The organism is Pseudomonas sp. L13 (assembly GCF_009935965.1).
Taxonomy (GTDB): domain Bacteria; phylum Pseudomonadota; class Gammaproteobacteria; order Pseudomonadales; family Pseudomonadaceae; genus Aquipseudomonas; species Aquipseudomonas lactis.
In genome coordinates this window covers 1-56,717 of sequence record NZ_QODJ01000007.1, presented here as the reverse complement: position 1 = coordinate 56,717, position 56,717 = coordinate 1, and the positions used below count along the sequence as shown (strand labels likewise).

Sequence of the window (56,717 nt, the reverse complement as noted above, 5' to 3'; positions counted from 1 at the left end):
TGCTCACTAACCTTCTCAAAGTGAAGCAAAAGCAGGTCAGCCCGGTCATCATTTTCAGCCTCCAGGTCTTCCCTGGCTAGCGCTTCCAATAACTCAACGAACTCGGACTCCGTGTAATCGGAGAAGCTCTTTTTCAATAGTCTGTCAGTCATTTTTTCCCTTAGAGGATTTGGGACTGCCCATCAGCATAGAAGGCTGCTGGTCAATCTCAGTGAAACACCCGCTTCGGCCAATGCGCTGTGCTAAGACCTTGCCTTTGACCTGAAAGGTTCGAAACGAGAGGAATTGCTCGGTGTTGCGCAATGATCGAACTGGCGCAGTTACTGGCTGATCGCCTACACGTTGGCGCCGGAATAACGAGCGCCGCAAGCCGCGGATAACACGGTCCAAATGCTGCATTGCCCTCTGTAGGAGCGAGCTTGCTCGCGAAAAACGCCAACGATAACGCGGGCTTCCTGAATAAACGCGGCGCCTGCAAGTTTTTCGCGAGCAAGCTCGCTCCTACAAAATGCTTTAACTGACTGGCATTGGGGCAAGCCCCATCCCACACATGCAAATACTTCCAGGCGTCAGTTATCTTTGAAGCCCGGCAGCCCATTAGCAATACGCCATGCCTTCACTGTCTGCGCTACACCTTCCGGGGAGTTATCGGCACCCGGCTCCGGGTAGAAAATCAAGTCGGTACCGTCAGGATGATCAGCGATTTGCCTGAATAGCTCTAGCAATTCACCTAAAGCCGCATCCGTACCACCTTTGTTGGCTGCACGGATTTGATTAATCAGGCTCACAAATTCAGTTGGCGTGCAGTCAGAAGAGCGCAAGGCATAACCTCAAGCTTTTTTGAAACCAGGCAGATGGTTGGCTGCACGCCATGCTTTGACCGTCTGGGTTATACCTTCGGCAGAATCATCAGCACCAACTTCCGGGTAGTAAATTAGATCGGTTCCCGCCGGATGGCCCGTTACCTCGCAGAACTGGTCAAGAAGATCTGCCATCACCTTATCCGTAACACCACTGCCGTTAGCTAAAAATATCGTCTCTATGAAACTGACGAATTGAGTTTCCGTATACTCAGAAATATTTTTTTTCATGAATTATTTACTAAGCGAAAAACATTCGGCCTATGTGTCTTTGAAGCTTGGCAGCCCCATGGAAAGACAATAATTTTTGATGCTCTGAATTACACCATTCGGAGAGTCATCTGCTCCATCTTCTGGATAAAACAGTAAATCACTACCCGCCGGATGCGGCACCAGCTTGTTGAAGTGTTCCACCAACTCGCCGCGTTCTTCCTCTGTCTTTGCATCGTCAATAGCAGCAATCAGCGCTTCAAATTCATGCTCCGTGTAATCGACAAGTGCGCTCTTCAAATTCATTACTCACCGCCTTTATGTATTTCGATATGACGCTTTGGCGTAACTGCTCGCAGATTGCTCACATCATAAACAGCGCCACCATTCTTGATAAGCTCCACATGATGTAATTCAAACGCAATCCGCTTCCCGGCATGCCCACTTGTCGGTGCAGCAGGCGCCAATCCTTTTGACATTGCAGAAAGGTTGCGCGAACTGAATTGCTGGTTAAATACCGAATCACTAGCTACTGCAATCCAAAACGCACTTCTGAAGTCATCAAAGCTATTAAATTTTTCCCCGCGCAATTGATCTGCTATTCGATTTGGTATCGGCGCCCCTAACTCCACTCCAGCCCCAGCCAACCATATACCCGTCACATCCTCCCCCTGCCCCGTCACAACCCCAGGCTGAAGGCGCACATTCATCACAATATACAGCGGCTTCACCCCCGACCCCGCCGGAAACACGAGGATAAAATCCTTGTACTCCGGCGGGTAAATCGGGCTGACGAGGATGCTATCCGCACGCTCGGTCGGCGGGTAAATCCAGATTTGCGGCGCTTGCGGCGCGCCCTCCAGGGGCGGGATAGCTGAGGTGCGGGATGGCTCAACCGCCGGCGTCCAGATCAGGGTGACGCCGTCGCCAAAATCCGCCACTTGCTGAGTACCGCGTGCCTGGAACTGCACCACCGGAATCATTTCCCAGTCCGGGCGCTTTTGGGTGTTGTAGCCATACCCCTTCAACGTGCCATCGGCGTGCTGTTCCACATGTAAGCGAACTCGCGTACGACCTTGCTTCAACGTGTTGAGCTGCTCTTGTGTGTAAAGGCTGCTGTCGCCCAGGCTCGACGGCCAAAGCAATGCGACAAGACCGGCCAATGTGCTGCCAGCAACACCGGTCGTCACGGCACCCGCCGTGCAAAGACCGCCACACGATGCGCCAGCCGTCACCGCAGCCCCACCCAGCGCCAGCGTACCGAGCGCAGCGGGCAAGCGCTCACCTCGAATTTGCTTGAGAACGACGTTGCCCGCGCTATCTGTTTCATAGCCGCCCAACAGGGCGAAGGTGCCGTAATCGCCTACCGCCGAGGTGGGAATGGGTCCTCCGGAGTCGGTGTAATCAATCGTGCCGTCAGGCAACGTGCGAGGCTTGGTAAATGTACAGCGCAGCTGCTTTTCAGGGACTGGGTTGCGCGGTACCTGCACGCTTTCAACACGCGACAGCAGCGGTTCTTCCAAGACTTGTGGAGGATGGTAAACACTCTCCAGTGCGCGCTTGCCCGTGATGGCCCAATACCGGTTAGAAGTGTCGCGACTTAACGGGCTGAAGGGCTCATCCAGCACCAGCAACCAATCCCCACGCTCTACCGTTTCAAGCATCTTGCGCTTTTGACGCTCGCTGATGTTGTGCGTATCGAAGCCATAGCAGCCAAACTCGGCTCTAAGCTCATCCAGCCCAAACAGCCCGCCGCATCCCTCCAGGGATCGGCGCACATAAGATTTGGCAAAAAAGGGCGATTCGATTTTTTCAAAGCCAATGTTTAACCGCTCACGATCTCGAGGACGGATAAGTCGCTCCCCCATGGCATATTCCTTAACACGCTATAAACGTCTGGAAATGCTGTGCAATCGTGCGGGACCAAACAACTGACCGTTCGGCTAGGTAGCGTTAAAAAAAGAAATTTCTGACGAAGAGGTATCCAGCGTTGCGCAGTTGATCGAACTGGCGCAGTTACTGGCTGATCGCCTGCACGTTGGCGCCGCAATGGTGGGCAAAGCAAGCAGCGGATAATACGGGGCAAGGGTGGGAGCTGGCTTGCCTGCTCCCACAGGTGATTCAGTTTTTAAACTGACCGCACATTCTCAGCCTGGGGGCCTTTTGGTCCTTGAGTGATGTCAAATTCTACTTTTTGGTTTTCAGCCAGGGTTTTGTGCCCCTGCGACTGGATTGCCGAGTAATGGACGAAAACGTCACCCCCCCCATCCTCCTGAGCAATAAAGCCAAACCCCTTCTCCGCGTTAAACCATTTCACAGTACCCGTTGCCATTGCCGCTCTCCTTACCCTTATTCAGAACCCAACCCACCTCGATGATGCACCCTCACGGGCAACGCATAGATGCCCTTGGGCCGATGGACCATTTGGAACCTCATGCGCCTACCCCTCCAAAGCGCCGTCCAACGCCAATCCTTGCGATTGATAAACACCTCGTCTGCCCCGTCATCCAACTCGATCAGCCAATCACCTCTGATCCAGTCATAGGATTTGACAGTCCCTGTAGCCACTTTCAATCCCGCTCTCCTGCATCTTTTTAACTACATACGCGCAGTATTTGGTTCAGCCATAAAACAACGGGAAACGTGCCTTGGCTACTGTCAGAGTTGACAGGTAGACGCGAGTGGCCGATGGGTGGTAGCGGTGGCGTAGCAGACGCATCATGCATCCGGTGATTTCTTGCGCTTGCGGGATTTTCGCGGCTTGGGAGGGGTGGGCGGCAGGTCACTGCATTGCGTGCCTGCCGATTGGACGGCAACCGGGTTGCCATCACGATCCCGGGCAATAAAGCCGATGCCTTTGACCGCATCAAACCACCTGACCGTACCCCTATCCATCACCGCCTCCCGAGTCGTGCAGGGCTGCACGTCTCATCGCTGTATCAAACAGTGAAGGCGGCGTAATGGCTACTGTCAAAGTTGACAGGTAACCGGCCCTTTTTGTAGGAGCGAGCTGGCTCGCGAAGGTGGGTAACGATAACGCGGGGAGTCAGGATGAACGCGGCGACGGGGAGTTTTTCGCGAGCAAGCTCGCTCCTACAGTGAGCAGCAGCGGTCAGGAATCGCGGCGCAGGTCTGGGGGGATCGGCAGGTCTTTGAGCGGATCAGGCCGCTTGCCCTTGCCGGCGCGGTATTGGCGGATCTGGTAAACGTAGGCCAACACCTGCGCAACGGCCAGGTACAAGCCGGCCGGGATTTCCTGGTCCAGGTCGGTGGAGTAGAAAATCGAGCGCGCCAGCGCCGGCGACTCCAGCAGCAGGATGTCATTGGCCACCGCGATTTCGCGGATTTTCAACGCGGTAAAGTCGCTGCCCTTGGCCAGTAGCATCGGCGCGCCGCCTTTCTCGGGGTCGTACTTGAGGGCCACGGCGTAGTGGGTCGGGTTGGTGATGACCACGTCGGCGTCGGGCACCGAGGCCATCATCTTGCGCTGGGACATTTCCCGCTGCAGTTGGCGGATGCGTTGCTTGACCTCGGGGCGGCCTTCCTGGTCCTTGTGCTCGTCGCGCACTTCCTGCTTGGTCATCAGCAGTTTCTTGTGGCTTTCCCACAGTTGAATCGGCGCATCCACGGCGGCGATGAGAATCAGCCCCGCCGCCATCCACAGCGCGCTCCAGCCCACCACCTGCACGCTGTGGATGATCGCCGACTCCAGCGGCTCATGGGCGATGCGCAGCAAATCGTCGATGTCGGACGACAACACCGCCAAGGCCACGAACAGAATCAGGAAAAACTTGGCCAGGGCCTTGAGCAATTCCACCAGGGCCTTGACGGAAAACATGCGCTTGAGCCCCGCCCCGGGGTTCATGCGACTGAACTTGGGCGCCATGCTGCCCGCAGCAAACAGCCAGCCGCCCAGGGCCACCGGGCCGATCAGCGCGGCGAGCAACAAGGTGATCAGGATCGGCTGCACCGCCAGCAGCGCGATTTTGCCCGAGTGCAGCAGGTACTGGGCCATGGCGTCGGGGTTGAGCAACACTTCGCGCGGCAGACTGAAGTTGTGTTTCATCATCTCCAGCAGGTCCAGCGCCAGGCCACCGCCGTAGATCAGCAAGGCGCCTGCTCCGGCGATCATGGTGGCGAAGGTGTTGAGCTCTTTGGAGCGCGCGATCTCGCCCTTTTCCCTGGAGTCCTTTTTACGTTTCTCCGTGGGGTCTTCTGTTTTGTCCTGACCACTCTCGCTCTCGGCCATGGCTCAGCGCGCCCGTGCCAAATCACGTAAGAACTGCAAGGCTTCGCTCGCCAGCGGTTGATACTGATTGAGAATGTCAGCCAGGCCGACCCAGAAAATCCCCATGCCCAACACCAGGGTCAAGGGGAAGCCAATCGAGAAGATGTTCAGTTGCGGCGCCGCACGGGTCATCACGCCAAACGCGATATTGACCACCAGCAGCGCAGTGATCGCCGGCAGCACCAGCAACAGCGCTGCGCCCAACACCCAACCCAGGCGCCCCACCAGCTCCCAGAAATGGTTGACCACCAACCCCGAGCCCACCGGCAAGGTGGTGAAGCTTTCGGTCAAGACTTCGAACGCCACCAGGTGACCGTTCATGGCCAGAAACAGCAAGGTCACCAGCATGGTCAGAAACTGTCCGATCACGGCTGCCGACACCCCGTTGGTAGGGTCGACCATGGACGCGAAGCCCATGCCCATCTGGATCGAGATGATTTGCCCGGCGATCACAAACGCCTGGAAGAACAACGTGAGGGAAAACCCCAGCATGGCGCCGATCAGGATCTGTTCGGCAATCAGCAGCAAGGCGCTCAAGTCGAGGGCGTTCACCGGCGGCATCGGCGGCAGGCCAGGCACGATCACCACGGTGATCGCCACGGCAAAATACAGGCGCACGCGACGTGGTACCAGGGTGGTGCCGAATACCGGCATGGCCATCAGCATGGCCGTGACGCGAAACAGCGGCAGGATGAACGAGGCCACCCAGGTACTGATCTGGGTGTCGGTCAAGGCCAGCAAGGATTGCATCGGCTCAGCCGATCAACTGCGGAATACTGCCGTACAACTGCAGGATGTATTCCATGAAGGTTTGCACCAGCCACGGGCCGGCGACAATCAGGGTCACCAGCATCACCAGCAGGCGCGGCAGGAAGCTCAAGGTCTGTTCGTTGATCTGGGTGGCCGCCTGGAACATCGCCACCAGCAGGCCGACCAACAGGCTCGGTACCACCAGCACGGCAACCATCAGAGTGGTCAGCCACAGCGCTTCACGGAACAGGTCGACGGCGACTTCTGGGGTCATGGCGCTATACCCCTCCGAAACTGCCGGCCAGGGTGCCGATAATCAGCGCCCAGCCGTCCACCAGCACAAACAGCATGATCTTGAACGGCAGCGAGATGATCAACGGCGACAGCATCATCATACCCATGGCCATCAGCACGCTCGCCACCACCAGGTCGATGATCAGGAACGGGATGAAGATCATGAAGCCGATCTGGAACGCGGTCTTCAGTTCAGAGGTGACGAACGCCGGCACCAGGATGGTCAGCGGTGCCTGGTCCGGGGTAGCGATGTCGGTGCGCTTGGACAGGCGCATGAACAGTTCAAGGTCGCTGGAGCGGGTTTGCGACAGCATGAAGTCCTTGATCGGGCCCTGGGCCTTGTCGATCGCATCCTGGGCCGTGAGCTTTTCTGCCAGATAAGGTTGCAGGGCTTGCTGGTTCACCTTGTCGAACACCGGCGCCATGATGAACAGCGTCAAAAACAGCGCCATGCCGGTGAGGATCTGATTCGACGGCGTCTGCTGCAGGCCCAGGGCCTGGCGCAGGATCGAGAAGACGATGATGATCCGCGTAAAGCTGGTCATCAGCATGACGAACGCCGGGATAAAACTCAGCGCCGTCATGATCAGCAGGATCTGCAGGCTGACCGAATATTCCTGCGCGCCGGCCGCGTTGGTGCCCAGGGTAATCGCCGGGATCGACAACGGATCGGCGCCCAGGGCCATCGGCGCGGCCAACAACAGCATGAGCGTCAACAAAACGCGCATTACTTCTTATCCTTCTGATCCTTGCCCAGCAATTCCATCAGGCGCTGGGCGAATTCTGGCGTGGCGGCTTCGGTCTTGACCGCATCCACCGGGGTCTTGAGTACGTGCAGCGGGGTGATGCGGCCAGGGGTGATGCCGAGCAGGATCTGCTCCTCGCCCACCTGCACCAGCACCAGCCGATCACGTGGGCCAAGGGCGCGCGAGCCCACCAGCTCGATCACCTGGCTGTTGCCCGGGCCGATGCGCTGCACGCGGCGCATCAGCCAGGCCAGCACGAAGATCAGGCCGATCACCAGCAACAGGCCCAGCACCAGTTGCGTCAACTGCCCGCCGACGCTGCCGACCGCTGGCGCCGCTGCCACCTGCGCCACCGGCTCCGCCGCCAGGGCGCTCAATGGCAGCGCCAGCAACAGTCCCGCCATCGAGTACTTCATCTCAGCGCAACTTCTTGATGCGTTCGCTCGGGCTGATCACGTCGGTCAGGCGGATGCCGAACTTCTCGTTGACCACCACCACCTCGCCATGGGCAATCAGGGTGCCGTTGACCAACACGTCCAACGGCTCGCCAGCCAGGCGGTCCAGTTCGATCACCGAGCCCTGGTTAAGCTGCAACAGGTTGCGGATGTTGATCTCGGTGCTGCCCACTTCCATGGAAATCGACACCGGGATGTCGAGGATCACATCCAGGTTCGGGCCATCAAGGCTCACCGGGTCGTTGTTCTTCGGCACGCTGCCGAATTCTTCCATGGCCAGGCGGTTGCCGGCCGGCGCGGTGGCAGCGTCGGCGGCCAGCAGCGCGTCGATGTCGTCCTGGCCTACATCGCCGGTTTCTTCCAGGGCCGCAGCCCACTCGTCAGCCAGGGCCTGGTCTTCGGCGGAAGTGTTTTCGTGTTCGGTAGCCATTACATGTCCTCGGCGCAGCAAACAATCATGAATTAGGGTTGAATCAGCGGCGGTTGATCGGCTCAACCACTTGCAGCGCCAGGTTGCCCTTGTGGGAACCGAGCTTGACCTTGAATGACGGCACGCCGTTGGCGCGCATGATCAACTCTTGCGGCAAGTCGACGGGGATGATGTCCCCAGGCGCCATGTGCAAAATATCCCGCAGGCGTAACTGGCGGCGGGCCACGGTGGCGCTCAGCGGCACGTCGACGTCCAGCAGGTCTTCGCGCAGGGCCTTGACCCAGCGTTCGTCCTGGTCGTCGAGGTCGGACTGGAAACCGGCATCGAGCATCTCGCGCACCGGCTCGATCATCGAATACGGCATGGTCACGTGCAGGTCGCCGCCACCGCCATCGAGTTCGATGTGGAAGGTCGACACCACAATGGCTTCGCTGGGGCCGACGATGTTGGCCATGGCCGGGTTCACTTCCGAGTTGATGTACTCGAAATTGACTTCCATGATCGCCTGCCAGGCTTCCTTCAAGTCGATGAAGGCCTGCTCCAGCACCATGCGCACCACACGCAATTCAGTCGGGGTGAATTCACGCCCTTCGATCTTGGCGTGACGGCCGTCGCCACCGAAGAAGTTGTCCACCAGCTTGAACACCAGCTTGGCGTCGAGGATGAACAGCGCGGTGCCGCGCAACGGCTTGATCTTGACCAGGTTGAGGCTGGTGGGCACGTACAGCGAGTGCACGTATTCACCGAACTTCATCACCTGCACACCGCCCACGGCCACGTCCGCCGAGCGGCGCAACATGTTGAACATGCTGATGCGGGTGTAGCGGGCAAAGCGTTCGTTGATCATCTCCAGGGTCGGCATGCGTCCCCGCACGATGCGATCCTGGCTGGTAAGGTCGTAACTTTTGACGCTGCCGGGTTCGGCAGCCATTTCGGTCTGTACCAGACCATCGTCCACGCCATGCAACAGCGCGTCGATTTCATCCTGGGACAGCAGGTCTTGCACGGCCATGTCGTGATCCTACTGCAATACGAAGTTAGTGAAGAGCGCCTGCTCGACCACGACTTTGCCGAGTTCTTTCTGGGCCACTTCCTGCACGCTGGCAGTGACCTTCTGGCGCAGCATTTCCTGGCCGACGGGCGTGGCCAGGCTGTCGAAGCTCTGCCCGGAGAACAGCATTACCAGGTTGTTGCGGATCACCGGCATATGCACCTTGAGGGCATCGAGGTCCGCCTGGTTGCGCGCCAGCAAGGTGATACTCACCTGCAGGTAGCGTTGACGACCATTCTGGTTGTAGTTGGCGACAAAGGCCGGAAGCATCTGCTCGAAGATTGCCGGTTGCTTGACGTTAGTGGCAGCTTCGGCGGCGGGCGCCGGTTTGCTCGCACTGCTGTGCATGATGTACCAGGTGCCGCCCACCGAGGCGCCAATGGCCAGGAGCAGGCCCAGCACAATCAACAGGATCAGCTTGAGCTTGCCTTTGCCTGCGGGGGGAGTTGCTGCGTCGTCGCTCTTCGCCATGCCAATAATCCGTCACTATTCGGGGATTCGTAGATCTATGGCAAGGCAAGAGCAAGTGTTATGCCAGAGTTGTCTTAGGCCAAGACAACCGAAATCAAATGTGGGAGCTGGCTTGCCTGCTCCCACACTGACCGGGTTTGGACAGGACGTCAGGCGTAGTAGTCGACAGCGCTGGAGCCGATCACGCTCTGGCTCACGGGCGCCGCTACTTCGGCCACGTCCACAGGGCCACCGGCGTCGCCACTGTCAGCACGCCTGCCGCTGCCACCTACGCCCCGCGCCTGCCCCTGCTGCTGTTGCTGCTGGTCCTGCCCCCGCGATTGGTCGGAGACATTCACATCCACCTGCCCCATGCCCTGCTGGGCAAACATCTCCCGCAAGCGCCCAGACTGGCTCTCCAGCGCTTCACGCACCACCGCATGGCCGCTCATGAAGTTGACCTGGGCCTGCTGGTCCGCCGTCATATTGACCTTGATGTCCAGGCGCCCCAGCTCAGCGGGCTGCAACTGGATCTCGGCCGACTTGAGGTTGGCGCTGGACAGGTACATCACGCGGTTGACCACCTCTTCGGTCCAGCCGCTCTGGTGCATGGCCAGGGGCGCATTGGTGACGGGCGGCAAGGCATTTGCGGTTTTCGGCGTGGCCGCCTGGGTCAGCGCGGCCAGGCGGTTGGCGAAGTCATCTACGCGGGTGTCGCTGCTGGCGTTCTTGAGGTCCTTGAGGCCGTCATCGATCAGCGCGCCGAAGGCCTTGTCACCGCCTTGGTCGGTGCTGTCCTTGGTGGCCTGCTGGTCAACCATGTTGGCCAGGCCGGCGGCAAAGTTCTGCGCAGCGGTCGGTTGGTCCTGGGTGGTGGGCACGACTTTCTGCGGCGTCTGGCTGCTGGCCGAGACGTGACCGCCCTGCTCCATCGCCAGGCGCACGGCCGGCATCGAATCCAGCGGGTCGGCCTCGGGGTCGAAGGCCGGCTGCTTGGGCTGCTCGGTCACAACAATGAGCGGCTGGGCGTTGTCATCGGCGGCAGTGGCAGCAGGCGCTTGTACGGGAACAGGGACCGCCACCGGCGTCACGGCGGCGACCAGTGCCGGGTCGGCCACCGGTTGCTGCGTCAGGGACGGGTCGACCGCTTGCTCGCCTTCACTGTCAGCGCTGTCGTCGGCCTTGGCAGGCAAGGGATTGCCGCTATCGGCAACCGCTGGCGCGCTGGCGGCAGGTTTATCGTTGTCGGCGGCCGGTTTGGCGCTGGTGTCAGCTGCCTTGTCGCGCAGGGGGTTTGCTGGCGCATCATCGTTCTTGGCCTGCGGCTTGGCACCTTGATTGGCGAACACTTGAGCAAAGCCAGGGCCCTTGTCCCGCGGGGCCGCAGGCGCTACCGCAGGCGTGGCGGCCGGCGCTTGAGGCTTGGCCGCGGTGGCAGCCTGAAGGAGCGAATTGGGGGCGACTGGCATAAGTAAGGGTCTCCACTGCATGGGGTCGGGGATGCAGTCTGTGGAGGTAGAGCAAGAGTCGGGCCAGGTTTACAACATGCCTGGACATATCCGATTCAATGTAGGAGCGAGCTTGCTCGCGAAAAACTCACAGGCGCCGCATTCATCCAGGAAGCACGCGTTATCGTTGACGTTTTTCGCGAGCAAGCTCGCTCCTACATTCATACAGTGGCTTGACCAGCGCAAACTCATGATCAATCTGATCAACCAGCGCGCCTAGATCCGAGGCCGCCTCGACGGCCTCGGTCTCCAGCAGCTCACACAATTGGGCCAAACGCACCGCCCCTAGATTGCCGCTGCTGCCTTTGAAACTGTGGGCAATCCGTCCCAACGTTTTGGCGTCGCCCCCAGCCTTGCGCAGTGCTGCGACGCGCTCTTGCGAGTCCTCGATAAAGGTGTCGAGCAACGTCGGGTACTCGCTCTCCATCACTTCCTGCAAGTCCGACAACACGTCGGGGTCCAAATGAATCTCAGCCACTTGCTCGCTCCTTGATCAAGAATCGGCGGATTATGCCAGAGCCTCCCAACAAAACTCCACGCAGACACTGCGCCCGCCATCGGACCAGCCTACAGCGCTGCTCAGTTGACGCACCAGGCTAAGACCTCGACCAGACAGACGGTCGATGTCCACGGGACGTGCCAGTTCCTGCGCCACATCAAAACCCTGCCCGCTGTCTTCCAGGCGCAAGGTCAATTTGCCGCCCTTGTCGGTGGGTACCACCTGCACATGCACGCGCACATAACCGCTGTCCAACTGTGCCAGCCGCTCATGGCGCTGGCGATAATACTGCGCAAACCCCTGGGCATCGCGCTTGAGCCGTGAGTCCAGGCCCAGCACGCCATGCTCCAGCGCGTTGGAATACAACTCGGCCATCACACTGTAAAGCGCCCCGCTCTGCTCACGCAGGCCGTGGATCTCCAGCAGCAGTTGCAGCAGGTACGGCAGCGGGTTGTAGGTTCTGAGGGTCTGGGCGCGAAATTCGAAACTCACTGACCAGTCCAGTGGGCACGACTGGCCGCTGTCGGCATACATCGGTTCGGCCGCCCGCAAGGGCTGGCCCGCCTGCAAGGTGATCTCGACCATGCTGACGTCATCGCGCGCCTGGCCGCGAAAGGCCGCCAGGGCCTGCTCGATGTCCTCGAACAAGCGGTCAGGCTCGCGGTTGGCGGCGAACACCTGCTGCAAGCGCTCGGCACCGAACAGTTGATCGTTGGCGTCAGCGGTGTCCAGCACGCCGTCGGAGAGCAAAAACACCCGGTCGCCCAACGCCATGGGCCAGACCTCGGTGCTGTCATCGAACGCCTCTGCCGCCAACACCCCCAGGGGCAGGTGCCGCGACATCAACGGCGTGCGCCTGCCCGTGGCGACTTCATGCACATAGCCTTCGGGCATGCCACCGTTCCACACCTCTACCGCCCGCCGCTGGGCGCTCAGGCACAGCAAGGTGGCGCAGCAAAACATGTCCACCGGCAGGATGCGCTTGAGCTTGGCGTTCATTTCCCGCAGGGTCTGCGTGAGGCCGTAGCCCTTGGCGGTCATGCCGTAGAACACCTCGGCCAGGGGCATGGCACCGATGGCGGCCGGCAGGCCATGGCCAGTGAAATCCCCAAGCAGCACGTGCATATCGCCGGACGGCGTGTAGGCCGCCAGCAACAAGTCACCGTTGAACAACGCATAAGGCGATTGCAGGTAGCGAATATTCGGCGCGGCGTTGATACAACCGGAATGGGCGACCTTATCGAACACCGCCTTGGCCGCCCGTTGTTCATGCATCAGGTGTTCGTGGTGCTTGGCGATCAGGTCACGCTGCTGTAAAACCGTGGCCTGCAGGCGGCGCAAGCGATCCATGGCGTTGATCTTCGCCGCCAGGATCAGGGGGTTATAGGGCTTGGGCAAAAAGTCATCGCCGCCGGCGTCCAGGCACTGGGCCAGGGCTTCGCTTTCGCGCAGCGAGGTGAGGAAGATGATCGGCACCAGCGCCTCGCCCGCCAACTGCTTGATCTGCCGCGCGGCTTCAAAGCCATCCATCACCGGCATCAGCGCGTCCATCAACACCAGTTGCGGGCGCTCGCGGGCAAACACCTCAATCGCTTCGGCGCCATTGCTTACAGTCAGCACCTGATGGCCCTGGCGGCGAATGATGCTCGCCAGCAACAGGCGGTCGGCCGCGCTGTCTTCGGCGATCAGGATGGTCAGCGCCTCCAGGACCGGGGCCAGGGCGCTCAACTGATGTCGAACAGCTTGTCGAAATTGGAGATGGCGAGGATCTTACGCACGTCGCAGTTGCTGTTCGTCACGCGGACCTCGGCCTCATCACCGCCGGCATGATCCCGTAGCAACAGCAGCATGCCGAGGGCTGAACTGTCCATATAGGTGGTATCTTTGAGGTCGACGATATAGGTCTCGGGGACCTTGTAGAAACGCTCGTAGGCCTCCCGAAACGCCAAGTGGCTGCCGAAATCGAACCGGCCCTTGATTGCGATCGTCAACTTCTTCCCATCCAGGGATACTTCTGACTCGACTGACATGTGACTGCTTCCTTGTCATTGCACTAGACACAAGGTGTAGCAGCTGAACCCCATCTGAGCAACACAGCAAATGCCCTTTGTAGGAGCGAGCTCGCTCGCGAAAAGCTCACAGGCGCCGCGTTCATCCAGGAAGCACGCGCTACCGTTGACGTTTTTCGCGAGCAAGCTCGCTCCTACAAAGGCGATCACATGGTGGCGTTAGAACTGTTCTGGGCGGGGAAGGCGTTGGGAGAGTTCATCGAGCAGTTTTTGCTCGCGCTTGTCTTCGATGGCTCGCGCTTCGTCGATGTAGCGCTGCACCAGCTTGCGCAGCCCCTCGACCCGGGCAAACGCCTGTTGCCAGGCTTCGCGGGCCTTGTCTAGGTTGGCCTCGTGCCAGGCCAGGCTCTGGCGTTGTTGGCCGACGGCGGTTTCAAGCTGGTTGAGAAAGCCCTGGTACCCCATCAGCCACTGGCCGGAAACACCCTGGCTGCCGCGCTCGATCCACTGTTGCTGGTACTCACCACGAAAACGCTCCAGGTCGCCCAGCTTGCTTTGGGCCAAACGCACCTGGCCCTGGAAGTAGCCAAGGCGCTGTACGGCGGCTTTCTCGGCCTTTTCGGCCATGTCTACCACCGGGGCCAGGCGCGCGGCGCGGCTGTTGGCCATGGCTTAACCGCCCGGTGCCGGGGCGAAGATGGACTGCAAGTGCGACTGGCTCTCGCCCATGGTGATCTTGTCGTTGAGGCCCTGGCGCAGGTAGGTCACCAGTTGCGGCTGCAAGGCGATGGCCAGGTCGGTGTCGCGGTCGCCACCGGCCACATAGGCGCCGACGCTGATCAGGTCACGGCTTTGCTGGTAGCGCGACCACAACTGCTTGAACTGCTGGGCACGCGCCATATGCTCCGGCGTGACCACCGCCGGCATCACCCGGCTGATGGACGCTTCGATGTCGATGGCCGGGTAATGCCCCTCTTCCGCCAAACGCCGCGACAGCACGATGTGGCCGTCGAGTACGCCCCGCGCCGAGTCGGCAATCGGGTCCTGTTGGTCGTCGCCTTCGGACAACACGGTGTAGAACGCGGTGATCGAGCCGCCACCGGCTTCGGCATTACCGGCACGCTCCACCAGCTTGGGCAGCTTGGCAAATACCGACGGCGGGTAACCCTTGGTCGCAGGCGGTTCACCGATGGCCAGGGCGATCTCGCGCTGGGCCTGGGCGAAACGCGTGAGCGAGTCCATCAGCAACAGGACGTTCTTGCCCTTGTCGCGAAAATATTCGGCGATGCGTGTGCAGTACATCGCCGCACGCAAGCGCATCAGCGGTGCATCGTCTGCCGGAGAAGCGACGACAACGGAACGCTTGAGCCCTTCCTCACCGAGGCTGTGCTCGATGAACTCCTTCACTTCGCGGCCCCGCTCGCCGATCAGCCCCACCACGATGATGTCGGCCTCGGTAAAGCGCGTCATCATGCCCAGCAACACCGACTTACCCACGCCGGTACCGGCGAACAGGCCCAGGCGCTGGCCGCGACCGACCGTCAATAAACCGTTGATGCTGCGAATGCCCACGTCCAGCGGCACGCTGATGGGGTTGCGCTTGAGCGGGTTGATGGTGGGGCCGTCCATCGGCACCCAGTCTTCGGCTTTCATGCCGCCCTTGCCGTCCAGCGCACGGCCGGCACCGTCGAGTACGCGGCCCAGCATGCTCATGCCCATGGGCAGGCGGCCAGTGTCGGCCAGCGGCACCACGCGGGCGCCGGGGGCAATGCCGGCGAGGCTGCCGACCGGCATCAGGAAAATCTTGCTGCCCGAAAAGCCCATCACTTCGGCTTCGACCTGCACCGGGTGGTAGCTGTTGTCGTTGATCACCAGGCAACGGCTGCCCATGGCGGCGCGCAGGCCCTCGGCTTCGAGGGTCAGGCCGACCATGCGCAACAGGCGCCCTTCGAGGATCGGCTGGCCGGGCAACTCGGTGGCCTCGGCGTAGCTGCCCAGGCGCTTGGCGAAGCTGGTGCGATCAAGGCGCATCGGTGGCGTCCAGGTCAACGCTCAGGTCCGGCTCGGCGGGGTGCAGGGCTTGTTCATGCAGTTGATCGAACAACTTGGCCATGATCTGGCTGATGCGGGTTTCCACCGTCGCATCGATGCGGCTGTGCTCGGTCTCGACGCGGCAACCGCCGGGCTGCAACGAAGCGTCTTCGACGATGCGCCAGGTTTCTTCATGGCGCTCGCGCAGGGCTTTGACCTGTTCGAAATCCTGCGGGTTGATGTACAGCCGCACATTGCCGACGCCCAAGGGCAGCAGCTTGAGGGCTTCACGCATCACCGCTTCGATCTGGCTGGAATCGAGCACCAGTTCGCGCTGGATCACTTGGCGCGCGATGTGCTGCACCAGGCCGACCATGGATTTTTCCAGCTGCGAGTCCTGTTCGGCGATAGGGTCGAACAGGTTGCCCATCAAGCGCTCCAGGCTGCCCAGCTTGGTGACCAGTGCCGCCTCGGCTTCCTGACGAACCTTGAGGGTGGTGCTGCGAAAACCGTCTTTTTCCCCCGCTGCAAAGCCTTCGTTGTAGGCCTCCTGGCGGATGGTTTCCAACTCTTCGAGGGTCAGTGGCTGGACTTCATCCAGCGGCACCTCTTCCATTTCCGCCGGCGGTTCCTCGACCGGCTCAGGCTCGGGTTCCGGCACATGGGGGTCGAAACTGGGCAGCGACCAGATGTCGAAGCCGCCGACATCCCGTGCGCGGATCAGATCGCTGGGCGCCTCATCTTTATTCGACATGCAAGGCGCCTTAGATCATTTCTTCGCCGCCCTTCCCGCCGAGAACGATTTCTCCGGCTTCGGCCATACGGCGGGCAATGGTGAGGATTTCCTTCTGGGCGGTTTCCACGTCGCTGACGCGCACCGGCCCCTTGGCTTCCAGGTCGTCGCGCAACAGCTCCGAGGCGCGCTTGGACATGTTCTTGAAGATCTTTTCTTTGACGTTTTCGTCCGAGCCCTTGAGTGCCAGCACCAGCACGTCCGAGGACACTTCGCGCAGCAGTGCCTGGATGCCACGGTCGTCGACATCGGCCAGGTTGTTGAACACGAACATCAGGTCTTCGATCTGGCCGGACAGGGTGTCGTCGATCTCGCGGATCGAGTCCATCAACTGGCCTTCGACCGAACTGTCGAGGAAGTTCATGATGTCGGCCGCGCGCTTGATGCCACCCAGGGTGGTGCGCGAGGCATTGGAGTTGCCGGAGAACTGCTTCTCCAGAATGGTGTTGAGTTCTTTGAGCGCCGCCGGTTGCACGGTGTTGAGCGACGACACGCGCAGGATGATGTCCAGGCGCACTTTATGGTCGAAGTGGCCGAGCACTTCGCCGGCCTGGTCCGGGTCCAGGTAGGCCACCACGATCGCCTGGATCTGTGGGTGCTCGTAGCGGATCACGTCGGCCACTGCGCGCGGTTCCATCCACTTGAGGCTGTCCAGGCCGCTGGTGTTGCCACCCAGCAGGATGCGGTCGATCAGGCCGTTGGCCTTGTCTTCGCCCAGGGCTGAGGTGAGCATCTTGCGAATGTAGCTGTCGGAGCCGACGCCCAGGCTGGTCTGGTCGCCGACGATCTCGACGAACTCGCTCATCACCTGCTCGACTTGCTCACGGTGCACATTGCGCATCTGCGCCATGGCCACGCCCACTCGCTGGACCTCTTTAGGGCCCATGTGGCGCAGCACTTGGGCAGCGTCGGTTTCACCCAGGGACAGCAGCAGCACGGCGGCTTTGTCGACCCGGGACAGCTTGGCCACAGCGGCTCGATCATTCATCTGCGTTAATCCACTCTTTCACGACCTGAGCCACACGGCCCGGGTCTTCTGCCACCAGACTCTTGATTGCGTTCAACTGAGCGTCATAGCCTTCGCTCGGGCTTGGCAACAGGATGCTTTGCGGGCCGCCGAGGCTGACGCGGTCGTTGGCCAGTTCGCCGTCCAGGCCGCCCATGCCACCCAACTCGACGTCGCCACCGGCCAGTGCCAGTTGCTTCTTGCTGCCGCCGGTGATGTTGTTGAGCACCGGGCGCAAGACGCCGAACACCAGCACCAGGATGAACAACACCCCGAGCACTTGCTTGACGATGTCCCAGAACCACGGCTGGGTGTAGAACGCAGGGTCGGCGATCACTTCACCGCGCTCGGCGGAGAACGGCATGTTGATCACGCTGACGCTGTCGCCACGGCTGGCGTCGAAGCCAACGGCGTCCTGCACCAGGCGGGTGAAACGGGCCAGTTCGTCAGCCGTCCACGGCGCACGGGTCACCGCGCCGTCCGCAGGGTTGACCTTGACCTGGTCATCGACCACCACCGACACCGACAGGCGATTGATCTTGCCCTGTTGCTGCTTGGTGTGGCTGATGGAACGGTCGAGCTCGAAGTTCTTGGTGGATTGGTTACGCTTGTCCGCAGGGTACGGCGCAAGCATCGGCTGGCCGGTGGCCGGGTCCATGATCTGCTGGCCGTTGGCGTCCAACAGCGGCTGGCCAGGCTGGATCGCCCCAGCGGTAGCAGCGGCGCCACCGGTGGTCTGCGGTGCCGAGGCCGGCGCGGGTGGCTGGTTGCTCAGGGCGCCCGGCACACCTTGGGGGCCATTGCTGGCGGTGCGTTGTTCGCTGGTGGACTGCTCGCTGCGCAGGGCCGGCTGGTCGGGGTTGAACTGTTCGGAGGTGGATTCGACGGCGCTGAAATCCACATCGGCGGAGACTTCCGCCTTGTAACGGTCGTTGCCCAGTACCGGTTGCAGGATGTTATGCACCCGCTGGGTGAGCATGCTTTCCATGCGGCGGCTGTAGTCGAACTGCTTGCCGGCCTGGGTCAGCGCGGAGTTTTCGGCCATGTCGGACAGCAGGTTGCCCTTCTGGTCCACCACGGTGATTTGCGACTTGCTCAATTCGGGAACACTGGTGGCCACCAGGTTGACGATCGCCAGTACCTGGCCAGGCTCCAGGGAGCGGCCGGCAAAGAGTTCGACCAACACCGAGGCGCTAGGCTTGCGTTCGTCACGCACGAACACCGAGCTTTTCGGAATCGCCAGGTGCACACGGGCGGCCTTGACGTTATTCAGGCTGGAAATGGTGCGCGCCAGTTCGCCTTCCAAACCACGACGGTAGCGTGTGGCTTCCATGAACTGGCTGGTGCCCAGGCCCTGGTCCTTGTCGAGGATTTCAAAACCAATATTGCTGTCGGACGGCGCCACGCCAGCGGCGGCCAGTTTCATCCGCGCGCGGGCCACGTCATCGGCCTTGACCAGCAAGGCACCGGAGTTGGGCTCCACGGTGTAGGCGATGTCGGCGGCGGCGAGGGTTTCCATGATCTGCTTGGAATCCATGCCCGACAGGCTGCCGTACAGGGGGCGGTAATCGGGTTGCTGCGACCACAGCACCACGGCAAAACCAATCGCCACGCTGGCTGCCAGGCCCACCATCAGGCCCACCTGACGCAGCATGGTCATTTCCGAGAGGTTTTCCAGGAACGACAGGCCAAACAACGGCGGTTTGCCGTCGGCCTTGGCGGGGAGGTTGTCGGAGACTGCTTCAGCCATGACTTAAATCTCGTCCTTAAACCGGCATCTGCATGATGTCTTGATACGCCTGAACCAGCTTGTTACGCACTTGGGTCAAGGCCTGGAACGACACACTGGCCTTTTGCGAGGCGACCATCACATCGGTGAGGTCCACGCCGCTTTTACCGATCTCGAAGGCCGTCGCCAACTGGCTGGACGCCTGCTGGGTATCGCTGACTTTATTGATTGCCTGACCGAGCATGTCGGCAAAATTGCTTTGGCCCAATTCCGGCGCTGGCGCGACGGATTTCGGTTGAGCCATGGCATCCATTTGCATGGCGCGCATATCCAACATCAACCGATTGAACTCAATACCCTGGCTCATGACCTTCTCTCTCCGACGACCCGCAATTTTTTGACACTACGCAGCGGTTACTAGGGGTGGTAGCAACAAGGGTGCCAGCTCTGCAGCAACTCGTAAGAAAAGGCGACAAAGCTTGTCGAACTTGTTACCGCAGTTTTTTTGGCCCTTCTTACCGCCCGTTTTTTTTGTAGGAGCGAGCTTGCTCGCGAAAAACGTGAACGGTAACGCGTGCTTCCAGGATGCCCGCGGCGCCTATGGGTTCTTCGCGAGCAAGCTCGCTCCTACACACGGTATTGGCGCGAGGTCAGGTGGCGAAAAGATAGGCTTCCACGTCCATCCCGGCGTCGCGCATCTGCGCCAGCTTGTAGCGCAAGGTGCGCGGGCTGATGCCCAGGCGCTCGGCCGCCTCTTTGCGGCGGCCGCGTTCGGCGCGCAGGGTGTCGATGATCATCTGGAATTCGCGGCGGCGCAGGTCATCGCCCAGGGCGCCGGCCGATTCCGCCTCGGCGACCACGGGAGCCGGGGCCAGGCTCGGCAGCGGCGCAGCGCCATTGCCCATGGCCAGGCAAAAGTCTTGCGGCTGGATCAAACCGCCTTGCTGCAAAATCAACGCACGCTGGATCGCGTTGTCCAGCTCACGCACGTTGCCCGGCCATGGGTAACTGACCAGGCACGCCTGGGCCTCGGGCGATAAACGCGCCTGGGCATGCTTCATTTTTTTGACGTGGTTGTTCAGCAGGCGCTCGGCCAACGGAATGATATCCGCCGGGCGCTCGCGCAGTGGGCGCCAGGCCAGCGGGAACACCGACAAACGGTAGAACAGGTCTTCACGGAAGCGCCCCGCCGCCACTTCGCCCGCCAGGTCGCGGTTGGTGGTGGCTACCACGCGGATATCCAGCTGGATCGGCTTGCGTGCGCCCACGCGCTCCACTTCACGCTCTTGCAACACGCGCAGCAACTTGGCTTGCAGGCCCAGAGGCATTTCCGAGATTTCGTCGAGCAGGATGGTGCCGCCGTCGGCCTGTTCGAACTTGCCGGCCTGGGCCGCGATGGCGCCGGTGAACGAGCCCTTTTCATGGCCGAACAAGGTGGCTTCGAGCATGTTGTCGGGGATCGCCGCGCAGTTGATCGCAATGAACGGTTGCTTGGCGCGGCCCGATTGCTGGTGGATATACCGCGCCAGCACTTCTTTACCGGTGCCGGACTCGCCGGAAATCAGCACGGTGGAATCACTGCGCGCCACCCGCGCTGCCAGTTCCAGCAATTGCGCGCTGGCCGGCTCAAAGGCAATCGGGCCATCGCCGTCGGCTGCGGGCATCACGCCGAGGGCATGCCGGGCCACCAGCTCGATCAACGCCTTGGGTTCGAACGGCTTGACCAGGTAATCGGCTGCGCCTTGACGCATGGCATCCACCGCCCGCTCCACCGCGCCATGGGCGGTCATCAGCAGCACTGGCAGTTGCGGCTGGCGTACGCGCAGCAGGCCGAGCAACTGGTGGCCGTCCATGCCGGGCATGTTGACGTCGCTGACCACCAGGCTGAAGGCTTCCTGTTCGACCGCCTCCAAGGCTTCCTCGGCAGAGCCGACCGCACGGTAGTAATGGCCCGCCAACAGCAGCGTGTCAGCCAGTGCTTCACGCAGGGCGCGATCGTCTTCCACCAATAAAACCTTGATAGCCATCATCCTCTTACTCCGCGCTTGCCGCGCTGGAAAACAGCGGCAAGGTCATCAATGCACAGGTGCCACGCCCCAGGCGGGAACGCAGCTGCAATTGTCCCTGATGGGCACGGGCCACTGCCTTGACCACGGTCAGGCCCAGGCCAGTGCCGTTGGTCTTGGTGGTAAAAAACGGCTCGCCCAGGCGTTGTAGCACTTGCGGGGCAATACCGCTGCCGCTGTCGCTGACGCACAGGCGCAGGGTTTGCTCGCGGGTGTACAAGTGCACTTTCAGGCGCGCACCTGGGCCACTGGCCTGGGTGGCGTTTTCGATCAGGTTGAGCAGCGCGCCCACCAGGGTGTCGCGGTTGCACAGCAATTCGCCCTGGTGGCTGTCGCATTGCCAACGCAGGTTGGCCTCCTGCACATGGGTCGCCGCTGCCGCTTGCAGGGACTGCATCAAGCCGGCAGGGGTAACGCGATCGGTCAGCGGCAGTTCGCCACGGGCAAACACCAGCATGTCGCGCACCTGGTGTTCCAACTCATGCAAGCGCTCCTTGAGGCGTCCGGCAAAGCGTTGGTGGGTGACCGCGGGCAATTGCTCGTCAGTCAAATGACTGGCGTAGATCAATGCCGCCGACAACGGCGTACGAATCTGATGCGCCAAGGAAGCAACCATCCGCCCCAGGGACGACAGCCGCTCATGGCGGGCCAGTTGATCCTGCAGGTGCCGGGTTTCTGTCAGGTCATTGAGCAGCACAAGCTGGCCCGGCTCGGCGTCCAGGGAACGGGTCGCGATGGACAGCCGGCGCCCGTCCTTGAGGGAGACTTCGTGGCCGTCGTCTTCACGGGGGGCAAAACAGCGGGTGATGACTTCACGCCACAGCTCGCCTTCCAACGGCAGGCCAAGCAGATCGCAGGCCGCCGGGTTGGCTTCGCGCACGCGGCCCTGGTCGTCGATGACGATCACGCCACCGGGCAGCAGGTCCAACAGGTTTTGCAGGCGGTTGGCCAGGCGTTCTTTCTCGGCCAGCTCTTGCATGCGCTGGGCGCTGACCACCGCCAGTTCGCCTTTAAGCTCGGAAACCCGGGCTTCAAGCAGGCTGTAGGAGTCGGTCAGCTGGCTCGACATCTGGTTGAACTGCGAGAACGCATGCTCCAGGCCCTGGCGGGTGGAAGGTTCTACAGGCGAAACCAGCCCCTGGATGGCAGGGGCCGAAGATAGTTGGGCGGCGTGGGGCATGATGCTCTCTCGCTTGGCTGACCGTCAGTTAAACGGAACGTTGCGAGGGCTGTAGCAATACCCGTGCCGAAAAAAATCTACCTATAAATCAGGTAGTTGAAAAACAGGCGTCAATCATCCGCCTGTTCATCCCCTTCTTTGCGGCTCATACCGTACTTGCGCATCTTCTCCACCAGGGTGGTGCGACGGATGCGCAGGCGCTCGGCGGCGCGGGCCACGATGCCATGGGCATCGTCCAGGGCCTGCTGGATCAAGCCTTGTTCCAGGTTGCCAAGGTAGTCCTTCAGGTCCAGGCCTTCAGGCGGCAACATCGCAGTGGCGCCGAAGTCCGGGGTATGGCCGTTGATTGCCACGCGCTCTTCCATATCCGTGCGCAGGCTGTCCAGTTGTTCGTCTTCGTCGTCGACGTAGCGGAATTTCTTCGGCAACTCGACCACGCCGATCACCCCGTACGGATGCATGATCGCCATGCGTTCCACCAGGTTGGCCAGCTCGCGGACGTTGCCCGGCCAGCCGTGGCGGCACAGGGACATGATCGCCGCGGAGTTGAAACGAATGGAGCCACGCTTCTCGTGCTCCATGCGCGAGATCAATTCGTTCATCAGCAACGGGATGTCTTCCACGCGCTCGCGCAGCGGGGCCATTTCGATAGGGAATACGTTGAGGCGGTAGTACAGGTCTTCGCGGAAGCTGCCGACCTCGATCATGCTTTCAAGGTTCTTGTGGGTGGCGGCAATGATGCGCACGTCCACGCTCTGGGTCTTGTTGCTACCCACGCGCTCGAAGGTACGCTCCTGCAACACGCGCAGCAGCTTGACCTGCATCGGCAGCGGCATGTCGCCGATTTCGTCAAGGAACAGGGTGCCGCCATTGGCCAGCTCAAAGCGCCCGGCACGGCTGGTGATCGCCCCGGTAAAGGCGCCCTTCTCGTGGCCGAACAATTCGCTTTCCAGCAGCTCGGCCGGGATCGCCCCGCAGTTGACCGGCACAAAGGGCCCGTCGCGACGTTTGGAGTGATAGTGCAGGTTGCGCGCGACTACTTCCTTGCCGGTGCCCGACTCGCCGAGGATCAGCACGCTGGCGTCGGTGTCGGCCACTTGCTGCATCATCTGGCGCACGTGCTGGATGGCACGGCTGGTGCCGACGAGGCTGCGAAACAGGTTGGGCTCACGGTGACGGCCGCGCTCGCGGGCCTGGTCGTACATCTCGCGATAGACCTGGGCGCGGTGCAGGGAATCGAGCAATTTGCTGTAGCTGGGCGGCATTTCCAGGTTGGACAGCACGCGGCGGCGCTGGTCTTCCGGCAGGTCCACGGAAGAAATATCGCCCATCAGCAACACCGGAAGGAACTCATCCCAGGTAGACAGTGTCTTTAACAAGCCCAGAACTGCGCCAGGAGCGTTTACCGTCCCGATCAATACGCAAATGACTTCACGGCTCGACGACAACGAGCTGACCGCCTGCTGCCAATCGTGGCTGCCGCAGGGTAAATTTTCTTCACCGAGAAAATTTAAAATCACCGCTAAATCGCGGCGGCGGACGCTATCGTCATCGATCAGCAGAATTTTGGTTTCACGCCACATGCAATAGCAACTTCCCTAGTAAAACTTCCTGCCCCGGAATGAGGGCAATCAAGACGTCTGTAAGATTTCTTACCTTCTAGACGTCTGAAATCTGAAAACAGCACTAGTTAAGTCAAAAATGCTGGCACAGTCAAATATATGACGCGCCGTTCGGATTAACTGCGCCCGTTCAACCGAACAGATGGTAAACCTTTGACGCATTTTTCGCTTGGTTGATCTGCGACATCTCTTCGAAAATCGCCTGGCGCTCGCCGGTCGTCACCTCCAGCAACTGCTGGTAAACCGCCAACAGGCTTTCCAGCTTCCCACGCAGCGCATCCTCATCCACCGGCGCTTCGCTCAGCACCTGATCGATCACACTGCGGCAGCCCAGGTCCAGTTCGCTAATAGCGTCCCAGTTGCGCGCAGCCAGCGCGTCGACCAGGGCTTCACGGGTTTCATCAATGCGTTGCAGTGCGTGGCTCATGACGAGTTCCTCAAGGCCCGTGGCCTTATTCTGCTGCGCCTTGTGGCGCGCCGATAGCATCCCAGCCTTCTTTTACGGTAATCATCAATCGAGCGACTTCGTCGATGATCTCGGCGTCGTTTTGCTGGTTAGCCTCCATCAACCGGTTGGTCATGTAGACATAAAGGCTTTCCAACTGCTGAACATAAGCCGGGTTATCACTCTTTTCAGCATCCAGGCCATCGCGCAGCCCGATAACGATGTCGATAGCCTTGCCAAGCATCAAGCCCTTCTGTGCGATGTCACCACGTGCCAGGGCGCCCTTGGCCTGGGACATGCGATCCAGACCACCTTCCATCAGCATCTGCACCAGGCGATGCGGGCTGGCTTCGGAGATCTGCGCGTGGGAATTGACCTTCTGGTATTGGCGAAGGGCTCGCATAGGGTTCATGTTTCTACCTCGTGACAGGCGACAGCGAAAAGGATTCTAGTAACCAATATGTCGACTGGGCCGCAAAAAGCTTTAACACCGGTCGTCCTCCGGTACGAAAAGGCCAGGCAGGTTGCCTGGCCTTTTGCGTAAGTGGCGATCAGTTATTGGTTTTAGGGTTGTTCAAGGCATTGAGCGTGGTCATGACGCTGGTGCTCTGCTGGCGCAGTTGGGCGACCAGGGTGTCCATGGCGTTGTATTTGGCGGAGAGGCTGTTGGTCAGCAGTTCCATGCGCTCATTCAGGGTGTCCTGTTGCTTTGCGATGTCCTTGAGGCTATCGGTCAACGACGTAGACCGCGTTGCCAGAACCCCGGTAGACGCCTTGGCAAAATCATCCGTTGCACTTTTCATGCGCGCCAACATGCCGTCTTTGCCGCTAAACATACTGTTGATATCGGCTGCGTTGGTCTTGACGGCAGCGTCCCACTTTTTGTCATCGATTGTCAGCAAGCCGGTGGTAGAACTTGTGCTCACGCCGAATTGAGCCAACGACTTGAAAGTGCCAGTCCCCGAAAGCGTGTTGAATTCATTGCGGATCGCCGCCTGCAGCGAACGCATGGTCGAGTCCCCGGTCAATGCCGCAGCCGTCGTGCTGCCATCAAGATTCTTGGTGACCTTGGTTTCGGCGTTCATTGCGGTGATCAAGGCGTTGTAGGTATCAATGAAGCCTTTGACTCCGGACTTGAGCGCCGTGTTGTTGGTACTGACGGTGATCAGCGTAGCGTTTTTATCGCCAGAAGTGCCCGTCTTGTAAGTCGAAGGCGCCACCAACTTGATATTCACACCACTGAGCGCCCCCTCGATACTGTTGGTCTTGGACACAGACGCAACACCATCAATGCTGTAAAGCGCATCCTTGGGCACATCGACGACCGTTGAACCCACATCCAGGCCGGAGGTACCCGAAAGCGTAAGGTCGGAGCCGGTCCCCATGGTGGTAGAGGTCAGGATCAATCGGGAACCATTGGAGTCGGTCTGGATGTTGGCACTGAGCCCAGAAGTACCAAACTGGGTATTGATCGAATCCCGCACCTGCTGCAAGGTCGCGCCGACTGGAACATTGACGCTGTAATCCTTGCCCGACTGAGAGATGGTCAAGGTGGTCGGCTTATCCGTAGCGTTCACCACGGCAGAGGTGCCACCGGAGAAGTTCTTGGTGGACAACTTGGAAGCCTGGGCCAACTGGTCAACGATCAGCCGAAAACTACCGTTGGAAGCCGTATTACTGGCGGTCATGGTCGCCGTCTTCTCATCTGACGACGAGCCCGTCAGCCCAGTGAAACTGCTGTCTTTGGACATGGTGTCCAAGGCACCACGAAATGCATCCAACGCCGCTTGAATCTTGCCGATCGAAGACAGCGTGGTGGTCGCCTTCTGGGACGCGGTATTGATCTGCGTCTGCTTGGGCACCTTTTCGGCGTCTACCAAGGACTTCACGATCGCTTGCGTATCGATGTTCGAACCGATACCACTTACCGTTGAACCTGCCATCATCTATCTCCTGTTCGGTGGCTGCCGTAATCTTGACTTACTTGCACCAAGACCTGACAACAACAAGTTTCATGCCAGCTCACACCTTGTCGTCAAACAACACGTTGCTTGCGCTGGAAAGGTTTTGTGCCAGTTTCAACGCCGTTTCCGACGGAATCTGACGGATCACTTCACCACTGTCGGTGGCAATGACCTTGACCACGACCCGATGGGTCGAATCATCAATGGAAAAATCCAGGCTGCGCTGGGCAGCCTGGACGAATTCGCGAATATCGGTTACCGCTTTTTCCAGGTCCGCGCGCTCAGGCTCTTTGCCTGTTGCCGCCACTTCCTGGGCCTTGCTGCTGTTTTGATCGGCAGTCACCTTGGGAGGCGCGCCTTGAGGGGCAACCGGCGGATAAGACTGGTTCAGCTTTACACTCATGTCCATGTCCAATCTCCTCTAAACCGAAAAAACGGAAGGGCACGTAAACGCGCCCTTCCGTTAGTTACCAAGCGCGCTAATTACTGAAGCAGTTTCAGTACAGCGGATGGCAGCTGGTTAGCCTGCGACAGGATCGCGGTGGAAGCCGACTGCAGGGTTTGTTGCTTGGTCAGTTCGGCGGTTTCGGAAGCGAAGTCGACGTCCTGAACGGTGGAACGTGCAGCGGTGGAGTTCTTCTGAATGTTCTGCAGGTTGTCTGCAGTGGTCGTCAGACGGTTCTGGGTAGCACCCAGGCCCGAACGAACGCCGTCGATGGTGCCGATGGCCTTGTCGATTACTGCCAAGGCGTTTTGGGCGTTGGTAGCGTCGGTCACGTCGGTGTTAGCGATGGTGGTTTTAGTCGACGAAACGGTTGCACCCGCGAACAAGTCCGAAACACCAGTAGCAGCGTCGCTCAGGGAGTAGCCCTTAGCCGAATCCAGAGAAACCTGACCGGTCACAACGATTGCAGGAGCACCCAGAGCGGCTGGGGTGGCGAATGCGCCAGCACCGTCTTTTGCGCCAACCTTGATGTTCGCCTGGGCGTTGGTATCAGCACCCGAGAACGACAGGTTTTCGCCGGAATCCGACTTAACCGACAGGGTTTTGTTGGCTTCGTCGTAGTTAACGCTGATGCCCAGTTTGGCAGCGTTGGACTTCAGTTGGTCAGCAAGGCCGGCCAGGTCGGTTACACCGACGAAATCGACAGCAGTACCGCTACCTACAGCCAGCTTGAAGTTCGACGGAGTTGCAGCGCCTACTTCCAGCTTGACTTCAGTGCTGGCGGTAGCGGTCAGGCCACCGATCGAACCGTTCAGGCCCGCAGCGATGTCTTTAGCCGATGCGCCTGCACCGTAAGTGACGGTTTTGCTTTGGCCGTTGCCGGTAACAGTGATGTCGCCGCCAGCCAGGCCAGTTGCGCTAGGCGCGATGGCCTTGGTTTTGATCTGCTGCGAACCAATGTTGTTCGCCGCAACGTTTTCCAGGCTCAGGTTGATAGTTTCGTTGGCATTGGCGCCAACCTGGATAGCCTTGGTACCGTACGAACCGTCCAGCAGCTTCTGGCCACCGAAAGTAGTGGTTTGCGAGATACGGGTCAGTTCCGAAGTCAGGGCCTGGTATTCGTCGTTGTTCGACTTACGGTCGTCGGCGCTCAGGGAGCCGGTAGCCGAGGACAGGGCCAGGGTACGCATTTTTTGCAGGATGTCGGTCGAAGCCTGCATCGCGCCTTCAGCGGTCTGAGCGATGGAGATGCCGTCGTTCACGTTTTTTACAGCTTGGCCCAGGCCGTTGATTTGGCTGGTCAGGCGGTTAGCGATCTGCAGGCCGGCAGCGTCGTCTTTAGCGCTGTTGATACGCAGGCCGGAAGACAGGCGCTGCATGGAAGTGGCCAGGGCGCCGCCAGCTTTGTTCAGGTTGCCCTGAGTCGTGATGGAAGCAATGTTGGTGTTTACTGTTAAAGCCATGACGAAATCCTCGTTGGATGGATACTGCGGCTTCCGGCCCTGGCAACCGCCGGGTGTGGCCTGAGAACCTACGTAATAGTTATCGTCGTGGTAGCCGGTTGCTTGAGGTTTTTTTTGATTTTTTTTACTAGCCCTGTGCCAGCCTTTGTATTTCAAGGGCTTATAGAGGCGTGAAACGCCAGTAATCACGGGTTACTGGCGCCAAAACTTCGCCTTCAAAACGTCCCCCCCCTGTAGGAGCGAGCTTGCTCGCGAAGAACGTTAACGATGACGCGGGCATTCAGAATGCACGCGGTGCCCTCAGGTTCTTCGCGAGCAAGCTCGCTCCTACAGGGGGCGCAAAAAAAACGCCGATGATCATTCGATCATCGGCGTTTTTCATGAAGCCGCTAAAGCATCACGGACGATAGAGAATCGCCGAGCCCCACGACAGGCCCACGCCAAAGCCGCTGATTGCCACGCGCTTCCAGGTGGCGTCCATCACGTGCTTTTCCAACAGCAGCGGGATGCTCGACGACACGGTGTTGCCGGTCTCGACCATGTCCTTGATGAACTTGTCCACCGGCGCCTCTTCAAAACGACGTGCCACGGCATCGACGATGGCCGCGCTGCCCTGGTGAATGCAGAACGCATCAATGTCATCCGCCTTCAGGTCCGACTCGCCGAGCAGCTCGTGCAAGTGTGCCGGCACCTTGAGCAAGGCGAAGTTGAACACCTGGCGACCGTTCATGAAGAACACGCCGTCGCTGACCTTAAGGTGCGGCGCGCCGGAGCCGTCGGTGCCGAACTTGGATTTGCCCAGCAACCACGGCGCATCCTCGCCCATCCAGGTGGCGGTGGCGGCGTCGCCGAACAGCATGGTGGTGTTGCGGTCTTCCGGGTCGACGATTTTGGAATACGGGTCAGCGGTGATCAGCAGGCCGTTTTTCAGGCCGGCCGCTTCCATGAAGCCCTTCATCGCGTAGATGCCGTAGACGTAGCCGGAGCAGCCCAGGGAGATATCAAAAGCGGCAACATGAGTCGGCAGGCCCAGTTTGTCCTGGACGATAGCGGCAGTGTGGGGCAAGCCCTCTTCATCGCCGTTCTGGGTAACGACGATCAGCGCGTCGATGGACTCGCGCTTCAAATCCGGGTTATTGGCAAACAATGCATTGACTGCTTCGACGCACAGATCGGAAGTCTCCTGTGCAGCTTCCTTGCGCGGCAGGAACGCCGAACCGATCTTGCCGATGATGAACTCTTCATCCTTGGCGAACTTGGCACCCTGGGCGTAGTTATCGATCCCGTCTGCCGGCACGTAACTGGCGATGCTTTTTATGCCAATCATTGTGGCTTCCCAATACTAAATAGCTGGAGAACACCCCTCGGGCTGCGCCGGGAGTGCTGATAATAAAGGGGATAACCCCATGAAAATCTCGCTGAAAGCCGCCCGATAAAGGCCCTGTGACGACTTATCCTTTTCACACGATACAGTGAAGATGCGCTTTATGACTCACAGGTCACTCAATTTTGTGCGCTTTGTGCAAAATCCGGCAACATTTCCAGGCCAGAAACGACAACGGCCTCCCCTGTCGCCAGGGGAGGCCGTTGTTCATTACGACGATTACATGCGGCTGAACAGGTTCAACTGGGAGATTTTAACGAACGCCAGTTGCGAGGCCTGCAACATGGTTTGCTGCAACGTGAGGTTGATCGCCGCCTCACCCATGTCAATGTTCGCCAGATCGCTCATGGTGCTTTTGTTTGCCGTACCGATACTGGTGTTTTCCGCCGACTGGATATCCAGCGCGGCTTCGCGGGCCCCGATGGAACCGCGCACGTTGTCGACCTGGGCACGTGAATTGGCAAAATTACTGATGGAAGCGTCGAGCACATCCTTGAGCTTGACCATCGCCGCCGGATTGCCGTCGGCCGGTTGCTCCAGCGCCTTGCGCAGTTGGCTCAGGGTATCCAGCGCGTTCTGGGTCTTGGCGGTGCTGGCAGCGACCGCAAACTGATCGCCGGCTTGCGGCGTGCCGCTTACATCAAAGGTCACGCCTGCTGCCGTCACGGTCGTACCGCCCCCTGTGTCGCCGGTTGCGATCGCTTTGCTGTCGGCACTGTAGGGCTGGGCATAGACTTCATACGCCGTGCCACTGGTGAACTTGATCACCGCCCCGCTGTTAGCCGGGAAGGTACTGGCATAGGCGGCCGGGTTGCTCACCTGCGCATTCGTCAGCTGCGCAGTGGACGCATTGCTGGGAGTGCGCGAAACGCTGAAGGTGTCGGGCTTGGCGGCCAGGCTGAACGAACGGTCCTTGACCAGGGCATCGGCGTCCGGCCCCGTGGCAATATCCTTGAGGTCCACCGCAATATCAAAGTTCACGCCACGCAGGCTCACGGTGGAGCCGCCTTCCTTGGTGGAGTCAAAGGTGCCGTTGCCAGGAATTTCCGACGTGATGTCGTTGCCGTTCTTGTCGGAGACCTTGTATTGGGTGCTGCTGGTAAAGGTCAGCTTGTAAGGCTCGCCATCGGCGAATTTATTCGTGTAGTCCGGGCCTGAAGTCACCAGGCCGGCCGACACTGAGACTTTATGATCATTGGGCACTGGCGCCGTTGCCGGCGGCACGATTGCAGGTGCAATCCAGGTCGCCTGGGTGCGGCCCGAGTTAACGGCACCGTCCATGATGCTCTTGCCGGTGTCACCGGCACTGACTCTCAGGGAATCGGAAACCTGCAGGCTCAGCGGCGTTTCATCACCCTGATAAGTGTAGGTACCGTCGCTGTTACGGCTGTAGGGCGGCGTCGAGGTCTTGGAGCCGGAAAACAGATAGTTGCCCGAGGAATCCTTACTGTTAAGCAACCCCAGCACCTGGTCTTCAAGCGCACCGATCTGGCCGGCAATCGACTTGCGGTCGGCATCGCTGCGCGAACCGCCCGCTTCAATGGCCAGGGTACTGGCCGCCTGCAGTGCCTCGTTGATTGCACCTAATACGCTTTCCTCGTTGGTCAACGAGTTCTTCAAACTGGTGATATTGCCGTTGAACTGCCCGAGCATGTCCTTCTGCTGTTGCAGCAACAACAACCTTGCCGCCGCCACGGGGTCATCCGCTGCGGTCTGCACGCGCACACCGGAACTGGCCTGCTCCTGGGCCTTCACCACGCTGGAGTAGTTGTCCGTGTACTTGGCGGCACTGGTTTCAAAATACTGTGCAGTGGAAATACGCATCGTCCCAGACTCCCTTAAAGACTATTGATCAGCGTGCTGAAGGTTTCTTGCGCAGCCTTGATGATCTGCGACGACGCGGTGTAGTACTGCTGGAATTTGATCATGTCGCCCGCCTCTTCATCGAGGTTGACCTGGGACACGGAGTTGCGCGCATCCTGGTTGGCCTTGAGCAAGGCGCCCGTGGCCGTGGTGTCGGTATTGGCCGACGCGGCCTTGGCCCCGACGGTCGACACCAGGCGGCTGTTGGCCGCCACCAGGCTCACTCCGCCGCCACTGCCATCGGACAGGCCGACCGTGGCTTTGGTCTGCAGGTCGAGCAACGCCTGGGCGTTACGGTTATCCGACTTGCCTGAGGCGTTGAAGGAAAACGTGGTGCTGTCCCCAGCGGCGGGCGACCCTGCGACAGTCGTATCGAACTTGAAGCTTTTGGCCGGCACCAGCAGCGCGCCGTTGGCATCACGCATCGGCACGTCGACCGTGATTTTGTTGCCTTGGCCCGGAACAATGGTGCCGGTCCCAATCGGGTTGCCCTGGGCATCGTTGAGCGTGTAGCCCTGGGTACCGTCGGCAGCCGGCTTGCCGAACACCATCTTCACTGGCATCGAGTGCTCGATGCCGGTACGCAGTTGCGCGGTATCGGCGCCGCCATGAATATCGATAGGCAGGGTCAGGGTCGGCGGTGTAAAGGTGCCGGTACCCTGATTGGTCTTGCTGCCCTCGCCCAGCAATGGCCCGGCGAACGCGATTTTATTGGCGTCCGTCAGGGCGGTGCCGATGTTGGCGGCACCGCTGGCGGTAGGGCTGACTTTGAAACTATCGCCCGCCGCCATCGGCCCCTTGCCATCCAGCGCCAGGGTGAAACCATCGATCACCGGCGGCGGCGCGGTATTGGTGTCGAACGCGCCCATGGCCTTGCCGTCGGAACGCACGACCGTGTAGTTATTGCCGCTGGTAAAGGTCACTTTGTAGTCGTAGGTCGACAGCTTGCTGGTATCGGCAATGGTCACGTTCAAATTGCCGGAGCCGGTGCTGTTGCCCAGCGCACCCTGACTGCGCTGGGCAATGGCCGCCGCGCTGTTGATGTCCTTGAACAGCGATGAACCGAAGTCACCGTTCAAGTCCAGGCCCTGGCCCAGTTGACTGTTGATGGTATCGGCTGTCGCCAGGGCAATACGCCCCAAGTCATTGATGGCCGGCATCAGGGCATCACTGCGATAACGCAGCAGGCCGCCGATACTGCCCCCACTGAGCACGTTGCCCAGATCGATCGTCGTACTGCCGCCGGCATTGAGCACAATGGTGTACTGGCTCGGGTCACTCGCGCTCGGCACTGCCGAGAGGGTGTTGGACTGGTCGCCCAATACCAAGGATTGGCCGCTGCCGGTACTGACGCTGAACACGCCATTCTTTTCACTGGTGGTCACCCCCACCAGCTCATTGAGCGAGCGCACCGCCTCGTTACGGGCATCCAGGAGATTGGCAGGCGCACTGTTGCTTGAGCCCTGGGCCAGGGTGATCTGCTTGTTGAGCGAAGCAATCGAGGAGGTCAACTGGTTGACCTGGTCGCTCATGGTGCTCAATTGGCCATTGATCGACTCTTTCTGCTGAGTCAACTGACCGGAAATCGCATTGAAACGGTTACTCAGGGTCTGGGCGCTGGTCAGCAGCACTTGCCGGGCAGATACGTCACTGGGGTTGGCCGCCGAGGTCTGCACAGCGGCAAAAAACGCGCTTAGTACCGAAGACATGCCGGTTGTCTTGTCCGACAAGGTCTTGTCGATGGCACTGGCCTGGCTGGAATAAGCCTTGGCATCGTTATTGAGCGCCGTGCTGTTCTGGTAGGCCGCGTCCAGAAACTCGTTATAGACCCGACGCACATCCGCCAGCGTCGTGCCGCTGCCAATGTACACACCGCCGTACGGGTTATTGGCACTCGCATTCTGCGTGGTCTGCTGGCGCGAATAACCCGAGGTGTTGGCGTTGGCGATGTTATTACTCAAGACCGACAACGATCCTTGAGCGGCATTGAGCCCTGACATCCCGATACTGAGCAAACTCATGGTTCAGACCTTATAAATGTGTGGTTGCGCCAGCGGCAGCGTAGTTCTGGTAACTGTTCATGTTTTTTGCGATCTGCGAAATCTTGCTGGCGTAATCCGGGTCGGTTGCATAACCGGCTTTTTGCAACTCGCGTACAAACTGTTCCGGGTTGTCGGCTGATTTCACAACTTCTTTATAGCGATCATGGCTTTGCAGCAGGGTCACGAGGTCGTGGAAGCTGTCCTGGTAGGAGCTGTAGGAACGGAACTGCGCCGTTTCCTTGACCATCGCACCATCGCGAAACTCGCTGGTGATCGCCCGAGCCTGACCGCCCTGCCAGCTCTGGCCGGCCTTGATGCCGAACAGGTTGTGGCTGCTGCTGCCGTCCTCGGCGCGCATCACCGATTTGCCCCAGCCGGTTTCCAGTGCGGCCTGGGCCACCAGGTACTTGGGGTCGATACCGATACGTGCGGCGGCGGCCTTGGCCATCGGCAGCATGGTGGCGACAAATTCATCCTGGGAGCTGAAGGCTTTCTTCGCCGGCGCCAGCGGTGGTTGAGCAATGGCGCGGCCATACACCTGCATGCGCCCGCTCGGCACGGCAAAGCTACGCGCACTGCTATTGATGACCGTGTCGTCGGCAGCGCTGTTACGCAGGGGCGCGGCTTTGGCTTCGACCGGGGCGGTCGGCACGATGCCCGCCAGCAGGCGGTCGGCCAACTTGCTGGGCAAGGCGATACGGCGCTGATTCATCAGCTCCATGTCGTTGGCATGAGTACTGGCCCCCTCAGGCACAGCCACGCGATATGCCCACAAAGGCCGCTGGCCATTGGAGCGGCCCAACGGGCCTTCAGCCTGGGTACCGGCAGCAATCTCGGTCGGCACATCGACTTTCTTCACCGGCACATCTGCAGCCGGGCCTTGCAAGGTGGCGGCCTGGGCCTGCACCGGTTTGTTCTTCTGCATCTGGCGCATCAGCACATCGGCCAGGCCGATACCGCCACCTTCGCGGGACATCGACACCGCCAGTTGCTGGTCGTACATTTCCTGGTACTGCTTGGCGGCCGGAGTGTTCAATGGGTTGTCCTTGCCCAGGGCCTCGGTGGCCGAACGCATGGACTTGAGCATCTCGTTCAAAAACAGCGACTCGAATTCCTGCGCCACTTTGCGCAGGTTGCCTTCGCTGTTTTTGTCGTCGCCCACCTTGAGCTGGTTAAGCCGGTTCAGGTCGGAGTAAGACCCCGAATCCGCCGTGCTGCTGATACCGCTCTTGCGCATATCCATGGCCATGGCCTCAGATCACGATCAGGTCGGCTTGCAACGCGCCGGCCTGCTTCAAAGCTTCGAGGATCGCCATCAAGTCGCCGGGCGCGGCGCCCACCTGGTTCACCGCACGGACAATCTCGTCCAGGGTGGTGCCGGGGCCGAACTTGAACATTGGCTTGGCTTCTTGCTGGGCATTGACGCGCGAACGCGGGACCACGGCAGTCTGGCCACCGGACAACGGCCCCGGCTGGCTGACGATCGGGTCTTCGGTGATGGTCACCGTCAGGCTGCCGTGGGTCACCGCCGCCGGCGAGACCTTGACGTTCTGGCCGATCACGATGGTGCCAGTGCGCGAATTGATGATGACTTTGGCCACGGCCTGGCCGGGGTCGACCTCAAGGTTTTCCAGAATCGACAGGTAGTCAACACGCTGGCTTGGGTCCAGCGGCGCAGTGACACGAATCGAGCCGCCATCGATGGCCTGGGCCACGCCAGGGCCGAGCATGTCGTTGATCTTGTCGACCACGCGCTTGGCGGTGGTGAAGTCGGAGCGGTTGAGGTTCAGGGTCAGGCTGTTGCCCTGGTTGAAACCACTCGGCACGGTGCGCTCAACCGTGGCGCCACCAGGGATACGCCCGGCCGACGGCACGTTGACGGTGATCTTCGAACCGTCGCGGCCTTCGGCATCAAAACCGCCCACTACCAGGTTGCCCTGGGCGATGGCGTAGACGTTGCCGTCGATACCTTTGAGCGGCGTCATCAGCAAGGTGCCGCCGCGCAGGCTCTTGGAGTTACCCATGGACGACACGGTGATGTCCACCACCTGCCCCGGCTTGGCGAACGCGGGCAGATCAGCGCTGATCGACACCGCCGCGACGTTCTTCAACTGCACGTTGCCCGAGCCTGGCGGCACCTTGATGCCGAACTGCGAGAGCATGTTGTTGAAGGTTTGCAGGGTGAACGGCGTCTGGGTGGTCTGGTCACCCGTACCATTGAGCCCCACCACCAGGCCATAGCCGATCAACTGGTTGGAGCGCACGCCGGAAATACTGGCGATGTCCTTCAGGCGCTCGGCCTGGGCCACAGCGCTCAAGGCCAACAAGAGCCCCATCGCCATCAGCTGTTTGAACTTCAAAATGGCCACCTAGAAAGGGAACAGCGGGCTGAGGAAGAAGCGGTCGAACCAGCCCGGCTGGCTCGCATCGGCAAACGAACCGGTGCCCGAGTAGGTAATGCGGGCATCGGCAATGCGCGTCGACGGCACGGTGTTGTCGGTGGAGATGTCATCGGCGCGGACCATGCCGGCGATGCGCACCAGCTCGTCGCCGGTGTTGAGGGTCATCCACTTTTCACCGCGCACGGCAATGATGCCGTTGGGCAATACGTCGGCGACGGTCACGGTGATCGAACCGGTCAGGCTGTTGCCCTGCCCGGCCGCGCTCTTGCCGTTGGTGGCGCGGTCGCCGCTGTAGCCGGCGTCCAGGCTCAGGTCACCACCGCCCAGCGGGTTGTTGGTGTTCAGGCCACCGCCGAACAGCGAGGTCAGGCCGATGCTGGTCTTGCTGTTCTTGCCGATCTGCGAGTTGGCGTTCTTGCTGGCCTGGGTCTTCTCGTTCAGGGTGATGGTGATGATGTCACCGACCCGGAACGCCTTGCGGTCGCTGTACAGGTTCTGCTCGAACCCGGCCTGGTAGATCGAGCCATTGTTAGCCGCCGCCGGCAGCGGCGTGCGTGGCAACACCGGCGCGTAGTACGGGTCATTGGGCTTTGGCGTGGGGGCGACACAGCCCGCAAGCACGGCGATCCCACTCAATGCCAACACACAAACATAGCGATTCATGACCCTAACCTCACGGTGTTGCAGGCACCCTCAAGGGCGCCCCATAGACTGATTACAGATTCTGCGTAACGAACGAAAGCATCTGGTCGGCGGTGGAAATCACCTTGGAGTTCATCTCGTAGGCGCGCTGGGTGGTGATCATGTTGACCATCTCCTCAACGGTGCTGACGTTGGAGGTTTCCAGGGTGCTTTGCAGCGTGGTGCCGAAGCCGTTCAAGCCAGGGGTGCCGATTTGCGGCGCGCCACTGGAGGCGGTTTCCAGGAACAGGTTGTTGCCCATCGCCTGCAGGCCGGCCGGGTTGATGAAGTCGGCGGTTTGCAGGTTGCCGATCACTTGGGACGCCGGGTTGCCAGCGACGGTGATGGACACGGTGCCGTCGTTGCCGACGGTGAAGGTCTTGGCGTCGGGTGGCACGACTACGGCAGGCTCGAGGGCGAAACCGTTGGCGGTCACGATCTGGCCGTTGGAGTCCAGGTGGAAGGTGCCGTCACGGGTGTAAGAGGTGGTGCCATCCGGCTGCAGCACCTGGAAAAAGCCGCGGCCATTGATCGCCATGTCCAGGGGCTGGCCGGTTTGCTGCAGGTTACCGGCGCTGAAGTTTTTCTGGGTGCCGACGATCTGCACACCGGTACCCAGTTGCAGGCCCGACGGCAGTTCGCTGTCCTGGGTCGATTGGGCGCCCGGTTGCTTCTTGATCTGATAGAGCAAGTCCTGGAACTCGGCGCGATCACGTTTGAAGCCCGTGGTCGACACGTTCGCCAGGTTGTTGGAAATGGTCGTCAGGTTGGTGTCCTGGGCGGACAGGCCTGTCTTGGCAACCCATAGAGCCGGAAGCATGCTGTTCTCCTTCGTGCGCCGGATGGTTGGCGCTGCGTTGCAAATTAGTTAGTGGGCTTGAATCAGCTCATCTGCATGACGCGCGTCATGGCCTGGTCGTCTTCTTTAGCGCTGTTCATCATCTTGATGTGCAACTCGAACTGCTTGGCCAGCGCCAGCACCGCGGTCATTTCTTCCACGGCATTGACGTTGCTCGCCTGCAAGAAACCCGAGGTCAGCCGCACGTTCGCGTCGGCCTGGGCCGGCTGGCCATCCTTGGTGTGGATGGTGCCGTCCAGGCCCTTGGTCATGTTCTTGAGGTCAGGCTGGACCATCTTGATGCGGTCCACTTCCGCCATCACCCGCGGGCCTTCGCCCATGGCACGGATGCTGATGGTGCCGTCCGAACCCACTTCGATTTTCTGCTGGGGCGGCACGGCAATCGGGCCACCGTTGCCCATGATCGGCATACCGTTGCCGGCCCGCAGCACGCCCAGGGCGTCCACGTTCATGCTGGCGCTGCGCACATAGGCTTCGCCGCCATCCGGGGTTTGCACGGCCATCCAGCCGTCGCCGCTGACGGCCACGTCGAGGTCGCGGCCGGTTTCGATCATCGCACCCGGGGAAAAGTCAGTGGCCGGCCGCTCGGTCATGGCAAACGCCCGCGCCGGAAAGCTGTCACCGAACACCGGCATCGAACGCGCCTGTTCCAGGTCGCGCTGAAAGCCGTTGGTGGAAATGTTCGCCAGATTGTTGGCATGGGCCTTCTGCGCCAGTGCATTCTGGCTGGCGCCGGTCATTGCCACATAAAGGTACTTGTCCACGCTCTATCCTCTTTCTGACGGACGCTTGCCGCCCACCGCTGTACTGAGGTGGCTTAAGCAATTTGCGAACCAACTTTTTAAAAGCGGCGAAAGTCCAGGCGCGGCGGGGGTTTCGTGGAGGTAGCTGAAAGAAGTGATGGGAGAAACAGTCGAAAAAACGGCGGACTACTGCCGCCTGCGGCAAACACCGGCCTTCAAACCTGTAGAGATCAAAGGTGGAGCTTGCCTGCGATAGCGGTGGTTCAGTTGCAGATTAATTGACTGACCCTCCGCCATCGCGGGCAAGCCCGCTCCCACAGGGAATTGATGCCGGGCGCTGATTCCGTGGGCAATACCCAACCAATGTGGGAGCTGGCTTGCCTGCGATAGCGGTGGAACAGGCACTGATATGCCAACTGACAGTGGGCTGTAGCAGCAGACGGTACCCACGATGCGAAGCGAGCCGCTCTTGATCTTGATCTGCTTTTGATCTCAGGCGCCCCGTTAAACCACGCTGGCCGAACGCAGGCTTGAATTCGTGGGTAACCCGGCAGGACGCCGGGTTAGCCGCCCCGCGCCATGGATGGCGCGTGGCGGCGGCCCACGGATTCAAGCCTGTGTTCGGGCACACCGAGCCTAGGCGAGGTGCCGAGTGGTGGGGCAAGAGCCCTTTGGTTACTTTGGGGCTCTTTTCCAAAGTGACCCGCTGTCAGAGCGGAACCCTAAGTAGCCGTTGCCTAAATAACGGATATGTACCCGTTCCAACTGTGTTGACTGTTAGGCCGTCTTCGCAGCGATGCGGCGACCCGACAAGCCAGCTCCCACATTTGGATCACGGTGCGTCAGTTAGATCAGCGCTGGCTGTCAGTCCGTCACGGGAGCCAGCTCCCACCGCTTTAACTGCGATCAGCCTTGAGCACTTCGTAATCCCGCAGCTTGTTGGCAATGGTGGTGTGCGACACCCCCAGGCGCTTGCCCAACTGGCGACTGCTCGGGTGTTCGGTGTACAGGCTTTCCAACACCGCCTTCTCAAAGCGCCCGACGATATCCTCCAGGCTGCCCTCCAGGGAAAAATCACCCAGCGGCTGGCGCACGCCATAATCCGGCAAGCGAATATGCTCAACCTTGACCGTACCGCCCTCACACAACGACACCGCCTGGAACAGCACGTTTTCCAGTTGCCGCACGTTGCCCGGCCAGTGGTAGTGGCTGAGCTTGTCCATGGCCGCAGGTGCCAACTTGGGCAGCGGGCAACCGATCTGCCGGCTGGCCTGGTCGAGAAAGTGCTCGACCAACGGCGCGAGTCCATCCAGGCATTCGCGCAATGGCGGGATATGCAACGACAGCACATTCAGCCGGTGATAAAGGTCCTGGCGAAACTCACCCCGAGCGCAGAGCTCCGACAAATCCACCTGGGTCGCACAGATCACCCGCACATCCAGGTACACCTCTTCATCACTGCCCACCCGGCGAAAACAGCCGTCCTGCAGGAAGCGCAGCAACTTGACCTGCAAGCGCGCGCTCATTTCCCCCACGCCATCGAGAAACAAAGTACCGCCCGCCGTCAGCTCAAGCAGGCCCAACTTGCCTTCGGCCCGCGCCCCTTCAAACGCGCCGGGACCATAGCCAAACAGTTCGGTCTCGGCCATCGACTCAGGCAGCCCCGCGCAGTTGAGCGCCATCAACGGCGACTGCCCGCGCGGGCTGGCCAAGTGGCAGGCCCGAGCCAACAGCTCCTTGCCGGTGCCGGTTTCGCCTTCTATTAATAGCGGTGCATCCAGCGGCGCCATGCGCCGCGCTTCGCGGACCACGGCGGCCATGACCTTGGAGCTCTGGAAGATGCTGTCGAAACCACGCAGCTCTTGCTTGCGCACGTTATAGATACGCTCACCGACCCGGTCGGCCCGATGCAGGGTGAGCACGGCGCCGGCCATGGCTTCGCTGTCATCGTGCTCGGAGGATTGCAGCGGCGCGATGTCCGCCAGAAATACGTCGCCCTTGACCTTGACCCGCAGGCCATTGATGCGCGATTTGCTGGCGCGCACCAGTTCCGGCAGGTCGAAGTCCTCGGCATACCGCGACAGGGGAATCCCGGGCACTTCATCCACCCGTACGCCCAGCAACTGCGCCGCCGCACGGTTGGCGGCCACGATGGAGCCGCCCATATCAATGGACAACACCGGGAATTCCAGGGCGCCGAGCAACGCATTGAGCTCCATATGCCGCCGCTCGCTGGGCATCAGCCCTACCCGCTTGACGCCAAACACCCCGGCAATCGCCTCGAACTGCGGGCGCAACGCCTGGAACTGCATGTTCACCAGGTTGGGGCAAAACAGGTAGATGGCGTTGCCATGCTCACCGCCGACTTCGCCCTTGGCGACGTTGACGCCGTACTCCACCAGCAGGTTGAGGATGTCCCGCAGGATGCCGATGCGGTTCTGGCAGTGCACTTTGATACGCATGGAAAAACTCGAAAAGGGAGTAGGCGCCGCGTCTTTTTGTCGCTGGGCGCAGATAGTCGTCAAGATTATGTGACAGTACGGCCGCCATTCCCAGCCCATAGCTGCGACAAGCGGGCCTATCGTAACGAATACTTTACGATTACCGGTAATTTTTCCTACATGCACTCGCTAAAGGCTGATGGAATCCTGCGCCTATCCGGTTATCAATAGAGGCATCCCCAGGACATAACAAGAACGAATGCCTAGCAGGAGAGCCGTATGAAGCAGACGCACTACGTGGCCCGCGAGCCCGATGCGCAAGGTTTTATCCACTACCCGCCCGAAGAACACGCGGTGTGGAATACCCTGATCACTCGCCAGTTGAAAGTGATCGAGGGCCGCGCCTGCCAGGAATACCTGGACGGTATCGACAAGCTCGGCCTGCCCCTGGACCGCATCCCCCAACTGGGCGAAATCAACAAGGTGCTGGCCGACACCACCGGCTGGCAAGTCGCCCGTGTACCGGCGCTGATTCCCTTCCAGACCTTTTTCGAATTGCTGGCCAGCAAGCAGTTTCCGGTGGCGACCTTTATTCGTACCCGTGAAGAACTGGACTACCTGCAAGAGCCGGATATTTTTCACGAGATCTTTGGCCACTGCCCGCTGCTGACCAACCCCTGGTTCGCGGAATTCACCCACACCTACGGCAAGCTCGGCCTGGCGGCCACCAAGGAGCAACGGGTGTACCTGGCGCGCCTGTACTGGATGACCATCGAGTTCGGCTTGGTGGACACGCCCCAAGGGCGGCGCATCTACGGTGGCGGCATTCTGTCGTCGCCTAAAGAAAGTGTGTATTGCCTGTCGGACGAGCCTGAGCACCAGGCCTTTGATCCGCTGGAAGCGATGCGCACCCCTTATCGCATCGACATCCTGCAACCGTTGTACTTCGTCTTGCCCGAACTCAAGCGCCTGTTCGACGTGGCACAGGAAGACATCATGGGCATGGTCGAGCGCGGTATGCAGTTGGGTCTGCACGCCCCGCTCTTCACCCCAAAGGCAGTCCCGCCCAAACCCAACGCCGCGTGAACCTCACGTTTTAAGGCCAGGTGAGTCTGTTCCCTGGCCCCGCGTTGCTTTAGGGTAACGCCACTGACCTTCAATCATTCGAATTCAGGACACCTTCCATGACCACCTTGAACCAAGCCCACTGCGAAGCCTGCCGCGCCGATGCCCCGCAAGTCAGCGATGAAGAACTGCCGGTGCTGATCAAGCAGATCCCTGACTGGAACATCGAAGTGCGCGACGGCGTGATGCAGCTGGAAAAGGTTTTCCTGTTCAAGAACTTCAAATTTGCCCTGGCCTTCACCAACGCGATGGGTGAAATCTCCGAAGCCGAAGGCCATCACCCTGGCCTGCTCACCGAGTGGGGCAAAGTCACCGTGACCTGGTGGAGCCACTCCATCAAGGGCCTGCACCGCAACGACTTCGTCATGGCCGCGCGCACCGATGAAGTGGCCAAGACCGCCGAGGGCCGCAAGTAATGCATTTTGACGCCATCGACCGCGTGCCCGGCGACCCGATCCTCGGGCTGATGGACCTGTATACCCAGGACACCAACCCGAACAAGTTCGACCTGGGCGTAGGCGTGTATAAGGACGACCAGGGCCTGACGCCGATTCCCCACTCGGTGAAGCTGGCGGAACAGCGCCTGGTCGACACCCAAGTGACCAAGACCTATATCGGTGGCCATGGCGATGCAGCCTTCGGCAGCCTGATCAGCGAACTGGTGCTCGGCGCCGACTCGGCCTTGCTGCGTGACCGCCGCGCTGGCGCCACGCAAACCCCCGGCGGCACCGGCGCCCTGCGCCTGAGTGCCGACTTTATCGCCCACAGCCTGCCGGGCCGTGGCGTGTGGCTGAGCAACCCGACCTGGCCGATCCATGAAACCATTTTTGCCAAGGCCGGGCTCAAGGTCAGTCATTACCCTTACGTGGGCAGCGACAACCGCCTGGATGTGACGGCGATGCTGGCAACCCTGTCCAGCGTGCCCAAGGGTGACGTGGTATTGCTGCACGCATGCTGCCATAACCCGACCGGCTTTGACCTGTCCCAGGATGACTGGCGCCAGGTGTTGCAGATCGTGCGTGAACGCCAGTTGCTGCCGCTGATCGACTTTGCCTACCAGGGCTTTGGCGATGGCCTGGAGCAGGACGCCTGGGCGGTGCGCCTGTTTGCCGCCGAGTTGCCGGAAGTGCTGATTACCAGTTCGTGCTCGAAGAACTTCGGCCTGTATCGCGACCGCGTGGGTGCATTGATCGTGTGTGCGGCGGATGCTGAAAAGCTCACTGATGTACGCAGCCAACTGGCGAATATCGCTCGCAACCTGTGGTCGACGCCGCCGGATCATGGCGCCGCCGTGGTAGCGACCATCCTCGGTGATACACAGCTGAAAAAGCAGTGGAGCGAGGAAGTCGAGGCCATGCGTTCGCGGATCGCCCAGTTGCGTTCCGGGTTGGTGGAAGCGCTTGCGCCCCATGGGTTGGCCGAGCGCTTTGCGCATATCGGCGCGCAGCGGGGGATGTTTTCCTATACCGGCTTGAGTGCCGAGCAGGTCAAGCAACTGCGCGAGAAGCACAGTGTGTATATGGTCAGTTCGGGGCGGGCTAACGTGGCTGGGGTTGATGCGACGCGCCTGACGTTGCTGGCTCAAGCCATTGCTGACGTCTCCAACTGAACGCCTTCTGTAGGAGCGAGCTTGCTCGCGAAAAACGCCAACGATAACGCCTGCGTTCTGAATGAACGCGGCGCCTGCGAGTTTTTCGCGAGCAAGCTCGCTCCTACAAAAAGCCTTTAGCCGGTGACCATTTCAGCCTTCAGCAGTGCCTCTTTAGCTTGCGCATCCGCCAACCGATACAACTCGATATGCCCATCCCAGTGCTCGATCAAGGCCGTGCACGACTCCACCCAATCCCCGCAGTTGAGGTAATCCACCTCGCCCACCTTGCGAATCTCGGCATGGTGAATATGCCCGCACACCACCCCGTGCAATTCGCGCTTGGTCACTTCGTGGGCAATCGCCTCTTCGAAATCGCTGATAAAACTCACCGCTGTCTTGACCTTGTGTTTCAGGTAGGCCGACAGCGACCAGTAACCGTAGCCATACCGCGCACGCCAGTGGTTCAGCCAGCGGTTCAGCGTCAGGGTGAATTCGTAGGCCGAGTCTCCGAGGAAGGCGAGCCAGCGGTGATAGCGCGTGATCACATCAAACTGGTCGCCATGAATCACCAGCAAGTGGCGGCCATCAGCGGTGACGTGCACAGCCTCATCCACCAACTGGATATTGCCCAGGATCAGCTTGGAATAGCGACGCAGGAACTCGTCATGGTTGCCGGTGACATAGATCACCTCGGTGCCACGCTTGGCCATGGTCAGCAGGCGGCGGATTACGTTGGTATGGGCTTGAGGCCAATACATGCCGCCGCGCATTTTCCAACCGTCGATGATGTCACCGACCAGGTAAACCTTGTCGGCGTGGTAGCCCTTGAGAAAGTGCGACAGGTGTTCGGCCTGGCAATCCCGGGTGCCCAGGTGCACGTCGGAAATCCACAGGGTTCGCACCCGTTGCTTGCGGCTAGGCTTGGTGAACTCGGCACGGGTCATGGGCATCCCTCGACGCTGTTTTGGCGAGCTTGCGCCCTGGCGGTTAATAGCCCATGACAAGCGTGCGTCAGTCTGATGACAGCGCCCGTTGCCCGCCAAGCGTTGTAGACTGACGGCTTGCCGCCCTGGAGACCGCGATGAGCCCGACCCTCACGCTACGCCACTACCTCGAAGCGCCCATTGCCCACAGCCATGACCATGCGCAGTTGGTGTTCGGCCTGTCCGGGCACCTGGACCTGGAAGTCGATGGCCGTGGCAGCCAGGTGCGCGAAAGCAGCGTGATGGTCCTGCCTTTCTCCGCTCACCATGCCTGCATCAGCCGCGACGGCAGCCGCTGCCTGGTGCTGGATGTGCCGACTGAACACTGGGTGGTGCATTCCTTGGGCGAACATGCCGACGCCAGCCGCCGCTTGCTCGACCAACCCGCGCGCCTGGCGCTGGATGCCCGGCAACACCAACTGGTGCAGTGGCTGGCACAAAGCCCGGTGCACGACCCGTTGATCGTCCAGCAAGGCGCCGTGTTGTTATTGGCCAGCCTCAACCACCCTCAGGCCCAACCGCTGCCGGGCCGGCGCCTGCCTTATGCCGCGTTCAATGCCCATATCGAGCGCCATGCAGCGCGCCCGTTACAGGTTGCCGACCTGGCGCGGATTGCCGATTTGTCCGTGCCGCGCCTGCATGCACGGTTTATGGCTGAATGCGGGCAGACGCCGATGGACTATCTGCGCAGTCGTCGCCTGCACATGGCCCTCACGCTTTTACGCGAAACCTCCCTGCCCATCGGCGAGATTGCCGAGCGCGTCGGCTACGCGTCGCAAAGTGCATTTTGCGCGGCCATGCTACGGGCGTTTGGCGCCTCGCCCGGGGCGTTGCGTCGGGCGGGCTAGCAAGAGTCTTGCGCTAAAAATCACCCGGCCCGCGACAGACGCCCATCCTCCAACCCTCTAGACTGCGAGGCTGTCACCCCCTGTTGGATCAAGGATCGCAATGACTCCCCGCTCAGCCCTTGGCGCCCTGCATATCGGCGCATTGATGTTTGGCCTCACCGGTGTATTCGGCAAGTTGGCGGCGGCCTCCCCCGCCATTATCGTATTTGGCCGGGCGGCGTTTGCCGTGCTGGCGCTGGCGGTGTTTGCGCGCTTTGCCAGCAATGCTCCGTGGAAGCGGCTGGAGATGCGCGACTGGCGCCGGCTGCTGGTCAGCGGTGTGTTGTTGGCCGCCCATTGGGTGACATTCTTTATCGCCGTCAAGGTCGCCGGCGTGGCTGTGGCGACCCTGGGGTTCACCGCCTTTCCGGCCTTTACGGTGATCCTTGAAGGGTTGATCTTCCGCGAGCGCATTCGGGCTAATGAAGTGTTGCTGGTGGTTCTGGTTACCGTTGGCTTGGTGCTTGTGACCCCGGACTTCAATCTCGCCAGCGAAGCTACGGGCGGGCTGCTGTGGGGTATCGCCTCGGGCTTGTTGTTCTCGTTGTTGTCGCTGAACAATCGCGCCAGTTCCGGGCGCATTCCTGCAGTACAAGCCGCGCTGTGCCAGAACGTCGTGGTCGCCGCGTGCTTGCTGCCCGTGGCCGCGCCGGGGCTGGTAGATGTGCGTGCAATCGACTGGCTGTGGATCGGACTACTGGGGGTGTTTTGTACCGGCCTGGCCCATAGCCTGTTTGTCGCCAGCCTCGCGGTGATCAAGGCGCGCACCGCTTCGGTGGTGTTTGCCATGGAGCCCGTCTACGGCATCACCGTGGCCTGGCTGCTGTTTGCCGAAACCCCGACCCTGCGCATGCTGCTGGGCGGCGCCTTGATCATCGTCGCCATCGTGCTCTCGGGCCTGATGGGCAGCGCCAGCCAGGCCAAACAACCGGCGCCGGCCTGACTTCAGACGGTACGGTCGTTATGCCCGAGGTCGCGCTGCGGGTCGATCTGGTCGCGTACTCGCTGCTTGAGCACCTTGGCCTCGGGAAAACCGCCATCGGCCTTGCGCTCCCAAACCTGCACGCCATCACAGGTGATGCGAAACGCGCCGCCAGTGGCCGGTTCCAGCGCCACGCGCCCCAGGTCATCGGCAAAGGTGCTGAGCAACTCCTGAGCCAGCCACGCGGCGCGCAGCAACCACTGGCACTGGGTGCAATAGGTGATAACGATCTCGGGTTTGCATGCAGACATCATTAAGCGGCTCCTGGCGTAACAGGCTCAGCGAATCGGGTGGCTATAATAGCGGCCTTTGTCGCCCAGCCACGAGATTGATGATGCGCCGCCTGCTGTCTTGCCTGTTCCTGTGCCTTGTCCCCCTACTTGCCGACGCTGTAGAAGCCCCCCGCCCGAAAATCGGCCTGGTGCTGTCCGGCGGTGCCGCCCGTGGCCTGGCGCACATCGGCGTGCTCAAGGCGCTTGAGGAGCAAGGTATTCATATCGATGCGATTGCCGGCACCAGCATGGGCGCGGTGATTGGCGGGTTGTACGCGTCGGGGTACAAGATCGACGAGTTGGAGAAGTTGGCGCTGGGTATCGACTGGCAGCAGGCCCTGTCCGATGCGCCACCGCGTGAAGACGTACCGTTTCGGCGCAAGCAGGATGACCGGGATTTCCTGGTCAAACAAAAACTCAGTTTCCGCGACGATGGCAGCCTCGGCCTGCCGCTGGGCGTGATCCAGGGCCAGAACCTGGCGTTGCTGCTGGAAAGCATGTTCGCCCACAGCAGCAACACGCGTAACTTCGACAAGCTGCCGATCCCCTTCCGTGCCGTGGCCACCGACATCACCACCGGCGAAAAAGTAGTCTTCAGCAAAGGCCACCTGCCCCAGGTGATACGCGCCAGCATGTCGATCCCCGCGGTGTTCGCCCCGGTAGAGCTGGATGGCCGCCTGCTGGTGGACGGCGGCATGACCGACAATATCCCGCTGGACGTGGCGCGGGAGATGGGCGTCGACATTGCCATCGTCGTCGACATCGGCACCCCGCTGCGCTCGCGCAAGCAACTGGCCACCGTGGTGGACGTGCTCAACCAGTCCATCACCCTGATGACCCGGCGTAACTCCGAGGAACAACTCAAGGCCCTGTACCCCAAGGACGTGTTGATCCAACCGCCGCTGGCCGCTTATGGCGTCACCGATTTCGGCCGCGCCAAGGACATGATCGATGCCGGCTACCGTGCCACCCGTGCCCTCGACGTACGCCTGGCACACCTGCGCCCTGCCGAACCCATCGACGCCGACCTGATAGCCGCGCGCACGCCGGGCGAACGCACCCCGGTGATCACCGCGATCCAGGTGGAGAACGACTCCAAGGTCAGCGACGACGTCATCCGCTACTACATCCGCCAGGGGCTGGGAGAACCGTTGAACCTGGGCCGCCTGCAATCAGACATGGGCACCCTGTACGGCCTGGACTACTTCGAGCAGGTGCAATACCGCGTAGTGAAAAAGGGCCAGGACAACACCCTGGTGATCAGCGCACGTGGCAAGCGCAGCGGCACCGACTACCTGCGCCTGGGCTTGAACCTCTCGGATGACATGCGCGGCGACAGCGCCTTCAACCTCGGCGCCAGTTACCGCGTGAACGGCATCAACCGCCTCGGCGCGGAATGGCTGACGCGGGTGCAGATTGGTGACCGGCAGGAACTCTACAGCGAGTTCTACCAACCCATGGACACCGGCTCACGCTACTTTGTGGCCCCCTACATCAGGGCTGAGGCACAGAACGTCGAGCTGATCCTGGACAACGACCCCATCTCCGAATACCGCCTGGAACGCTACGGCTTTGGTTTGAACGTGGGCCGGCAGATCGGCAACAGCGGCGAGATCCGCTTTGGCGTGGGTGAAGCCTGGGGCAAGGCGGACGTGCGCATTGGCGACCGCGACCTGCCGAGCGTGAGCTTCAGCGAAGGCTTCTATGAACTCAAATATTCCTTCGACTCCCTGGACAACGTGTACTTCCCCCACAGCGGCGAAGACATCGGCCTGGCCTTTCGCGAGTTCGAACCCGGCCTGGGCTCGGACCAGCGCTACCGCCAATGGGAGTTCAAACTGGACAAGGCCATGAGCCACGGCCCGGACACCCTGATACTGGGCGGCCGCTATGGACGCACCCTGGATGATACGGATGTGGTGACGTCCAGCTTCCTGCTGGGGGGCGCACGGCAATTGTCGGGCTTTCGCCAGGATGCGATTTCGGGGCAAAACATCAGCCTGATGCGCGCGGTGTACTTCCGCAGGCTCACCCCGCGCTCTTACCTGCCGCTGGACTTCCCTTTGTACCTGGGTGCATCCCTGGAACGAGGCCGGGCGTGGAACAACGATAACGAGTTCGACAGCGGCTATATCAACGCCGCGAGTATTTTCCTGGGGTTTGATACGCCATTGGGGCCGCTGAATTTCAGCTATGGGTTCAATGATGATAATCAGAAGGCGGTGTACTTGAACCTGGGCCAGACGTTCTAGGAAAGGATTGCCAAGGACTTCTGTAGGAGCGAGCTTGCTCGCGAAAAACCCACAGACGCCGCGTTTATTCAGGAAGCCCGCGTTATCGTTGACGTTTTTCGCGAGCAAGCTCGCTCCTACATTTTGAAGATCAGGACTTTTCCAGGTTCGCGAGGATGTGCTCATGCACCCGCATGCACACCCGCAGGTCTTCTTCATTCACGCCCACGAACAATTCATGGCGCAACGCCGTGGCGATGGTCTCGATCTGGTCGATCAGCGGTTGGGCGGTATCGCACAGCAGGATGCGTTTGGCACGACGGTCTTCCACTACGGCTTGGCGTTGTACCAGGCCCTGGCCTTCCAGGCTGTCGAGCAGACGCGCCAGGGTAGGCCCTTCTACGCCGACACTCTGGGCCAATTCCCGCTGGGTGGGTGCTTCGACAAAACGGGCCAGGTGCAGCAGCACCAACCAGCGCGCCTGGGACAAGCCCAGCCCCGCCAGGCGGCGGTCCAGTTCGGCGCGCCAACCTCGCGACATTTGCGCCAACTGCATGCCAAAACGGTGTTGATCGGTTAACGGCATAAAAAACTCGTGTTTAAGACTGAAAATAAAGTATGGCTAATTATTAGTCAGCTAAGCATGAGCCCTGCTCGTAGGCAAGGCCCGCTATGTACTGATTCGTTACATTGTCGTAATTGCCCCACTAAATTTCGAATTCCGACTGCAAAGCGGCACGCACGCAGTACAAAACGCCTTCCGGAACACGCCCGGTAAACAACGGCGCAATCTCCGTCACAGCTGGCAATTCGCCTTCTCCATCGAGAAAAGCGTCCTGGATCTCGCCGAGCAAATCCTCAGGCAAATCAAGGGCCTGCTCCAGGGACAATTGCTGCTTGCCGATGGCTTCGGCGAGCAGGGTGTACACGTTTTTTTCCGAGCATTGCAGCTGGCCGGCGATCTGGGTCGGGGTCATGCCGGCACGGGCCAGGCTGATCAGTTCGTGGCGAATATCGGCGATTTCCTTCGGCGCTTCGGCCTGACCGCCGAGCACTTCCAGGAAGGCCTGGCCGTAGCGCTCCAGTTTGCGCGCGCCCACACCACTGACCCGGGCCATCTCGGCCATGGTGGTGGGCTGCTCGCGCAGCATCTCCAGCAAGGTCGAGTCGGGGAAGATAACGTAGGGAGGTACGCTGTGCTCCTGCGCCAGTTTGCGCCGCAGGGTGCGCAAGGCTTCCCATTGTTCGCGCTCCTCGCCCCGCACCAGTTGGCTGGCCTGACTGGTGCTGCTGCTTTTGGCGGTGGTCTGCGGCTTGAGGTCACGGCGCAGTTCCAGGCTCACTTCGCCCTTGAGCAACGGCCGGCAACTGTCATTCAAGCGCAGCCCGCCGTAGCCCTCGATATCGATGTCGACAAGCCCACGGGCAACCATCTGGCGAAACAGCGAACGCCACTCACCTTCGGCGCGGGCTTTGCCGACACCGTACACCGAGAGTTTCTCGTGGCCGAAGCTGCGAATTTTTTCGTTGTCCTTGCCCAGCAGTACGTCCACCAGATGGCCCACGCCATAGCGCTGGCCGGTGCGATAGATCGTCGACAACGCCTGGCGCGCCGGTTCGGTGGCGTCCCAGGTTTGCACGCCGTCGATACAGTTATCGCAGTGACCGCAGGGTTCAGGCATGTCTTCGTCGAAATACGCCAGCAGGGTCTGGCGGCGGCAGCGGGTCTCTTCGCACAACGAGAGCATGGCGTCGAGCTTGTGCTGCTCCAGACGCTTGTGGCGCTCGTCGCCCTCGGAGTTCTGCAGCATCTGCTTGAGCATCACCACGTCTTGCAGGCCGTAGACCATCCAGGCATCCGCCGGCAGGCCATCGCGGCCGGCCCGCCCGGTTTCCTGGTAATAAGCCTCAAGGGACTTGGGCAGGTCCATGTGCGCCACGAAACGCACGTTGGATTTGTCGATACCCATGCCAAAGGCGATGGTCGCCACCATGATCAGGCCTTCCTCGTTGAGGAAGCGTTTTTGGTGCGCAGATCGCGTTTCATTGGGCAGGCCGGCATGGTAAGGCAGCGCCGGGTAGCCTTGTTCACAGAGGAACGCGGCGACCTCGTCGACTTTCTTGCGTGACAGGCAGTACACGATGCCCGCATCACTGCGCCGCTCGGACAGGAACGCCAGCAACTGCTTGCGCGGCTGCTCCTTGGGCACGATGCGGTAGAAAATATTGGGCCGGTCAAAACTCGACAGGAAGCGCTCGGCGTTCTGCAAATGCAGGCGCTCGACGATCTCTTCGCGGGTCCGCTTGTCGGCGGTGGCGGTCAGCGCAATGCGCGGCACATCGGGAAACAGTTCGGCCAATTGGCCAAGCTGCAGGTATTCTCGGCGGAAATCGTGACCCCATTGCGACACGCAGTGGGCTTCGTCGATGGCGAACAAGGCGATCTCAAGGCTCTGCAAAAAGGCCAGCATGCGCGGCTGCACCAGGCGCTCCGGCGCCAGGTAAAGCATTTTCACCTCGCCACGCTTGATGCGAGCAGCCAGGTCGCGCTGCTGCTCGGCGCTGAGGGTGGAGTTCAACGACGCGGCGGCGACACCCAGTTCTTCAAGGGTGGCGACCTGATCGTCCATCAACGCAATCAGCGGTGATACCACCACGGCCAGGCCATTGCGCAACAGCGCCGGCACCTGGAAACACAGCGACTTGCCGCCACCGGTAGGCATCAGTACCAGGGCATCGCCGCCACTGGCCACGCGCTCAATGATCGCACCCTGGCGGCCACGAAAACTGTCGTAGCCGAAGATGTCCTTGAGGACGCGTTGAGCCTGCTCGAGCATGTAAAACTCCAAAATGGTGCCGAAATCCCTCAATACAGGCTGGCCGAAAAAATCCGCGTTCACGAAAAATAATCCGTAAGCGAAGTTTTCCCGGATTGGCGCTGGGCCTGCAGGGGCATCACAAAACGCGGCAGTATACCCGAGCGTTATCCACCAAAGGGCGCGACTGACGAATAGACGCACCAGGCTAAAACCGGGCAAATATGCCGTGCGGCTGGCCTGGGCGCTCAAGAAAGCCTAGAATTGCGCATCGTTTATTCCCAAGGTAGCCCTTCAATGTCCTTCGCTGAGCAACTAACCCGCTTGCAAGCCTTCCTCGACGCCGATGAGCTGCATGACGAGGCGCTGGACTACGTGGCCGCCCACGGCTACCTGACCGCCCTGTCGATCTGCTCCGACCCCGTCCCGGACCGTGAATGGATCGACGCGCTGTTCGCTGAAGAGCCTCACTACAGCGACGACGCCCAGCGCGCAGAAATCGAATCCACCCTGGTCGCCCTCAAGGCGCACATCGCCCGCCAACTGGCCTCCGACGAAGAGTTCGAGCTGCCGTGCGAGCTGGACCTGGGCGACGATCCGGATGACTCCGACCTGCGCGGCTGGTGCATCGGTTTCATGGAAGGCGTGTTCCTGCGCGAAGCCGCCTGGTTCGAAACCGCCGAAGAAGAAGTCAGCGAAATGCTGCTGCCGATCATGGTCGGTTCGGGCCTGTTCGAAGAGGAAGCAGAGTTCTCCGACATCGCCGCCGACGCCAACCTGATGGACGACATGATCGTGCAGATCCCGGAAGCCCTCACCGCGCTGTACCTGTTGTGCAACGCGCCTGACGAAAAACCGGCGATCCTCAAGCCACGTCACCACTGAGTCGCTTGCCCGTGGCACCCATGGGCAACCGTCCACTGCTCCTGCGCTACGCGCTGCTGGCCATCGGCTGGCTAAGCGTAGCGCTGGGAGTCATCGGCATTTTCCTACCGGTGCTGCCGACCACACCCTTCCTGTTACTCGCCGCCGCCTGCTTCGCTCGCAGCTCCCCGCGCTTCTACCACTGGCTGGTGGAACACCCGCGCCTGGGGCCTTGGGTGCGTGATTACCTGGACGGCAATGGCATCCCGCTCAAAGGCAAGGTCTACGCCATTGGCTTGATGTGGTTGAGCATCTCGATTTCCTGCTACCTGGTGCCACTGCCCTGGGCACGGGGCTTTATGCTGACCAGTGCGGTGCTGGTGACGATCTACATCTTGCGTCAGAAAACCCTGCCGCCACGCTGAGCGCCACCTGCGACATTCGATCCCACACGACCTTGGTCGACACTGACTAACACCAGGCATCATGCGAGACTGTCCAACCGGGCCTGGAATGCCCGGGTGTTCTTATGCTCGGAGTTACCATGACGCTGTCCAGCGGGCTGATCGCCGCCGTTGCCCTGGCCTATATGGCCACTATGTTTGCCATCGCCTTTTACGGTGACCGCCGCCATGCGCCGCTGCCACCGCGCGTGCGTGCCTGGGTGTATAGCCTGTCGCTGGCGGTGTACTGCACCAGTTGGACCTTCTTCGGCGCCGTAGGCCAGGCCGCCGAACAACTGTGGGCATTCTTGCCGATCTACCTGGGCCCCGTGCTGCTGCTAGTGCTGGCGCCCTGGGTGCTGCAGAAGATGATCCTGATCAGCAAGCAGGAAAACATCACCTCCATCGCCGACTTTATCGCCGCCCGCTACGGCAAGTCCCAGTCCCTGGCGGTGGTGGTTGCACTTATTTGCCTGGTCGGCGTGCTGCCCTATATCGCGCTGCAGCTCAAAGGCATCGTGCTGGGCGTTAACCTGTTGATCGGCTCCGGCCCCGACACCACCGGCACTCGCGCCCAGGACACGGCCTTGATCGTGTCGCTGGTGCTGGCGCTGTTTACCATCGTGTTCGGCACACGCAACCTCGACGCCACTGAACACCACCGCGGCATGGTGCTGGCGATTGCCTTTGAGTCGCTGGTCAAGCTGTTCGCTTTTCTCGCCGTCGGTGCGTTTGTCACCTACGGCTTGTACGACGGTTTCGGCGATCTGTTCAGCCAGGCCATGCTCGCCCCGCGCCTGGAGGAATACTGGAAAGAGACCATCAACTGGCCTTCGATGGTGGTACAGACCGGCGTCGCCATGATGGCGATCATCTGCCTGCCGCGACAATTTCATGTGACGGTGGTGGAGAACATCGACCCCCAGGATTTGCGCCTGGCCAAGTGGGTGTTCCCGGCTTATTTGATCCTCGCGGCACTGTTCGTGGTGCCCATCGCCCTGGGCGGCAAGATGCTGTTGCCCAGCTCGGTGCTGCCGGACTCCTATGTGATCAGCCTGCCAATGGCCGAGGCCCATCCTGCCCTCGCGGTGCTGGCATTCATTGGCGGTGCATCGGCGGCCACCGGCATGGTCATCGTGGCGAGCATCGCCTTGTCGACCATGGTTTCCAACGACATGCTGCTGCCCTGGCTGTTGCGGCGTTCCAGCGCCGAACGGCCATTCGAAGTCTTCCGCCACTGGATGCTGTCGGTGCGCCGGGTGAGCATTGTGATCATCCTGCTGCTGGCGTACGTGAGCTACCGCTTGCTGGGCTCCACCGCCAGCCTGGCGACCATCGGCCAGATCGCCTTTGCCGCCGTGACCCAACTGGCCCCGGCGATGCTCGGCGCGCTGTATTGGAAGCAGGCGAACCGGCGTGGGGTGTTTGCCGGCTTGGCCGCCGGTACCTTCCTGTGGTTCTACACCTTGGTGCTGCCGGTGACGGCGAAAAGCCTGGGCTGGTCGCTCAACCTTTTCCCCGGCCTGACCTGGATGCACTCCCACCCGTTCGGGCTGTCGGTGACGTCGCTGACCCTGGGCACTGTGTTTTCCCTGGCAGGTAACTTCACCCTCTTCGTGTGGGTGTCGATGCTGTCGCGTACACGGGTTTCCGAGCACTGGCAGGCAGGCCGTTTTATCGGCCAGGAAATCAGCCAGCGCGCAAATGCGCGCTCCATGCTGTCGGTGCAGATCAGCGACCTGCTCAGCCTGGCGGCACGCTTCGTCGGGGAAGAACGGGCCCAGCAGAGCTTTATTCGCTTCGCCTATCGCCAGGGCAAAGGCTTCAACCCCAACCAGAATGCCGATAACGACTGGATCGCCCACACCGAACGCTTGCTGGCCGGCGTACTCGGGGCCTCCTCGACGCGGGCGGTGGTGAAAGCGGCGATTGAAGGACGGGAAATGCAACTGGAGGACGTGGTCCGTATCGCCGACGAAGCCTCGGAAGTGCTGCAGTTCAACCGCGCCCTGCTGCAAGGCGCGATCGAGAACATTACCCAGGGCATCAGCGTGGTGGACCAGTCGCTCAAGTTGGTGGCCTGGAACCGCCGCTACCTGGAACTGTTCAACTACCCGGACGGTTTGATCAGCGTCGGCCGGCCGATTGCAGACATCATTCGCTACAACGCCGAGCGCGGCCTGTGTGGCCCCGGTGAAGCGCAAGTGCACGTGGCGCGTCGCCTGCACTGGATGCGCCAGGGGCGTGCGCACACCTCCGAGCGCCTGTTCCCCAATGGCCGGGTGATCGAGTTGATCGGCAACCCGATGCCCGGCGGCGGGTTTGTCATGAGCTTCACCGACATCACCGCGTTCCGCGAAGCCGAACAAGCGCTGACTGAGGCCAACGAGGGCCTGGAGCAGCGGGTGACCGAGCGCACCCATGAACTGTCGCAACTGAACGTGGCCCTCACCGACGCCAAGGGCGTGGCCGAATCCGCCAGCCAGTCGAAGACGCGGTTCCTGGCGGCCGTGAGCCATGACCTGATGCAACCGCTGAACGCTGCGCGGCTGTTTTCCGCCGCCCTTTCCCACCAGACCGATGGCCTGTCCGGCGAGGCACGGCAGTTGGTGCAGCATCTGGATAGCTCACTGCGCTCGGCCGAAGACCTGATCAGCGATTTGCTGGACATTTCGCGCCTGGAAAACGGCAAGATCAATCCGCAACGCCAGCCTTTTGTCCTCAACGAGCTATTCGACACCCTGGGCGCAGAATTCAAGGCGCTGGCCCAGGAGCAACACTTGCGCTTTCGCTGGCGCGGCAGCCGTTTGCGAGTGGACAGCGACATCAAGCTGCTGCGGCGGATTTTGCAGAACTTTCTGACCAATGCCTTCCGTTATGCCGACGGCCCGGTGCTGCTGGGCGTACGTCGTCGCAAGGGCGAACTCTGCCTGGAGGTCTGGGATCGCGGGCCTGGTATTGCGCCCGATAAACAACAGGTGATCTTCGAAGAGTTCAAGCGCCTGGACAGTCACCAGACCCGTGCCGAAAAGGGCCTGGGGCTGGGCCTGGCGATTGCCGACGGCCTGTGCCGCGTGCTAGGCCATCGCCTGAGCGTGCGCTCCTGGCCGGGCAAAGGCAGCGTCTTCAGCGTGTGCGTGCCGCTGGCCCGTAACCAGACCAGCGTGCAACCCAAGGCGCCCGCAGAAACCGGCCTGCCCTTAAGTGGCGCACGGGTGCTGTGCGTGGATAATGAAGACAGCATCCTGATCGGCATGCGCAGCCTGCTCACGCGCTGGGGCTGTGAAGTCTGGACGGCCGCCAACCAGGCCGAATGCGCGGCATTGCTGGCCGAGGGTATCCGCCCACAACTGGCGCTGGTGGATTACCACCTGGACCACGGCGAAACCGGTACCGAGTTGATGGGCTGGCTGCGCGCGCAACTGGCCGAGCCGATTCCCGGTGTGGTGATCAGTGCCGATGGGCGACCGGAGATGGTGGCCGAGGTGCATGGGGCGGGGTTGGATTACTTGGCCAAACCGGTGAAGCCGGCGGCGTTGCGGGCGTTGTTGAGCAGGCATTTGCCCCTGTAACGGCATAGGCATCCGCACAACTTCGGTATGACGCCGAACCTGTGGCGAGGGAGCTTGCTCCCGCGACGGCCTGACAGCCGGCGCATATCTACCTGACACAGCACCATCCAAATGTGGGAGCTGGCTTGCCTGCGAAGAGGGCCTGACAGTCAACACAGTTAGACTGGGTACATATCCGTTATTTAGGTAACGGCCACCTAGGGTTCCGCCCTGACGGCGGCTCACTTTTGAAAAGCGCAAAA

At 60.7% G+C, this 56,717-nt stretch carries 55 protein-coding genes and 1 pseudogene (1 of these 56 running past the window's edge); 10 read left to right on the top strand and 46 right to left on the bottom strand.

The annotated features are described in order from the left end of the window. On the bottom strand, positions 1 to 152 hold the 5' portion of the coding sequence (locus DK871_RS06525; RefSeq protein ID WP_161904424.1) for a bacteriocin immunity protein. Its footprint begins 124 nt before the window's first position; only the first 152 of its 276 coding nucleotides appear in the window; it begins with the start codon at positions 150 to 152; its stop codon lies beyond the left edge, outside the window. 43 nt (positions 153 to 195) lie between these two features. Between DK871_RS06525 and DK871_RS28985 the strand changes: the two are divergent. Then, positions 196 to 380: pseudogene (locus DK871_RS28985) on the top strand (DUF6124 family protein); the annotation flags it as partial. Positions 381 to 569: 189 nt separating this feature from the next. Here the strand turns inward: DK871_RS28985 and DK871_RS06520 are convergent. From DK871_RS06520 to DK871_RS06320, 41 genes are all read right to left on the bottom strand, one after another. Further along, the gene (locus DK871_RS06520) at positions 570 to 821 is read right to left on the bottom strand and encodes a bacteriocin immunity protein (protein ID WP_161904423.1); all 252 of its coding nucleotides are present in this window, start codon (positions 819 to 821) and stop codon (positions 570 to 572) included. Positions 822 to 830: 9 nt separating this feature from the next. Then, positions 831 to 1,091, bottom strand: coding sequence for a bacteriocin immunity protein (locus tag DK871_RS06515; protein WP_161904422.1), 261 nt, complete (start codon positions 1,089 to 1,091; stop codon positions 831 to 833). Between the two features lie 30 nt (positions 1,092 to 1,121). Then, positions 1,122 to 1,376 carry a bacteriocin immunity protein gene (locus DK871_RS06510; RefSeq protein WP_161904421.1) on the bottom strand — a complete coding sequence of 85 codons (255 nt, stop codon included), beginning with the start codon at positions 1,374 to 1,376 and terminating at the stop codon, positions 1,122 to 1,124. Further along, positions 1,376 to 2,938 (bottom strand): S-type pyocin domain-containing protein, encoded by a 1,563-nt coding sequence (locus DK871_RS06505; protein WP_161904420.1) that lies wholly within the window; start codon positions 2,936 to 2,938, stop codon positions 1,376 to 1,378. Before DK871_RS06505 ends, DK871_RS06510 begins: the two co-directional genes overlap by 1 nt. Before the next feature lie 260 nt (positions 2,939 to 3,198). Further along, positions 3,199 to 3,402, bottom strand: coding sequence for a cold-shock protein (locus DK871_RS06500; protein ID WP_161904419.1), 204 nt, complete (start codon positions 3,400 to 3,402; stop codon positions 3,199 to 3,201). A 386-nt stretch (positions 3,403 to 3,788) separates the two neighbouring features. Then, entirely contained in the window at positions 3,789 to 3,965 is a 177-nt protein-coding gene (locus DK871_RS06495; protein WP_161904418.1) for a cold-shock protein, read from the bottom strand. Positions 3,966 to 4,182: 217 nt separating this feature from the next. Further along, positions 4,183 to 5,319: a flagellar biosynthesis protein FlhB gene (flhB, locus tag DK871_RS06490; protein ID WP_161904417.1), complete on the bottom strand. Its 1,137-nt coding sequence runs from the start codon at positions 5,317 to 5,319 to the stop codon at positions 4,183 to 4,185. A gap of 3 nt (positions 5,320 to 5,322) precedes the next feature. Further along, positions 5,323 to 6,108: a flagellar biosynthetic protein FliR gene (gene fliR / locus DK871_RS06485; RefSeq protein ID WP_003192935.1), complete on the bottom strand. Its 786-nt coding sequence runs from the start codon at positions 6,106 to 6,108 to the stop codon at positions 5,323 to 5,325. Positions 6,109 to 6,112: 4 nt separating this feature from the next. Beyond that, entirely contained in the window at positions 6,113 to 6,382 is a 270-nt protein-coding gene (gene fliQ / locus DK871_RS06480) for a flagellar biosynthesis protein FliQ (protein ID WP_003192936.1), read from the bottom strand. Positions 6,383 to 6,386: 4 nt separating this feature from the next. Next, complete coding sequence (gene fliP, locus DK871_RS06475; protein ID WP_003192937.1) at positions 6,387 to 7,130, bottom strand: flagellar type III secretion system pore protein FliP; 744 nt, start codon at positions 7,128 to 7,130, stop codon at positions 6,387 to 6,389. Further along, positions 7,130 to 7,564, bottom strand: coding sequence for a flagellar biosynthetic protein FliO (fliO, locus tag DK871_RS06470; protein ID WP_161904416.1), 435 nt, complete (start codon positions 7,562 to 7,564; stop codon positions 7,130 to 7,132). Before fliO ends, fliP begins: the two co-directional genes overlap by 1 nt. Position 7,565: 1 nt before the next feature. Further along, positions 7,566 to 8,033, bottom strand: coding sequence for a flagellar motor switch protein FliN (gene fliN, locus DK871_RS06465; RefSeq protein ID WP_003192941.1), 468 nt, complete (start codon positions 8,031 to 8,033; stop codon positions 7,566 to 7,568). A 43-nt stretch (positions 8,034 to 8,076) separates the two neighbouring features. Next, positions 8,077 to 9,045 carry a flagellar motor switch protein FliM gene (gene fliM, locus DK871_RS06460; protein ID WP_003192943.1) on the bottom strand — a complete coding sequence of 323 codons (969 nt, stop codon included), beginning with the start codon at positions 9,043 to 9,045 and terminating at the stop codon, positions 8,077 to 8,079. Between the two features lie 9 nt (positions 9,046 to 9,054). Next, positions 9,055 to 9,555, bottom strand: a complete 501-nt coding sequence (gene fliL, locus DK871_RS06455) for a flagellar basal body-associated protein FliL (RefSeq protein WP_003192946.1) — start codon at positions 9,553 to 9,555, stop codon at positions 9,055 to 9,057. Positions 9,556 to 9,704: 149 nt separating this feature from the next. Next, positions 9,705 to 11,003, bottom strand: a complete 1,299-nt coding sequence (locus tag DK871_RS06450; RefSeq protein ID WP_161904415.1) for a flagellar hook-length control protein FliK — start codon at positions 11,001 to 11,003, stop codon at positions 9,705 to 9,707. 160 nt (positions 11,004 to 11,163) lie between these two features. Continuing rightward, entirely contained in the window at positions 11,164 to 11,520 is a 357-nt protein-coding gene (locus tag DK871_RS06445; RefSeq protein ID WP_043049687.1) for an Hpt domain-containing protein, read from the bottom strand. A 30-nt stretch (positions 11,521 to 11,550) separates the two neighbouring features. After that, positions 11,551 to 13,269 (bottom strand): fused response regulator/phosphatase, encoded by a 1,719-nt coding sequence (locus tag DK871_RS06440; protein ID WP_161904414.1) that lies wholly within the window; start codon positions 13,267 to 13,269, stop codon positions 11,551 to 11,553. Continuing rightward, positions 13,266 to 13,571: an STAS domain-containing protein gene (locus DK871_RS06435; RefSeq protein WP_161904413.1), complete on the bottom strand. Its 306-nt coding sequence runs from the start codon at positions 13,569 to 13,571 to the stop codon at positions 13,266 to 13,268. The genes DK871_RS06440 and DK871_RS06435 overlap by 4 nt, the downstream gene beginning before the upstream one ends. Before the next feature lie 198 nt (positions 13,572 to 13,769). After that, positions 13,770 to 14,219 (bottom strand): flagellar export protein FliJ, encoded by a 450-nt coding sequence (fliJ, locus tag DK871_RS06430; RefSeq protein WP_003192954.1) that lies wholly within the window; start codon positions 14,217 to 14,219, stop codon positions 13,770 to 13,772. 3 nt (positions 14,220 to 14,222) lie between these two features. Continuing rightward, positions 14,223 to 15,581, bottom strand: a complete 1,359-nt coding sequence (gene fliI, locus DK871_RS06425) for a flagellar protein export ATPase FliI (protein ID WP_032895945.1) — start codon at positions 15,579 to 15,581, stop codon at positions 14,223 to 14,225. Further along, a complete protein-coding gene (gene fliH, locus DK871_RS06420; protein ID WP_161904412.1) occupies positions 15,571 to 16,335 on the bottom strand; it encodes a flagellar assembly protein FliH in 765 nt (254 codons plus the stop codon). The genes fliI and fliH overlap by 11 nt, the downstream gene beginning before the upstream one ends. A gap of 10 nt (positions 16,336 to 16,345) precedes the next feature. After that, the gene (gene fliG / locus DK871_RS06415; protein ID WP_003192957.1) at positions 16,346 to 17,362 is read right to left on the bottom strand and encodes a flagellar motor switch protein FliG; all 1,017 of its coding nucleotides are present in this window, start codon (positions 17,360 to 17,362) and stop codon (positions 16,346 to 16,348) included. Beyond that, positions 17,355 to 19,130: a flagellar basal-body MS-ring/collar protein FliF gene (gene fliF, locus DK871_RS06410; RefSeq protein WP_003192958.1), complete on the bottom strand. Its 1,776-nt coding sequence runs from the start codon at positions 19,128 to 19,130 to the stop codon at positions 17,355 to 17,357. Before fliF ends, fliG begins: the two co-directional genes overlap by 8 nt. 16 nt (positions 19,131 to 19,146) lie before the next feature. Beyond that, on the bottom strand, positions 19,147 to 19,476 hold the full coding sequence (fliE, locus tag DK871_RS06405; RefSeq protein ID WP_003192959.1) for a flagellar hook-basal body complex protein FliE: 330 nt from the start codon (positions 19,474 to 19,476) through the stop codon (positions 19,147 to 19,149). Between the two features lie 283 nt (positions 19,477 to 19,759). Further along, positions 19,760 to 21,136, bottom strand: coding sequence for a sigma-54 dependent transcriptional regulator (locus DK871_RS06400; RefSeq protein WP_161904478.1), 1,377 nt, complete (start codon positions 21,134 to 21,136; stop codon positions 19,760 to 19,762). Positions 21,137 to 21,143: 7 nt separating this feature from the next. Then, positions 21,144 to 22,355 carry a PAS domain-containing sensor histidine kinase gene (locus DK871_RS06395; protein WP_161904411.1) on the bottom strand — a complete coding sequence of 404 codons (1,212 nt, stop codon included), beginning with the start codon at positions 22,353 to 22,355 and terminating at the stop codon, positions 21,144 to 21,146. Positions 22,356 to 22,465: 110 nt separating this feature from the next. Continuing rightward, positions 22,466 to 23,938, bottom strand: coding sequence for a sigma-54 dependent transcriptional regulator (locus tag DK871_RS06390; protein ID WP_161904410.1), 1,473 nt, complete (start codon positions 23,936 to 23,938; stop codon positions 22,466 to 22,468). Between the two features lie 169 nt (positions 23,939 to 24,107). Beyond that, positions 24,108 to 24,404, bottom strand: coding sequence for a flagellar protein FliT (locus DK871_RS06385; protein ID WP_034126783.1), 297 nt, complete (start codon positions 24,402 to 24,404; stop codon positions 24,108 to 24,110). 25 nt (positions 24,405 to 24,429) lie between these two features. Next, positions 24,430 to 24,834: a flagellar export chaperone FliS gene (fliS, locus tag DK871_RS06380; RefSeq protein ID WP_054898643.1), complete on the bottom strand. Its 405-nt coding sequence runs from the start codon at positions 24,832 to 24,834 to the stop codon at positions 24,430 to 24,432. A 139-nt stretch (positions 24,835 to 24,973) separates the two neighbouring features. Further along, positions 24,974 to 26,365, bottom strand: coding sequence for a flagellar filament capping protein FliD (gene fliD, locus DK871_RS06375; protein WP_161904409.1), 1,392 nt, complete (start codon positions 26,363 to 26,365; stop codon positions 24,974 to 24,976). Between the two features lie 79 nt (positions 26,366 to 26,444). Then, positions 26,445 to 26,795: a flagellar protein FlaG gene (locus DK871_RS06370; protein ID WP_161904408.1), complete on the bottom strand. Its 351-nt coding sequence runs from the start codon at positions 26,793 to 26,795 to the stop codon at positions 26,445 to 26,447. Positions 26,796 to 26,869: 74 nt separating this feature from the next. Continuing rightward, on the bottom strand, positions 26,870 to 28,294 hold the full coding sequence (locus DK871_RS06365) for a flagellin (protein ID WP_161904407.1): 1,425 nt from the start codon (positions 28,292 to 28,294) through the stop codon (positions 26,870 to 26,872). Positions 28,295 to 28,691: 397 nt separating this feature from the next. Then, positions 28,692 to 29,621 (bottom strand): ketoacyl-ACP synthase III, encoded by a 930-nt coding sequence (locus tag DK871_RS06360; protein ID WP_161904406.1) that lies wholly within the window; start codon positions 29,619 to 29,621, stop codon positions 28,692 to 28,694. A 276-nt stretch (positions 29,622 to 29,897) separates the two neighbouring features. After that, positions 29,898 to 31,502, bottom strand: coding sequence for a flagellar hook-associated protein 3 (locus DK871_RS06355; RefSeq protein WP_161904405.1), 1,605 nt, complete (start codon positions 31,500 to 31,502; stop codon positions 29,898 to 29,900). A 14-nt stretch (positions 31,503 to 31,516) separates the two neighbouring features. Then, a complete protein-coding gene (flgK, locus tag DK871_RS06350; RefSeq protein ID WP_161904404.1) occupies positions 31,517 to 33,562 on the bottom strand; it encodes a flagellar hook-associated protein FlgK in 2,046 nt (681 codons plus the stop codon). 10 nt (positions 33,563 to 33,572) lie between these two features. Beyond that, positions 33,573 to 34,832: a flagellar assembly peptidoglycan hydrolase FlgJ gene (gene flgJ, locus DK871_RS06345; protein WP_161904403.1), complete on the bottom strand. Its 1,260-nt coding sequence runs from the start codon at positions 34,830 to 34,832 to the stop codon at positions 33,573 to 33,575. A 4-nt stretch (positions 34,833 to 34,836) separates the two neighbouring features. Beyond that, complete coding sequence (locus tag DK871_RS06340; RefSeq protein WP_161904477.1) at positions 34,837 to 35,946, bottom strand: flagellar basal body P-ring protein FlgI; 1,110 nt, start codon at positions 35,944 to 35,946, stop codon at positions 34,837 to 34,839. Positions 35,947 to 35,952: 6 nt separating this feature from the next. Beyond that, on the bottom strand, positions 35,953 to 36,648 hold the full coding sequence (gene flgH / locus DK871_RS06335) for a flagellar basal body L-ring protein FlgH (protein ID WP_034126774.1): 696 nt from the start codon (positions 36,646 to 36,648) through the stop codon (positions 35,953 to 35,955). Between the two features lie 52 nt (positions 36,649 to 36,700). Continuing rightward, a complete protein-coding gene (gene flgG / locus DK871_RS06330; RefSeq protein WP_003192986.1) occupies positions 36,701 to 37,486 on the bottom strand; it encodes a flagellar basal-body rod protein FlgG in 786 nt (261 codons plus the stop codon). A gap of 62 nt (positions 37,487 to 37,548) precedes the next feature. After that, a complete protein-coding gene (locus tag DK871_RS06325; protein WP_003192988.1) occupies positions 37,549 to 38,289 on the bottom strand; it encodes a flagellar basal body rod protein FlgF in 741 nt (246 codons plus the stop codon). A gap of 875 nt (positions 38,290 to 39,164) precedes the next feature. Then, a complete protein-coding gene (locus DK871_RS06320; protein ID WP_161904402.1) occupies positions 39,165 to 40,730 on the bottom strand; it encodes a sigma-54-dependent transcriptional regulator in 1,566 nt (521 codons plus the stop codon). Between the two features lie 258 nt (positions 40,731 to 40,988). Here DK871_RS06320 and phhA point away from each other — a divergent pair, with 258 nt between their 5' ends. From phhA to DK871_RS06305, 3 genes are all read left to right on the top strand, one after another. Further along, entirely contained in the window at positions 40,989 to 41,795 is an 807-nt protein-coding gene (phhA, locus tag DK871_RS06315) for a phenylalanine 4-monooxygenase (protein WP_161904401.1), read from the top strand. 98 nt (positions 41,796 to 41,893) lie between these two features. Beyond that, entirely contained in the window at positions 41,894 to 42,250 is a 357-nt protein-coding gene (locus tag DK871_RS06310) for a 4a-hydroxytetrahydrobiopterin dehydratase (protein ID WP_161904400.1), read from the top strand. Beyond that, a complete protein-coding gene (locus DK871_RS06305) occupies positions 42,250 to 43,443 on the top strand; it encodes an amino acid aminotransferase (RefSeq protein WP_161904399.1) in 1,194 nt (397 codons plus the stop codon). The genes DK871_RS06310 and DK871_RS06305 overlap by 1 nt, the downstream gene beginning before the upstream one ends. A gap of 116 nt (positions 43,444 to 43,559) precedes the next feature. Here the strand turns inward: DK871_RS06305 and DK871_RS06300 are convergent, their stop codons facing one another. After that, positions 43,560 to 44,369, bottom strand: coding sequence for a UDP-2,3-diacylglucosamine diphosphatase (locus DK871_RS06300; RefSeq protein WP_161904398.1), 810 nt, complete (start codon positions 44,367 to 44,369; stop codon positions 43,560 to 43,562). 137 nt (positions 44,370 to 44,506) lie between these two features. Here DK871_RS06300 and DK871_RS06295 point away from each other — a divergent pair, with 137 nt between their 5' ends. Beyond that, the gene (locus tag DK871_RS06295; protein WP_161904397.1) at positions 44,507 to 45,256 is read left to right on the top strand and encodes an AraC family transcriptional regulator; all 750 of its coding nucleotides are present in this window, start codon (positions 44,507 to 44,509) and stop codon (positions 45,254 to 45,256) included. A gap of 100 nt (positions 45,257 to 45,356) precedes the next feature. Then, positions 45,357 to 46,238: a DMT family transporter gene (locus DK871_RS06290; RefSeq protein ID WP_161904396.1), complete on the top strand. Its 882-nt coding sequence runs from the start codon at positions 45,357 to 45,359 to the stop codon at positions 46,236 to 46,238. A 2-nt stretch (positions 46,239 to 46,240) separates the two neighbouring features. Here the strand turns inward: DK871_RS06290 and DK871_RS06285 are convergent, their stop codons facing one another. Continuing rightward, positions 46,241 to 46,528, bottom strand: coding sequence for a SelT/SelW/SelH family protein (locus tag DK871_RS06285; RefSeq protein WP_161904476.1), 288 nt, complete (start codon positions 46,526 to 46,528; stop codon positions 46,241 to 46,243). An 83-nt stretch (positions 46,529 to 46,611) separates the two neighbouring features. Between DK871_RS06285 and DK871_RS06280 the strand changes: the two genes are divergently transcribed. Then, on the top strand, positions 46,612 to 48,801 hold the full coding sequence (locus tag DK871_RS06280; RefSeq protein WP_161904395.1) for a patatin-like phospholipase family protein: 2,190 nt from the start codon (positions 46,612 to 46,614) through the stop codon (positions 48,799 to 48,801). 130 nt (positions 48,802 to 48,931) lie between these two features. On the opposite strand, the gene DK871_RS06275 is transcribed toward DK871_RS06280, so the two are convergent. Both DK871_RS06275 and recQ read right to left on the bottom strand, forming a co-directional pair. Further along, complete coding sequence (locus DK871_RS06275) at positions 48,932 to 49,366, bottom strand: MarR family transcriptional regulator (protein WP_003193007.1); 435 nt, start codon at positions 49,364 to 49,366, stop codon at positions 48,932 to 48,934. A 121-nt stretch (positions 49,367 to 49,487) separates the two neighbouring features. Further along, the gene (gene recQ, locus DK871_RS06270) at positions 49,488 to 51,617 is read right to left on the bottom strand and encodes a DNA helicase RecQ (RefSeq protein WP_161904394.1); all 2,130 of its coding nucleotides are present in this window, start codon (positions 51,615 to 51,617) and stop codon (positions 49,488 to 49,490) included. Between the two features lie 276 nt (positions 51,618 to 51,893). Between recQ and DK871_RS06265 the strand changes: the two genes are divergently transcribed. The 3 genes from DK871_RS06265 to DK871_RS06255 all read left to right on the top strand — a co-directional run bounded on the left by DK871_RS06265 (position 51,894) and on the right by DK871_RS06255 (position 56,475). After that, complete coding sequence (locus tag DK871_RS06265) at positions 51,894 to 52,481, top strand: YecA family protein (protein ID WP_003193011.1); 588 nt, start codon at positions 51,894 to 51,896, stop codon at positions 52,479 to 52,481. 20 nt (positions 52,482 to 52,501) lie between these two features. Further along, entirely contained in the window at positions 52,502 to 52,885 is a 384-nt protein-coding gene (locus tag DK871_RS06260) for a YbaN family protein (protein ID WP_019818414.1), read from the top strand. 119 nt (positions 52,886 to 53,004) lie between these two features. Continuing rightward, entirely contained in the window at positions 53,005 to 56,475 is a 3,471-nt protein-coding gene (locus DK871_RS06255) for a PAS domain-containing hybrid sensor histidine kinase/response regulator (RefSeq protein ID WP_161904393.1), read from the top strand. The last annotated feature ends 242 nt before the right edge of the window (positions 56,476 to 56,717 follow it).

Excerpts from the sequence above, each read along its gene's own strand:
- DK871_RS06515 (WP_161904422.1), bottom strand. The coding sequence starts at position 1,091 with ATGAAAAAAAATATTTCTGAGTATACGGAAACTCAATTCGTCAGTTTC.
- DK871_RS06510 (WP_161904421.1), bottom strand. The coding sequence starts at position 1,376 with ATGAATTTGAAGAGCGCACTTGTCGATTACACGGAGCATGAATTTGAA.
- DK871_RS06505 (WP_161904420.1), bottom strand. The coding sequence starts at position 2,938 with ATGGGGGAGCGACTTATCCGTCCTCGAGATCGTGAGCGGTTAAACATT.
- DK871_RS06500 (WP_161904419.1), bottom strand. The coding sequence starts at position 3,402 with ATGGCAACGGGTACTGTGAAATGGTTTAACGCGGAGAAGGGGTTTGGC.
- DK871_RS06495 (WP_161904418.1), bottom strand. The coding sequence starts at position 3,965 with ATGGATAGGGGTACGGTCAGGTGGTTTGATGCGGTCAAAGGCATCGGC.
- flhB (WP_161904417.1), bottom strand. The coding sequence starts at position 5,319 with ATGGCCGAGAGCGAGAGTGGTCAGGACAAAACAGAAGACCCCACGGAG.
- fliR (WP_003192935.1), bottom strand. The coding sequence starts at position 6,108 with ATGCAATCCTTGCTGGCCTTGACCGACACCCAGATCAGTACCTGGGTG.
- fliQ (WP_003192936.1), bottom strand. The coding sequence starts at position 6,382 with ATGACCCCAGAAGTCGCCGTCGACCTGTTCCGTGAAGCGCTGTGGCTG.
- fliP (WP_003192937.1), bottom strand. The coding sequence starts at position 7,130 with ATGCGCGTTTTGTTGACGCTCATGCTGTTGTTGGCCGCGCCGATGGCC.
- fliO (WP_161904416.1), bottom strand. The coding sequence starts at position 7,564 with ATGAAGTACTCGATGGCGGGACTGTTGCTGGCGCTGCCATTGAGCGCC.
- fliN (WP_003192941.1), bottom strand. The coding sequence starts at position 8,033 with ATGGCTACCGAACACGAAAACACTTCCGCCGAAGACCAGGCCCTGGCT.
- fliM (WP_003192943.1), bottom strand. The coding sequence starts at position 9,045 with ATGGCCGTGCAAGACCTGCTGTCCCAGGATGAAATCGACGCGCTGTTG.
- fliL (WP_003192946.1), bottom strand. The coding sequence starts at position 9,555 with ATGGCGAAGAGCGACGACGCAGCAACTCCCCCCGCAGGCAAAGGCAAG.
- DK871_RS06450 (WP_161904415.1), bottom strand. The coding sequence starts at position 11,003 with ATGCCAGTCGCCCCCAATTCGCTCCTTCAGGCTGCCACCGCGGCCAAG.
- DK871_RS06435 (WP_161904413.1), bottom strand. The coding sequence starts at position 13,571 with ATGTCAGTCGAGTCAGAAGTATCCCTGGATGGGAAGAAGTTGACGATC.
- fliJ (WP_003192954.1), bottom strand. The coding sequence starts at position 14,219 with ATGGCCAACAGCCGCGCCGCGCGCCTGGCCCCGGTGGTAGACATGGCC.
- fliI (WP_032895945.1), bottom strand. The coding sequence starts at position 15,581 with ATGCGCCTTGATCGCACCAGCTTCGCCAAGCGCCTGGGCAGCTACGCC.
- fliH (WP_161904412.1), bottom strand. The coding sequence starts at position 16,335 with ATGTCGAATAAAGATGAGGCGCCCAGCGATCTGATCCGCGCACGGGAT.
- fliG (WP_003192957.1), bottom strand. The coding sequence starts at position 17,362 with ATGAATGATCGAGCCGCTGTGGCCAAGCTGTCCCGGGTCGACAAAGCC.
- fliF (WP_003192958.1), bottom strand. The coding sequence starts at position 19,130 with ATGGCTGAAGCAGTCTCCGACAACCTCCCCGCCAAGGCCGACGGCAAA.
- fliE (WP_003192959.1), bottom strand. The coding sequence starts at position 19,476 with ATGAGCCAGGGTATTGAGTTCAATCGGTTGATGTTGGATATGCGCGCC.
- DK871_RS06400 (WP_161904478.1), bottom strand. The coding sequence starts at position 21,136 with ATGGCTATCAAGGTTTTATTGGTGGAAGACGATCGCGCCCTGCGTGAA.
- DK871_RS06395 (WP_161904411.1), bottom strand. The coding sequence starts at position 22,355 with ATGCCCCACGCCGCCCAACTATCTTCGGCCCCTGCCATCCAGGGGCTG.
- DK871_RS06390 (WP_161904410.1), bottom strand. The coding sequence starts at position 23,938 with ATGTGGCGTGAAACCAAAATTCTGCTGATCGATGACGATAGCGTCCGC.
- DK871_RS06385 (WP_034126783.1), bottom strand. The coding sequence starts at position 24,404 with ATGAGCCACGCACTGCAACGCATTGATGAAACCCGTGAAGCCCTGGTC.
- fliS (WP_054898643.1), bottom strand. The coding sequence starts at position 24,834 with ATGAACCCTATGCGAGCCCTTCGCCAATACCAGAAGGTCAATTCCCAC.
- fliD (WP_161904409.1), bottom strand. The coding sequence starts at position 26,365 with ATGGCAGGTTCAACGGTAAGTGGTATCGGTTCGAACATCGATACGCAA.
- DK871_RS06370 (WP_161904408.1), bottom strand. The coding sequence starts at position 26,795 with ATGGACATGAGTGTAAAGCTGAACCAGTCTTATCCGCCGGTTGCCCCT.
- DK871_RS06365 (WP_161904407.1), bottom strand. The coding sequence starts at position 28,294 with ATGGCTTTAACAGTAAACACCAACATTGCTTCCATCACGACTCAGGGC.
- DK871_RS06360 (WP_161904406.1), bottom strand. The coding sequence starts at position 29,621 with ATGATTGGCATAAAAAGCATCGCCAGTTACGTGCCGGCAGACGGGATC.
- DK871_RS06355 (WP_161904405.1), bottom strand. The coding sequence starts at position 31,502 with ATGCGTATTTCCACTGCACAGTATTTTGAAACCAGTGCCGCCAAGTAC.
- flgK (WP_161904404.1), bottom strand. The coding sequence starts at position 33,562 with ATGAGTTTGCTCAGTATCGGGATGTCAGGGCTCAATGCCGCTCAAGGA.
- flgJ (WP_161904403.1), bottom strand. The coding sequence starts at position 34,832 with ATGGCCATGGATATGCGCAAGAGCGGTATCAGCAGCACGGCGGATTCG.
- flgH (WP_034126774.1), bottom strand. The coding sequence starts at position 36,648 with ATGAATCGCTATGTTTGTGTGTTGGCATTGAGTGGGATCGCCGTGCTT.
- flgG (WP_003192986.1), bottom strand. The coding sequence starts at position 37,486 with ATGCTTCCGGCTCTATGGGTTGCCAAGACAGGCCTGTCCGCCCAGGAC.
- DK871_RS06320 (WP_161904402.1), bottom strand. The coding sequence starts at position 40,730 with ATGCGTATCAAAGTGCACTGCCAGAACCGCATCGGCATCCTGCGGGAC.
- phhA (WP_161904401.1), top strand. The coding sequence starts at position 40,989 with ATGAAGCAGACGCACTACGTGGCCCGCGAGCCCGATGCGCAAGGTTTT.
- DK871_RS06310 (WP_161904400.1), top strand. The coding sequence starts at position 41,894 with ATGACCACCTTGAACCAAGCCCACTGCGAAGCCTGCCGCGCCGATGCC.
- DK871_RS06305 (WP_161904399.1), top strand. The coding sequence starts at position 42,250 with ATGCATTTTGACGCCATCGACCGCGTGCCCGGCGACCCGATCCTCGGG.
- DK871_RS06300 (WP_161904398.1), bottom strand. The coding sequence starts at position 44,369 with ATGACCCGTGCCGAGTTCACCAAGCCTAGCCGCAAGCAACGGGTGCGA.
- DK871_RS06295 (WP_161904397.1), top strand. The coding sequence starts at position 44,507 with ATGAGCCCGACCCTCACGCTACGCCACTACCTCGAAGCGCCCATTGCC.
- DK871_RS06290 (WP_161904396.1), top strand. The coding sequence starts at position 45,357 with ATGACTCCCCGCTCAGCCCTTGGCGCCCTGCATATCGGCGCATTGATG.
- DK871_RS06285 (WP_161904476.1), bottom strand. The coding sequence starts at position 46,528 with ATGTCTGCATGCAAACCCGAGATCGTTATCACCTATTGCACCCAGTGC.
- DK871_RS06280 (WP_161904395.1), top strand. The coding sequence starts at position 46,612 with ATGCGCCGCCTGCTGTCTTGCCTGTTCCTGTGCCTTGTCCCCCTACTT.
- DK871_RS06275 (WP_003193007.1), bottom strand. The coding sequence starts at position 49,366 with ATGCCGTTAACCGATCAACACCGTTTTGGCATGCAGTTGGCGCAAATG.
- recQ (WP_161904394.1), bottom strand. The coding sequence starts at position 51,617 with ATGCTCGAGCAGGCTCAACGCGTCCTCAAGGACATCTTCGGCTACGAC.
- DK871_RS06265 (WP_003193011.1), top strand. The coding sequence starts at position 51,894 with ATGTCCTTCGCTGAGCAACTAACCCGCTTGCAAGCCTTCCTCGACGCC.
- DK871_RS06260 (WP_019818414.1), top strand. The coding sequence starts at position 52,502 with ATGGGCAACCGTCCACTGCTCCTGCGCTACGCGCTGCTGGCCATCGGC.
- DK871_RS06255 (WP_161904393.1), top strand. The coding sequence starts at position 53,005 with ATGACGCTGTCCAGCGGGCTGATCGCCGCCGTTGCCCTGGCCTATATG.